Origin of the sequence: Micromonospora sp. NPDC005206 (assembly GCF_040608175.1) — a bacterium.
Classification (GTDB): domain Bacteria; phylum Actinomycetota; class Actinomycetes; order Mycobacteriales; family Micromonosporaceae; genus Micromonospora.
Window position 1 is genome coordinate 224,016 of record NZ_JBEXHU010000006.1, and the last position, 57,671, is coordinate 281,686.

The 57,671-nt window shown below is 73.2% G+C and carries 55 protein-coding genes, 1 pseudogene and 1 riboswitch; of the genes and pseudogenes, 51 read left to right on the plus strand and 5 right to left on the minus strand.

Translation table 11 applies throughout. From position 1 onward, the window contains the following. Positions 1-2,017: 2,017 nt before the first annotated feature. The 10 genes from ABZU69_RS11125 (at position 2,018) to ABZU69_RS11170 (ending at position 11,897) form a co-directional block, all read left to right on the plus strand. Positions 2,018-2,713 (plus strand): hypothetical protein, encoded by a 696-nt coding sequence (locus ABZU69_RS11125; protein ID WP_354964336.1) that lies wholly within the window; start codon positions 2,018-2,020, stop codon positions 2,711-2,713. 154 nt (positions 2,714-2,867) lie between these two features. Further along, positions 2,868-3,332, plus strand: a complete 465-nt coding sequence (locus ABZU69_RS11130; protein WP_354964220.1) for a DUF948 domain-containing protein — start codon at positions 2,868-2,870, stop codon at positions 3,330-3,332. 29 nt (positions 3,333-3,361) lie between these two features. After that, positions 3,362-3,667 carry a hypothetical protein gene (locus ABZU69_RS11135; protein WP_354964221.1) on the plus strand — a complete coding sequence of 102 codons (306 nt, stop codon included), beginning with the start codon at positions 3,362-3,364 and terminating at the stop codon, positions 3,665-3,667. Further along, positions 3,664-6,342 (plus strand): alanine--tRNA ligase, encoded by a 2,679-nt coding sequence (gene alaS / locus ABZU69_RS11140; RefSeq protein WP_354964222.1) that lies wholly within the window; start codon positions 3,664-3,666, stop codon positions 6,340-6,342. Before ABZU69_RS11135 ends, alaS begins: the two co-directional genes overlap by 4 nt. A 73-nt stretch (positions 6,343-6,415) precedes the next feature. Next, entirely contained in the window at positions 6,416-6,874 is a 459-nt protein-coding gene (gene ruvX, locus ABZU69_RS11145) for a Holliday junction resolvase RuvX (RefSeq protein WP_354964223.1), read from the plus strand. Further along, on the plus strand, positions 6,874-8,067 hold the full coding sequence (gene mltG, locus ABZU69_RS11150; RefSeq protein WP_354964224.1) for an endolytic transglycosylase MltG: 1,194 nt from the start codon (positions 6,874-6,876) through the stop codon (positions 8,065-8,067). The genes ruvX and mltG overlap by 1 nt, the downstream gene beginning before the upstream one ends. Continuing rightward, positions 8,067-8,888, plus strand: coding sequence for a shikimate dehydrogenase (locus ABZU69_RS11155; protein WP_354964225.1), 822 nt, complete (start codon positions 8,067-8,069; stop codon positions 8,886-8,888). The genes mltG and ABZU69_RS11155 overlap by 1 nt, the downstream gene beginning before the upstream one ends. A 204-nt stretch (positions 8,889-9,092) precedes the next feature. Continuing rightward, a complete protein-coding gene (locus ABZU69_RS11160; protein WP_354964226.1) occupies positions 9,093-9,662 on the plus strand; it encodes a hypothetical protein in 570 nt (189 codons plus the stop codon). A gap of 553 nt (positions 9,663-10,215) precedes the next feature. Next, complete coding sequence (gene aroC / locus ABZU69_RS11165) at positions 10,216-11,394, plus strand: chorismate synthase (protein WP_354964227.1); 1,179 nt, start codon at positions 10,216-10,218, stop codon at positions 11,392-11,394. Continuing rightward, positions 11,394-11,897, plus strand: a complete 504-nt coding sequence (locus ABZU69_RS11170; RefSeq protein ID WP_354964228.1) for a shikimate kinase — start codon at positions 11,394-11,396, stop codon at positions 11,895-11,897. The genes aroC and ABZU69_RS11170 overlap by 1 nt, the downstream gene beginning before the upstream one ends. A gap of 69 nt (positions 11,898-11,966) precedes the next feature. On the opposite strand, the gene ABZU69_RS11175 is transcribed toward ABZU69_RS11170, so the two are convergent. Further along, on the minus strand, positions 11,967-12,695 hold the full coding sequence (locus ABZU69_RS11175) for an alpha/beta hydrolase (protein WP_354964229.1): 729 nt from the start codon (positions 12,693-12,695) through the stop codon (positions 11,967-11,969). 79 nt (positions 12,696-12,774) lie between these two features. Here ABZU69_RS11175 and ABZU69_RS11180 point away from each other — a divergent pair, with 79 nt between their 5' ends. The 5 genes from ABZU69_RS11180 to nusB all read left to right on the plus strand — a co-directional run bounded on the left by ABZU69_RS11180 (position 12,775) and on the right by nusB (position 16,955). Next, the gene (locus ABZU69_RS11180; protein WP_354964230.1) at positions 12,775-13,773 is read left to right on the plus strand and encodes a YafY family protein; all 999 of its coding nucleotides are present in this window, start codon (positions 12,775-12,777) and stop codon (positions 13,771-13,773) included. A gap of 10 nt (positions 13,774-13,783) precedes the next feature. Then, a complete protein-coding gene (gene aroB, locus ABZU69_RS11185; RefSeq protein ID WP_354964231.1) occupies positions 13,784-14,863 on the plus strand; it encodes a 3-dehydroquinate synthase in 1,080 nt (359 codons plus the stop codon). Then, positions 14,860-15,291: a type II 3-dehydroquinate dehydratase gene (gene aroQ / locus ABZU69_RS11190; RefSeq protein ID WP_354964232.1), complete on the plus strand. Its 432-nt coding sequence runs from the start codon at positions 14,860-14,862 to the stop codon at positions 15,289-15,291. Before aroB ends, aroQ begins: the two co-directional genes overlap by 4 nt. A 672-nt stretch (positions 15,292-15,963) precedes the next feature. Further along, positions 15,964-16,521, plus strand: a complete 558-nt coding sequence (gene efp, locus ABZU69_RS11195; RefSeq protein WP_074318567.1) for an elongation factor P — start codon at positions 15,964-15,966, stop codon at positions 16,519-16,521. Between the two features lie 23 nt (positions 16,522-16,544). Beyond that, positions 16,545-16,955: a transcription antitermination factor NusB gene (gene nusB, locus ABZU69_RS11200; RefSeq protein ID WP_354964337.1), complete on the plus strand. Its 411-nt coding sequence runs from the start codon at positions 16,545-16,547 to the stop codon at positions 16,953-16,955. A gap of 75 nt (positions 16,956-17,030) precedes the next feature. Here the strand turns inward: nusB and ABZU69_RS11205 are convergent, their stop codons facing one another. Continuing rightward, entirely contained in the window at positions 17,031-17,519 is a 489-nt protein-coding gene (locus tag ABZU69_RS11205) for a transcriptional regulator (protein WP_007458348.1), read from the minus strand. 288 nt (positions 17,520-17,807) lie between these two features. Here ABZU69_RS11205 and pyrR point away from each other — a divergent pair, with 288 nt between their 5' ends. The 19 genes from pyrR (at position 17,808) to ABZU69_RS11300 (ending at position 40,122) form a co-directional block, all read left to right on the plus strand. After that, a complete protein-coding gene (gene pyrR, locus ABZU69_RS11210) occupies positions 17,808-18,392 on the plus strand; it encodes a bifunctional pyr operon transcriptional regulator/uracil phosphoribosyltransferase PyrR (RefSeq protein ID WP_354964233.1) in 585 nt (194 codons plus the stop codon). Continuing rightward, a complete protein-coding gene (locus ABZU69_RS11215; protein ID WP_354964234.1) occupies positions 18,389-19,315 on the plus strand; it encodes an aspartate carbamoyltransferase catalytic subunit in 927 nt (308 codons plus the stop codon). Before pyrR ends, ABZU69_RS11215 begins: the two co-directional genes overlap by 4 nt. Then, complete coding sequence (locus tag ABZU69_RS11220) at positions 19,312-20,589, plus strand: dihydroorotase (RefSeq protein WP_354964235.1); 1,278 nt, start codon at positions 19,312-19,314, stop codon at positions 20,587-20,589. Before ABZU69_RS11215 ends, ABZU69_RS11220 begins: the two co-directional genes overlap by 4 nt. Next, entirely contained in the window at positions 20,589-21,752 is a 1,164-nt protein-coding gene (carA, locus tag ABZU69_RS11225; protein WP_354964236.1) for a glutamine-hydrolyzing carbamoyl-phosphate synthase small subunit, read from the plus strand. The genes ABZU69_RS11220 and carA overlap by 1 nt, the downstream gene beginning before the upstream one ends. Then, positions 21,745-25,092: a carbamoyl-phosphate synthase large subunit gene (gene carB, locus ABZU69_RS11230; protein ID WP_354964237.1), complete on the plus strand. Its 3,348-nt coding sequence runs from the start codon at positions 21,745-21,747 to the stop codon at positions 25,090-25,092. The genes carA and carB overlap by 8 nt, the downstream gene beginning before the upstream one ends. Further along, positions 25,089-26,129, plus strand: coding sequence for a quinone-dependent dihydroorotate dehydrogenase (locus ABZU69_RS11235; RefSeq protein ID WP_354964238.1), 1,041 nt, complete (start codon positions 25,089-25,091; stop codon positions 26,127-26,129). Before carB ends, ABZU69_RS11235 begins: the two co-directional genes overlap by 4 nt. 324 nt (positions 26,130-26,453) lie before the next feature. Further along, complete coding sequence (locus ABZU69_RS11240) at positions 26,454-27,728, plus strand: adenosylmethionine--8-amino-7-oxononanoate transaminase (RefSeq protein WP_354964239.1); 1,275 nt, start codon at positions 26,454-26,456, stop codon at positions 27,726-27,728. Between the two features lie 59 nt (positions 27,729-27,787). Next, entirely contained in the window at positions 27,788-28,624 is an 837-nt protein-coding gene (gene pyrF, locus ABZU69_RS11245; protein WP_354964240.1) for an orotidine-5'-phosphate decarboxylase, read from the plus strand. A gap of 178 nt (positions 28,625-28,802) precedes the next feature. Then, positions 28,803-29,120, plus strand: coding sequence for an integration host factor, actinobacterial type (gene mihF, locus ABZU69_RS11250; protein WP_030335662.1), 318 nt, complete (start codon positions 28,803-28,805; stop codon positions 29,118-29,120). 25 nt (positions 29,121-29,145) lie between these two features. Then, positions 29,146-29,679, plus strand: a complete 534-nt coding sequence (locus ABZU69_RS11255) for a guanylate kinase (protein WP_354964241.1) — start codon at positions 29,146-29,148, stop codon at positions 29,677-29,679. 64 nt (positions 29,680-29,743) lie between these two features. Then, positions 29,744-30,007: a DNA-directed RNA polymerase subunit omega gene (gene rpoZ / locus ABZU69_RS11260; protein ID WP_030335666.1), complete on the plus strand. Its 264-nt coding sequence runs from the start codon at positions 29,744-29,746 to the stop codon at positions 30,005-30,007. Between the two features lie 14 nt (positions 30,008-30,021). After that, a complete protein-coding gene (gene coaBC / locus ABZU69_RS11265) occupies positions 30,022-31,230 on the plus strand; it encodes a bifunctional phosphopantothenoylcysteine decarboxylase/phosphopantothenate--cysteine ligase CoaBC (protein ID WP_354964242.1) in 1,209 nt (402 codons plus the stop codon). Positions 31,231-31,317: 87 nt separating this feature from the next. Next, a complete protein-coding gene (gene metK, locus ABZU69_RS11270; RefSeq protein ID WP_121653394.1) occupies positions 31,318-32,511 on the plus strand; it encodes a methionine adenosyltransferase in 1,194 nt (397 codons plus the stop codon). A 59-nt stretch (positions 32,512-32,570) separates the two neighbouring features. Further along, positions 32,571-34,487 carry a primosomal protein N' gene (locus tag ABZU69_RS11275; RefSeq protein WP_354964243.1) on the plus strand — a complete coding sequence of 639 codons (1,917 nt, stop codon included), beginning with the start codon at positions 32,571-32,573 and terminating at the stop codon, positions 34,485-34,487. Between the two features lie 245 nt (positions 34,488-34,732). Next, positions 34,733-35,716, plus strand: coding sequence for an AAA family ATPase (locus tag ABZU69_RS11280; RefSeq protein ID WP_354964244.1), 984 nt, complete (start codon positions 34,733-34,735; stop codon positions 35,714-35,716). Positions 35,717-35,882: 166 nt separating this feature from the next. Beyond that, the gene (locus ABZU69_RS11285; RefSeq protein WP_354964245.1) at positions 35,883-37,151 is read left to right on the plus strand and encodes a cytochrome P450; all 1,269 of its coding nucleotides are present in this window, start codon (positions 35,883-35,885) and stop codon (positions 37,149-37,151) included. A 45-nt stretch (positions 37,152-37,196) separates the two neighbouring features. Beyond that, positions 37,197-37,757: a peptide deformylase gene (def, locus tag ABZU69_RS11290; protein WP_089016580.1), complete on the plus strand. Its 561-nt coding sequence runs from the start codon at positions 37,197-37,199 to the stop codon at positions 37,755-37,757. 5 nt (positions 37,758-37,762) lie between these two features. After that, positions 37,763-38,689, plus strand: a complete 927-nt coding sequence (gene fmt / locus ABZU69_RS11295) for a methionyl-tRNA formyltransferase (protein WP_354964338.1) — start codon at positions 37,763-37,765, stop codon at positions 38,687-38,689. Then, a complete protein-coding gene (locus tag ABZU69_RS11300; protein WP_354964246.1) occupies positions 38,686-40,122 on the plus strand; it encodes a transcription antitermination factor NusB in 1,437 nt (478 codons plus the stop codon). Before fmt ends, ABZU69_RS11300 begins: the two co-directional genes overlap by 4 nt. A gap of 81 nt (positions 40,123-40,203) precedes the next feature. Here the strand turns inward: ABZU69_RS11300 and ABZU69_RS11305 are convergent, their stop codons facing one another. Both ABZU69_RS11305 and ABZU69_RS11310 read right to left on the minus strand, forming a co-directional pair. Then, a complete protein-coding gene (locus ABZU69_RS11305; protein WP_354964247.1) occupies positions 40,204-41,094 on the minus strand; it encodes a septum formation family protein in 891 nt (296 codons plus the stop codon). An 85-nt stretch (positions 41,095-41,179) separates the two neighbouring features. Continuing rightward, a complete protein-coding gene (locus ABZU69_RS11310) occupies positions 41,180-42,070 on the minus strand; it encodes a septum formation family protein (RefSeq protein ID WP_354964248.1) in 891 nt (296 codons plus the stop codon). A 253-nt stretch (positions 42,071-42,323) separates the two neighbouring features. On the opposite strand from ABZU69_RS11310, the gene rpe reads away from it, so the two are divergent. From rpe to ABZU69_RS11395, 17 genes and pseudogenes are all read left to right on the plus strand, one after another. Then, positions 42,324-43,004: a ribulose-phosphate 3-epimerase gene (rpe, locus tag ABZU69_RS11315; protein WP_354964249.1), complete on the plus strand. Its 681-nt coding sequence runs from the start codon at positions 42,324-42,326 to the stop codon at positions 43,002-43,004. A gap of 1 nt (position 43,005) precedes the next feature. After that, positions 43,006-43,962 (plus strand): response regulator, encoded by a 957-nt coding sequence (locus ABZU69_RS11320; RefSeq protein WP_354964250.1) that lies wholly within the window; start codon positions 43,006-43,008, stop codon positions 43,960-43,962. Positions 43,963-44,040: 78 nt separating this feature from the next. After that, positions 44,041-44,211: riboswitch (FMN riboswitch) on the plus strand. A 163-nt stretch (positions 44,212-44,374) separates the two neighbouring features. Next, positions 44,375-45,436, plus strand: coding sequence for a bifunctional diaminohydroxyphosphoribosylaminopyrimidine deaminase/5-amino-6-(5-phosphoribosylamino)uracil reductase RibD (gene ribD / locus ABZU69_RS11325; RefSeq protein ID WP_354964251.1), 1,062 nt, complete (start codon positions 44,375-44,377; stop codon positions 45,434-45,436). 1 nt (position 45,437) lies between these two features. Continuing rightward, positions 45,438-46,082: a riboflavin synthase gene (locus tag ABZU69_RS11330; protein ID WP_354964252.1), complete on the plus strand. Its 645-nt coding sequence runs from the start codon at positions 45,438-45,440 to the stop codon at positions 46,080-46,082. After that, positions 46,082-46,771 (plus strand): nicotinamide riboside transporter PnuC, encoded by a 690-nt coding sequence (gene pnuC, locus ABZU69_RS11335; protein ID WP_354964253.1) that lies wholly within the window; start codon positions 46,082-46,084, stop codon positions 46,769-46,771. Before ABZU69_RS11330 ends, pnuC begins: the two co-directional genes overlap by 1 nt. Continuing rightward, positions 46,768-48,033 (plus strand): bifunctional 3,4-dihydroxy-2-butanone-4-phosphate synthase/GTP cyclohydrolase II, encoded by a 1,266-nt coding sequence (locus ABZU69_RS11340; protein WP_354964254.1) that lies wholly within the window; start codon positions 46,768-46,770, stop codon positions 48,031-48,033. Before pnuC ends, ABZU69_RS11340 begins: the two co-directional genes overlap by 4 nt. A gap of 2 nt (positions 48,034-48,035) precedes the next feature. Beyond that, positions 48,036-48,533 (plus strand): 6,7-dimethyl-8-ribityllumazine synthase, encoded by a 498-nt coding sequence (gene ribH, locus ABZU69_RS11345; protein WP_354964339.1) that lies wholly within the window; start codon positions 48,036-48,038, stop codon positions 48,531-48,533. 8 nt (positions 48,534-48,541) lie between these two features. Next, positions 48,542-48,823, plus strand: coding sequence for a phosphoribosyl-ATP diphosphatase (locus ABZU69_RS11350; RefSeq protein ID WP_197701276.1), 282 nt, complete (start codon positions 48,542-48,544; stop codon positions 48,821-48,823). A 46-nt stretch (positions 48,824-48,869) separates the two neighbouring features. Then, the gene (gene hisG, locus ABZU69_RS11355; protein WP_354964255.1) at positions 48,870-49,715 is read left to right on the plus strand and encodes an ATP phosphoribosyltransferase; all 846 of its coding nucleotides are present in this window, start codon (positions 48,870-48,872) and stop codon (positions 49,713-49,715) included. A 62-nt stretch (positions 49,716-49,777) separates the two neighbouring features. After that, positions 49,778-50,251 carry a PH domain-containing protein gene (locus ABZU69_RS11360; RefSeq protein WP_354964256.1) on the plus strand — a complete coding sequence of 158 codons (474 nt, stop codon included), beginning with the start codon at positions 49,778-49,780 and terminating at the stop codon, positions 50,249-50,251. A gap of 383 nt (positions 50,252-50,634) precedes the next feature. Then, a complete protein-coding gene (gene infC, locus ABZU69_RS11365) occupies positions 50,635-51,285 on the plus strand; it encodes a translation initiation factor IF-3 (protein WP_354964257.1) in 651 nt (216 codons plus the stop codon). A gap of 20 nt (positions 51,286-51,305) precedes the next feature. Then, entirely contained in the window at positions 51,306-51,500 is a 195-nt protein-coding gene (gene rpmI / locus ABZU69_RS11370; protein WP_354964258.1) for a 50S ribosomal protein L35, read from the plus strand. A 32-nt stretch (positions 51,501-51,532) separates the two neighbouring features. Beyond that, entirely contained in the window at positions 51,533-51,925 is a 393-nt protein-coding gene (rplT, locus tag ABZU69_RS11375) for a 50S ribosomal protein L20 (RefSeq protein ID WP_030335718.1), read from the plus strand. Between the two features lie 29 nt (positions 51,926-51,954). Then, the gene (locus ABZU69_RS11380; protein ID WP_354964259.1) at positions 51,955-52,806 is read left to right on the plus strand and encodes an RNA methyltransferase; all 852 of its coding nucleotides are present in this window, start codon (positions 51,955-51,957) and stop codon (positions 52,804-52,806) included. A gap of 215 nt (positions 52,807-53,021) precedes the next feature. Then, entirely contained in the window at positions 53,022-54,089 is a 1,068-nt protein-coding gene (gene pheS / locus ABZU69_RS11385) for a phenylalanine--tRNA ligase subunit alpha (RefSeq protein ID WP_354964260.1), read from the plus strand. A gap of 40 nt (positions 54,090-54,129) precedes the next feature. After that, positions 54,130-56,676, plus strand: coding sequence for a phenylalanine--tRNA ligase subunit beta (gene pheT / locus ABZU69_RS11390; protein ID WP_354964261.1), 2,547 nt, complete (start codon positions 54,130-54,132; stop codon positions 56,674-56,676). A 30-nt stretch (positions 56,677-56,706) separates the two neighbouring features. After that, positions 56,707-56,970: pseudogene (locus ABZU69_RS11395) on the plus strand (S26 family signal peptidase); the annotation flags it as partial. Between the two features lie 245 nt (positions 56,971-57,215). Here the strand turns inward: ABZU69_RS11395 and ABZU69_RS11400 are convergent. Further along, on the minus strand, positions 57,216-57,596 hold the full coding sequence (locus tag ABZU69_RS11400; protein WP_354964262.1) for a winged helix-turn-helix domain-containing protein: 381 nt from the start codon (positions 57,594-57,596) through the stop codon (positions 57,216-57,218). Between the last annotated feature and the right edge of the window lie 75 nt (positions 57,597-57,671).

The window sequence follows — 57,671 nt, forward strand, 5'->3', positions numbered from 1 at the left end:
GGCCAAGCAGCAGCGCGGCGAGCTGGGCCCCGACGGTGCCCCGGCCGAGCCCACCGGCCCGCGCGGGGGCGCGCCGGTGCCGCCGCCGGACGGACCGTGGCCGGGCGAGGCGCCGCCGCAGCCGGGCCGCCGGCCGGACGAGCGGCCCGCCACCGACCGACCCCGGCCCGCTGCCGGCGCCGCCGTCCCCGGTCAGCCGCCGCGCCGCGGTGCGGTGCCGGTGCCCGGCACCGGGCCCCGTGGCGCCGTGCCGCCGCCGGCTCCACCCACCGTCGCCCGACCGGTCGGCGGTGATCCGGCGGGCCCACCCGGGACCCGCCCGACGTCCGGCGCGCCGGCCGGCCCGACCCGGCCCCGTCCGGCGGCCGTCCCGCCCGGCGCACCCGCCGGCCCACCGACCTCAGGCGCTCCTCAGACCGGCCGTAGGCCGGCCGCCGCCGCGCCGGCCGGCCGGGCGGACGCGATGCCGCCACTGCGCCGCCCGGACGCCGCGCCGCAGGGCCGCCGACCGGCCCCGGAGCCGACCGAACCGGGCCGCCCGCTGCCCACCGACGGCGGCCCTGCCGGCCGGCGCGCGGCCGGCCCTGCGCCCGATCCGGCCCGGGCTGCCGCCGCGGCCGGCCCGGCCCGGCCCGGCGCCACACCGGCCGGCGCAACGCCGCCGGTCCCCGATGGCCTGCGACCCGATCCCGCCGTCGACCGTGACCCGCGCACCGCCCGGCGTCGCCCCGGCCCGGTCGACCCAGGCGCACCGGAGCCGTCCGGCCGCGGGCCCGCGGCGCCCGCCCGTCCGGCCGCCGGCGGTCGCCGTCGCGCCGCCGAGCCCGCCGCGCCGGTGGTGCCCCGATCGGGCAACGCGCCGGCACTGCCCGACGCGTCCACCGGTCACACCGGCGGCACGCCCACCGTCGGTCCGGGCGGCACCGGGCGGCGCCGGGCCGTCCCGGACGAGCAGGGCCGACGCGCGCCGGCCGGCGGCGAGCCCCGGGCGGAGCGCCCGGAGCGGCCAGCCGACTGGCTGCGCCAGGCCGGCCGCCTGCCGCACACCGACCCCGCCCTGCCGGTGGTCAACCGGCGAGGCGGCACCCCGCCCGCCGCGGAACGCCGTCCGGCGCCGCCCGCGGGTCCGGATGTCACCGGCGGTTCACCCGGCCCGCTCGCCGTGCCGGACCCGGTCGCGCCGCGCGCCGGCCGCCGGCCCGCCGGTCCGCCGCCCGACCCGGGCGCGAATGCCCCCACCGGTCGCCGTGCCGCCCGGCCGGGCACGCCCGAGTCCACCGGTGAGCAGCCGAGCGGGAGCCCGAACTATCCACCGGCCGCTGGCGAGCGGCCCGCCGGCCGTCGGGGCGCTCCGGCGAACACCCCGGACCCCAACGGTCGACGCCGCCGCCCGTCGGCGGAGCCCGGCAACGACGTGCCCGCCGGCCCGGGGCGACCCGGCGCGGCGGGCAACCGCGGCGACGACCCGTACGCCGGTCCCGCCGGCGGCGGGCGGCCGGCACCTGGTGGCGCTCCAGCCGGTCCCGGCGCACCGCCCCGGGGCGCCGCCCGCTCCACCCCGCCGGGCCGGGCCCGACCCGCCCCCGGCGACGCGCCGGTCTCGGGCGCCGGCCGGCGTGGCCCCGACGGACCGCCCCGGACCGCCCCCGGCGTCGAGCCTGCCGCCCGGGGCGCCGCCCGCCCGGACGGCCCGGCCCGTGCCGCTGTCCGCCCGCCCGGCGCCGCACAGCCGCCCGGTGGCGACGAGCGAGCGGGCGGCGAGCCCGGCAGCGGTCCCGCTGTACCCGGGGTGGCCCGCGCCGGTGCGCCCGTTCGGCCCGCGCCGGCGGACCGCGCCGCCGGCCGTGCGCTGCCGCCGCACCGGGAGCCCGGCCGCCCCGAACCGACCGGCGTCGCTCCGGTGCCGCCACCCGGCCGCGCGGGCGAGCCCGTCGGCGTGGCGCGGGCCGCCGCCGTGGTGCCCCCGCCGGCTGGCGCGGTGGACCGGCCGGCGCCCGAGCCGACCGCCGGGCCCGCGCTGCGCGCGCCCGGCCGGGACGTGTCCGACGACGACGCTGCCCCGGGTGGCCGGTCCGAGGCGCGCCGGCAGTCGCGCGAGCGTCGCCGCCTGCGGGCGGCGGTGCTGGCGCTGGTCAGCATCGTGCTGCTCGGTGCGGTGCCGCTCTTCTTCGGCATCCGTACGCTGAGCCGTGACCCGGTCTTCGACAACCTGGACCAGCTGAACGTGCCGGGCTGGGCCGCCGCGAAGACGGTCGACGACGTCAGTGGCAGCCGCTGGTGCCTGCTCGACTGCCGGCTGCGCGAGCGCACCGTCACCTCGGAGAAGTCGCCGGAGGAGACGGCGCGGGTCTACGAGAGCGCGCTGCGCCAGGACGGCTGGCAACCGTGGAAGGTGGCCCGCTGCCCGGAGCCGGAGACGAAGGGCAGCTACACCTGCTGGCGTCGTGACGAGCTGACCCTCGACCTGTGGGTACGCGAGCCGACCTGCGTGCCGCCGCCGGTCGACAACAAACCGGCGGTCGTGCCGTCTCCCGAGCCGTCGGCCGCTGCGGCGGAGTGCGCCGGCTCGTTGGTGTCGGTGAAGGTACGCAACGCGATCGACGACGAGCGGACCAGGCCACAGCCGAGCACCGATCCGTCACTGACCGGAGAGGATCCGTTCCCGACCGTCAGCGCGGACCCGCTGGGTGAGTTGACGCCCTCACCGTCGTGAGCGGGTCTCCATCACGGACGGTAGGGTCTGGGGCTGGCGGGCCCGAGCCCCGCTGCCGCTGACCGGTGACGGCTCGGCGGGCCCGATACGGGTACCACGGTTGTGTGTTCCGGGGGCGTCGGGTCCTGAGGAACTCTGCTTGAGGAGGACAGGCGTGGGCGACATTGGTGAGGTTGCGGCGCTGGTCGCGGCGTGCGCGTTCGCGGTGCTGGTGCTCATCCTGACGCTGCCCATCCTGCGGCTGCGGCACACGGTGGACGCCACCACCCGGATGATCAACGACCTCAACGATCGGACCGCGCCGCTGCTCGGTGACGTGAACACCACGGTGAAGAACGTCAACACCGCCCTGGAGCAGGTGCAGACCTCGCTCGACGGCGTGAACCTCCAGCTGGCGAAGGTCGACACGATGACCAGCCACGCGCAGAACGTCACCGCGAACGTCGCCAACCTGGCCACCGTGGTCTCCGCCGCGGCCGCGAACCCGCTGGTCAAGGTGGCCGCGTTCGGCTACGGCGTGCGCCGTGCCGCCGCCAGCCGCCGGCACGCCGAGACCGAGCGCGAGGTGCGCGACACCATCAAGCAGCAGCGGCGGGCCGCCCGGCGCGGCAACCACTGACCGGCCGGTCCACCAGGAGGTAGCGAGACATGAGGCGGTTGTTCTGGCTCGGCATCGGTCTGGCCGTCGGCGTGGTGGTGGTCCGCAAGGCGACCCGGACCGCGCAGGCGTACACCCCGGCCGGCATCGCCAGCACGTTGTCGGAATCCGCTGGCGGGCTGGTCGAATCGCTGCGTAGCTTCGTGGAGGACGTTCGGGTTGGGATGGCCGAGCGCGAGCAGGAGATCCACCAGGCGTTCGCCCAGGGTGAGGCGTTCGACGACCAGTTCGCCGAGTTGCGGGAGGACCCGCGGATCGGTGATCGAGAAATCTTTCCGGAGGAACACCAGCGATGAAGACGGCGGAGATCAAGCGGCGGTACCTCGCCCACTTCGAGGCGAACGGCCACGCCGTGGTGCCGTCCGCTCCGCTGCCCGCCATCAGCGATCCGAACCTGCTGTTCGTCAACGCCGGTATGGTGCAGTTCGTCCCCTATTTCCTGGGCCAGCAGACCCCGCCGTACCAGCGGGCGGTCAGCGTGCAGAAGTGCATCCGCACCCCGGACATCGACGAGGTCGGCAAGACCAGCCGTCACGGCACGTTCTTCCAGATGAACGGCAACTTCTCCTTCGGTGACTACTTCAAGGAGGGGGCGATCCCGCTCGCCTGGGAGCTGATCACCAAGCCGCAGGACCAGGGCGGGTACGGCCTCGACCCGGAGCGGGTCTGGCCGTCCATCTATCTCGACGACGACGAGGCGTTCGAGATCTGGCGCTCGATCGGCGTGCCGGCCGCGCGGATCGTCCGCCGGGGCAAGGCGGACAACTTCTGGTCGATGGGCATTCCCGGGCCGTGCGGCCCGTCCTCGGAGCTGTTCTACGACCGGGGCCCGGAGTACGGCCGCGAGGGCGGCCCGGCGGTCGACGAGGACCGCTACATGGAGTTCTGGAACCTCGTCTTCATGCAGTTCGAGCGGGGTCCGGGCACCACCAAGGACGACTACCCGATCCTGGGTGACCTGCCGGCGAAGAACATCGACACCGGCATGGGCCTGGAGCGGATGGCCTCGATCCTGCAGGGCGTCGACAACCTCTACGAGATCGACGAGGTCCGGCCGATCCTGGCCCGGGCGGCTGAGCTGACCGGCAAGCGCTACGGCGCGCACTCCGGCCACGTGGCCAGCGAGTCGCACCCGGACGACGTCCGGCTGCGGGTGATCGCGGATCACGTGCGGACCGCGCTGATGTTGATCGGCGACGGCGTGACCCCGAGCAACGAGGGGCGCGGTTACGTGCTGCGTCGGATCGTGCGCCGGGCGATCCGGTCGATCCGGTTGCTCGGTTGGCAGGAGCGGGCGCTGCCTGAGCTGCTGCCGGTGGCCCGGGACTGCATGGCGCCGTCGTACCCGGAGCTGGCGACCGACTTCGACCGCATCTCACAGTACGCGTACGCCGAGGAGGAAGCCTTCCTGTCGACGCTGCGCGCCGGCACCACGATCCTGGACACGGCGATCGCCGAGACCCGCACCGCGGGCGGCGCGGCGCTGTCCGGGGCGAAGGCGTTCCAGCTGCACGACACGTACGGCTTCCCGATCGACCTGACCCTGGAGATCGCCGCGGAGCAGGGCCTTCGCGTCGACGGCGAGGGCTTCCGCCGGCTGATGGCCGACCAGCGGACCCGGGCGAAGGCGGACGCGCAGGCCCGCAAGACCGGGCACACCGACGTGTCGGCGTACCGGTCGGTGCTCGACGCGGACGGCCCGGTGACGTTCACCGGGTACAGCGAGGTGGCGCGCGAGTCGCGGGTGCGGGCGCTGCTCGGCGAGGACGGCCCGCGCCAGGCGGCGACCGAGGGCGACACCATCGAGCTGGTGCTCGACACGACCCCGTTCTACGCCGAGGGCGGTGGTCAGCAGCCCGACCAGGGCATGATCACCGTGGGCGGTGGTCAGATCGAGGTGTTCGACGTGCAGCAGCCGGTGCCCGGCCTGATCGTGCACCGGGCCCGGGTGATCCGGGGTGAGGTGCGTGCAGGCGAGACCGGCTTCGCGGAGATCGACGCCACCCGGCGGCGGGCGATCTCCCGGTCGCACACCGCGACCCACCTGGTGCACCAGACCATGCGCAACTTCCTCGGCGACTCGGCTACCCAGGCGGGTTCGCTGAACGCGCCGGGCCGCCTGCGGTTCGACTTCAACACCCCGACCGGTGTGTCGCCGAGCGTGCTGCACGACGTGGAGCAGCAGGTCAACGAGGTGCTCCTGGCCGACCTGGAGGTGCACGCCTTCATCACGTCGCTGGACGAGGCGCGGCGGATCGGGGCGATGGCGCTCTTCGGTGAGAAGTACGGCGAGGAGGTGCGGGTCGTCGAGGTGGGCGACTACGCCCGGGAGCTGTGTGGCGGCACGCACGTGGCCCGCTCGGCGCAGCTCGGCCTGGTGAAGATCCTCTCCGAGTCGTCGATCGGCTCCGGCGTCCGTCGGGTCGAGGCGCTGGTCGGCATGGACGCCTTCGGCTTCCTGGCCCGCGAGCATCTGCTGGTCTCCCGCCTGGCCGAGCTGTACCGGGTGCCGAACGACCAGGTCGCCGACCGGGTGGAGCAGACCGTCACCCAGCTCCGGGACGCGGAGAAGGAGCTGGAGAAGCTGCGCGCCCAGCTGGTGCTGGGCGGGGCGGCGGCGCTCGCCGCGCAGGCCAGGGACGTGCGCGGGGTGGCGTACGTGGGCACCGAGGCGCCGGAGGGCGCGGCCGGCAACGATGTGCGGACGCTGGCCCAGGAGATCCGCGGCAAGATCGACCCGTCGCGGCCGGCGGTGGTCGCGGTGGCGGCTCGCGCGAACGGCAAGGCGTCCCTGGTGGTGGCGGTCAACCAGGCCGCTCGCAGTCGGGGCCTGGCCGCCTCGGATCTGGTGAAGGCGGCGTTCTCCGGGCGCGGCGGGGGCAGCCCCGATCTGGCCCAGGGCGGCGGCCTGCCGGCGGCCGAGGCGCCGAACCTGTTGCTCACCGTCGAGAAGGCGGTCACCGAGGCGTGATGGACGACCATTGTTCGACCAGGGCGGGCCGATCGGTCCGCCCTGGTTCGTTCGGGCCCAGGGGTGACGGTCGGTGACTGAGCTGACGCGTGGGGTGCGGATCGGGGTGGATGTCGGTCAGGTCCGGGTGGGGGTGTCCCGCTCGGACCCGGACGGCGTGCTGGCGGTACCGCTGGTCACCCTGGCCCGCGACCTGACCGCGGCGCCGGACGCGGTGCCGAGCGACCTCGCCGAGCTGGCGGCGCTGGTGGCCGAGCACGAGGCCGTCCAGGTTGTCGTCGGCCTTCCGGTCAATCTCGCCGGGAAGCACGGCCCGGCCGCTGTCCACGTGAAGGCGTACGCTGACCGACTGGTCGATGTGATAGCGCCCGTCCCGGTAACGCTCACTGACGAGAGGATGTCGACCGTGGTCGCTTCTCGTAGGCTTGCCGAGCGTGGCGTTCGGGGCAAGCGTCAACGTGCGGTTGTCGATCAGGCGGCCGCAGTGGAGATTCTGCAGAGCTGGCTGGACGCGCAGCGGAGGCGGACGTAATGATCGACGATCTGGATCTTGGGTTCGACGAGCCGGAGCGGGGGCAGAAGGGTCGGCACCGGCACGGCTTCGTCCGCAAGCGCAAGGGCGGGTCCGGGGGTCGGGGCAAGACATTCCTGGCCCTGCTGCTGGCCCTGTTCCTGCTGGGCGGCATCGGCGGCGGAGCCTTCTACGGCTTCGACCGGATCCAGAACTACTTCGTCACCCCGGACTACGACGGCGCCGGCGCCGGTGAGGTCACCGTCGAGATCAAGCATGGCGCACTGCTCGCCGACATGGCCGACGCGCTGGTCGCCGCCGACGTGGTGAAGAGCCAGAAGGCGTTCGTCGAGGCCGCCGAGGCGAACTCGCGCAGCAAGAACATCCAGCCGGGCACGTACAAGCTGCGCAAGCAGATGAGCGGCGCGAGCGCCGTCACCGCGATGCTCGACCTGAAGAACAAGATCGTCAACGGCCTGACCATCCCCGAGGGCCGCACCAGCTTGAACATCTACAAGCTGCTCTCCGAGAAGACCAAGATCCCGGTCAAGGACTTCCAGGCCGCCGCGAAGGACCCGGAGGGGCTCGGCGTCCCGGAATGGTGGTTCAAGCGCGACGACGGCAAGAAGGTCGTCAAGTCCGTCGAGGGCTTCCTCTACCCGGACACGTACGAGATCCCGCCCAAGGCCACCGCGGAGAGCATCCTCAAGCTCATGGTGGACAACTTCCTGTCGGTGACCGGCGAGATGAAGTTCGCCGATCGGGTGCAGAAGGAACGCAAGGTCAGCCCGTACGAGGCGTTGATCGTGTCCTCGCTGGCCCAGGCCGAGGCGGGCAACAAAGACGACCTGGGCAAGGTCGCCCGGGTGGCCTACAACCGGGTGTACGGGGAGTTCCCCTGCAACTGCCTGGAGATGGACGTCACGGTCAACTACTACCTGGAGTCGATCGGCAAACCGACCAAGAGGTCCGCGGACATGACGGAAGCCGAGCTGACCGACCCGAAGAACCCCTACAACCGCAAGCTGCGGGGCCTGATCCCCACCCCGATCAACAACCCAGGCAAGGAAGCCTTGGCAGGTGCGATGGATCCGCCACCGGGCAAGTGGGTCTTCTTCGTGGCGATCGACAAGCAGGGCCACTCCGAGTTCGCCGAGACGTCCGAGCAGCACGAGCGCAATAAGGCCAAGGCTCGGGAGGCCGGCATCATCTGATGACGCTGCGACGACGGGCGGCGGTGGTGGGCAAGCCGATCGCGCACTCCCTCTCCCCGGTGATCCACACCGCTGGCTACACGGCGGCCGGGCTGGTCGGGTGGTCGTACACCCGGATCGAGTGCGCGGCGGCGGAGCTGTCGGACCTCGTCGCCGGTCTCGGTCCGGAGTGGGCCGGGCTGTCGGTGACCATGCCGGGCAAGGAGGCGGCGCTCGCGGTGGCCGCGGAGGCGTCGCCGGTCGCGGTCGCCGTCGGCGCGGCCAACACGCTGGTACGCCGGCCCGACGGCTCCTGGTACGCGGACAACACCGACGTCGCGGGCATGGTCCAGGTGCTCACCGTGGCCGGGGTGACGCCCGGCGCCAGCGTCACCGTGCTCGGCGCCGGCGGCACCGCCCGCGCGGCCCTGGCCGCCGCCGCCCGACTCGGTGCGACCTCCACGACCGTGGTGGCCCGGCGGGCGGTGGCGGTCGACGAGCTGCGACCGGTGGCGGCGGCGGTCGGGGTGGAGCTGACGGGAGTGGCCTGGGAGCACGCGGCCGCGCGGGCCGGTGCCGACGTCGTGGTCTCGACCGTGCCGAAGGGGGTTGCCGACCCGCTTGCTGGGACGGTTCACTGGCGACCGTCCACCGTGCTCTTCGAGGCGCTCTACGATCCGTGGCCGACACCGCTGGCCGCGTCCGCGCTCGCCGCCGGCTGCCCGGTGGTGTCCGGACTCGACCTGCTGCTCGCCCAGGCGGTGGGCCAGTTCGAGCAGTTCACCGGGGTGCCCGCGCCGGTCGAGGCGATGCGTGCGGCGCTCGCCGCGGCCCGGCGCTGAGTTGGGCGACGCCGCCGTCCGGGTCCGCCGACCAGGTGGGCGTAACCGACGCGCCGCCAGGTCGTTTGCCGGCCCTGCTTGCCTGTACGCGACCTCTCTTATGCTTTGGTTAAGTCGTGTCGTAGGTTCGGTTTCCTGCGCGCCACGAGTGTCGCCGGTCGATACGCTGCTGCCGGTAATCGCCGCCTAGACAGGGAGTGTTCCTTGAGCAGGCACGGAGTCGACCACGCCGCACCGGGTGCAGGAAAGCGACGCAAGGCCGTCGTCCTCAGTGTCCTGAGTGCCGGCGTGGTGGCCACGATGATGCCGCTGACGGCGGCGGAGGTGTCACCGATCGTGCTGACCGCGGCGGCGGACACCACCGCCACGCAGGTCGCGCAGGACGGCGACAACGGCGTCAAGACGACGCTGGCCAGCTGCCCGCGACTCTGCGACGGCAACCGCAACGGCCAGCGCGACGCGCTGCTGGAGTTCGCGGTGCGCGGCCTGCCCGCCGACGCAGTGAACGTCCGGGCCACCCTGCGGGTGTACGCCTGGCAGCAGTTCGCCTCGCGGGTGCGGGCGCACCCAGCGCAGGGCAGCGCCGCGGGGGCGGGCGCCTGGGCCCAGCGGCCCCCGATCGGCGATCGTCGCCAGCTGGGGAAGATTCGTCAGGTCTCGGTGGGGTCGGGCAGCGACTGTCGCCCTGGTGGCAAGCCTCGTGACGAGCATCTCCGAGGTGCCCGCTTAGCGAGCCGAAGCGGCACCTCGTCCCAAGCCGGCCGAGGTACTTGAGCATCCGGACGAGATCGCTGCTCTCGTCACCGCCCGGATGACCGGCCAGCTGGTCCGGATCACCGGCATGACACGGAGTTGGCTGAGTACGTCGCCCACCCCAACGGGCAGATCGAGGCGAAGGTTCACGCCGGTCCGGTCCGGATGCGGCAGGACGGGAGGTGGGTCCCGATCGACCTCACCCCGCAACCCGCGACGGACAGCTCCGTCCGAGCCCTCGCACACCCGTTGGAGCCAAATGGAACCGCCGACCGACGATCACCGGGGCCGCCGTCGTTGTCCCGGCTCGACCTTGACCAAGCGCCCACCTCCGTCCCGGTGCCTGCTCGCTCGGACCAACGCGATGCGAACATCTGGCCGGTGGGGGTGAGAAGCGGCCCGAGCAGTAGCGCTTCCAGCTACCCAGCCCAATGAACTCGTTCCATCAGTGCTCATCAGCAGTTTCCAGCGACCACTCCCACACGTCGAGGTTCGCGTCAACGTCCGCGTCCGCAGGGCGGGACGCGCCGGGCGGCACGTCGGGGCGGCCACCGGCCGTGACAGACTGACCGCTGTGTTGCGCTGGTTGACTGCAGGTGAATCGCACGGTCCCGCCCTCGTCGCGCTGCTGGAGGGGGTGCCGGCCGGCATCGAGGTGAGCACCACCGAGATCGCCGACGAGCTGGCCCGCCGGCGGCTGGGCTACGGCCGTGGCGCCCGGATGTCGTTCGAGCGGGACGAGGTCGACGTGCTCGGCGGCCTGCGGCACGGCGTCACCCTGGGCAGCCCGGTGGCGATCCGGGTGGGCAACTCCGAGTGGCCGAAGTGGCGCACGGTGATGGCCGCCGACCCGGTGGACCCCGACGAGCTGGCCCGGCAGGCCCGCAACGCGCCGCTGACCCGCCCCCGGCCGGGCCACGCCGACCTGGCCGGCATGCAGAAGTACGGCCACACCGACGCCCGGCCCATCCTGGAGCGGGCCAGCGCCCGGGAGACCGCGGCCCGGGTGGCCGTGGGCGCGGTCGCCAAGGCGCTGATCTGGCAGGCGCTCGGCATCGAGATCGTCTCGCACGTCGTCGAGCTAGGCCCGGTTGCCGCGAAGTCCGGGCTGCGCCCGAGCCCGCAGGACGCCGCCCGGATCGACGCCGACCCGCTGCGCTGCCTCGACCCGGAGGCCAGCGCCCTGATGGTCGCCGAGGTGGACGCCGCGAAGAAGGCCGCCGACACCCTCGGCGGCGTGGTCGAGGTGCTGGCGTACGGGGTGCCGCCGGGGCTGGGCAGCCACGTGCAGTGGGACCGCAAGCTCGACGCCCGACTGGCCACCGCGCTGATGTCGATCCAGGCGATCAAGGGTGTGGAGATCGGTGACGGCTGGCAGCAGGCCCGGTCCCGCGGCTCCGAGGCGCACGACGAGATCATCCCGTCGGCGACCGGCGTCCGCCGGGTCACCGACCGGGCCGGGGGGCTCGAGGGCGGCATCACCACCGGTGAGCCGCTGCGCGTCCGTGCCGCGATGAAGCCCATCTCGTCGCTGAACCGGGCCCTGGCCACCGTGGACGTCACCACCGGCGAGCCGGCCACGGCGATCAACCAGCGCTCGGACGTCTGCGCGGTTCCCGCCGCCGCGGTGGTCGCCGAGGCGATGGTCGCGCTGGTGCTGGCCGAGGCGGCCACCGAGAAGTTCGGCGGGGACTCGGTCGCCGAGATCCGCCGCAACGTGACCGGCTACCTCGACGCGCTGGTCATCCGCTGATGGCGCCGGTCGTCGTCCTGGTCGGTGCGCCCGGCTGCGGCAAGACCACGGTCGGGGAGGCGCTCGCCACGGCCCTCGGGGTGGAGTTCCGCGACACCGACACCGACATCGAGCGGATGGCCGGCAAGCCCATCCCGGAGATCTTCATCGACGAGGGTGAGGAGCACTTCCGTACCCTCGAACGGGCCGCGGTGGCCGCGGCGCTGGCTGCCAGCCCGGGGGTGCTCGCCCTCGGCGGCGGCGCGGTGCTGGCCGAGGAGACCCGCGCCGCCCTGGTCGGGCACCGGGTGGTGCACCTCTCGGTCGAGCTGCCCGACGCGGTGAAGCGGGTCGGGCTGGGCGCCGGCCGCCCGCTGCTGGCGATCAACCCGCGCGCCACCCTCAAGCACCTGATGGACCAGCGCCGGCCGCTGTACGCGGAGGTGGCCACCGCGACGGTGGCCACCGACGGCCGGACCCCGGCGGAGATCGTCGCCGAGATCGCCGCGCTGCTCACCCGCTGACGCCGGCCCGGCCGGTGCGCGACCGGCCGGGCGGCGGGCGGGGCGGTTCCCCGTTCGCGGGGCCTCTCCTCAGCCTCGGGCGGCGGCGTCGAGCACGTCGGCCAGGGCCTTCGGCTCGCTGAGCATCGGCCAGTGCCCGGTCGGCAGCTCGAACAGCTGGCCACCGGCCAACCCGGTGAAGAACGGGTGCCGCTCGGCGATCATCTGCCGCACCACCGCCAGCGGGAAGGTGCTGGCGACCAGCGCGGTCGGGACCGGGCGACCGCCGGTGCGGCGCACCGGTTCGGTGGCGGCCCGCAGCGGCTGCGGGGTGGCCCGGGCACGCAGCAGGGCCAGCGTCGGTTCGTCCAGCCCGGCCAGGTTGGTCGGGTCGGCGTCCGGGTCGAAGGCCGGTGGCGGCAGCAGGTGGCCGGTGCCGATCGCGGCCCGAAGCTTCTCCTGCTCCTCCGGCGGCACGGTGTCGAACTGCGCGACGCCGTCCGGCAGCGGCCCGCTCTCCACGTAGACCACCCGGGCGATCCGGTCCGGGATGCGGTCTGCCGCCTGGGCGACCGGCATGCCGCCGCCGGAGTGCCCGACCAGCAGCACCTCGCGCAGGTCCTCGACCTCGATCAGCCGGACGATGTCCGCGGTGTGCGTCTCCAGGCCCACCTCCGGCCCGCCCAGGTGGTCCCGCTCGGCCAACCCGGTCAGCGTCATCGGATACACCTCGTGCCCCTGCGCGCGCAGCGCCGCGGTCACGTCCCGCCACGCCCAGGCGCCCAACCAGAAACCCGGCACCAGCACGAACGTCGCCATCTGTCGCTCCTTCTCTCGGTTACCGGATGACCGTACGATCGAAACCGGACAGAATCCGCCCGGTTTCGAGGAGTTGTCGGTGTCGCATCCCGCCGGCCGCGTGCTGGCCCTGCTCGAACTGCTGCAGACCCGGCACCGTTCGACGGCCGCTGATCTCGCGGGCTGGCTAGGCGTGGACGAGCGCACCGTGCGCCGGTACGCGGCCACCCTGGTCGAGCTGGGCATCCCCGTCATCGCCGACCGGGGCCGCTACGGCGGCTACCGGCTGCACCCCGGGTACAAGCTGCCGCCCCTGATGCTCACCGACGACGAGGCGGTGGCCGTGCTGCTCGGTCTGGTCGTCGCCGAACGGGTCGGGCTGGCCACCGAACTGCCGGCCACCGCCACCGCGCTGGCCAAGATCCGCCGGGTGCTGCCGGTGGCGCTCGCCGACCGGCTGACCGCCGTGCAGGAGCACCTCGGCTTCACCCTGCGGCGTACGGAGCCGGAACGGGGACCGGCGTCCGGCACCCTGCTCACCCTGGCCGCGGCCGCCCGACACCGGCAGCGGGTGGCGCTGGACTACCGCTCCTGGCGAGGTGAGTCGTCGCACCGCGAGCTCGACCCGTACGGGCTGGTCTTCCACGCGGGCCGCTGGTACGTCACCGGCCACGACCACCGGCGCGGGGAGGTCCGCACCTTCCGGCTGGACCGGATCGGCGCCGTGACGCCCGGCGTGGCGACGTTCACCGTGCCGGACGGCTTCGACCCGGTGGCCCGGGTGACCCGGTCGCTGGCCGGCGTGCCCTACACGCACGAGGTCGAGGTGCTGCTGGAGACCGACCTGGTCACCGTTCGACGCCGCGTCCCGCCCACCGTGGCCGAGCTGACCGCCACCGGCGACGGGGTGCTGCTGCGGGCGCGGGCGGAGAGCCTGCCCGGCATGGCGGCGCTGCTGGCCGGGCTGGGCTGCCCCTTCACCGTGCGGCACCCGGACGCGTTGCGCACCGCCGTGGCCGAGCACGCCCGTGCGCTGGCGGACTGGGCCGCCCGGCCAGCAGGTGGGCGGCCGCCCTCGCCACGCCGGCCGCTGGACTAGGCTGCCGGCGATGGACGAGGTGACCCGGATCCCGGTCGGCGGCGAACGGCCGTACGACGTGCTGGTCGGACGCGACCTGTTGGACACGCTGCCCGGGCTGCTGCCCGGCGCGACCCGGGCGGCGGTGCTGCACGCGCCCCCGCTCAAGGGGCTGGCCGATGCGCTCGGCGAACGGCTGCGCGCGGCCGGCGTCGAGCCGCTGCCGATCGAGGTGCCGGACGCCGAGGGGGGCAAGCAGATCGACGTGGCCGCCGCCTGCTGGGATCGGCTCGGCGCGGCCGGCTTCACCCGTACCGACGCGGTGGTCGGTGTCGGCGGCGGCGCGGTGACCGACCTGGCCGGCTTCGTCGCGGCCTGCTGGCTGCGCGGGGTGCGCTGGGTGCCGGTGGCCACCTCACTGCTGGGCATGGTGGACGCCGCGGTCGGCGGCAAGACCGGGATCAACACCGCCGCCGGCAAGAACCTAGTGGGCGCGTTCCACCCGCCGGTCGGCGTGCTGGCCGACCTGGCCACGCTGGACAGCCTGCCCGCGGTCGACCTGGCGGCCGGGCTGGCCGAGGTGGTCAAGTGCGGCTTCATCGCCGATCCGGCGATCCTGGATCTGATCGAGCGTGAGCCGGCGGCCGCCACCGACCCGCGCGGGGCGGTCACCCGGGAGCTGATCGAGCGGGCGATCCGGGTCAAGGCCGACGTGGTCTCCGGTGACCTGCGTGAGTCGGGCGTGCGGGAGGTGCTCAACTACGGCCACACGCTGGCCCACGCGATCGAGCAGGTCGAGGGCTACCGCTGGCGGCACGGCCATGCCGTCGCCGTCGGCCTGGTGTACGCCGCCGCGCTGGCCCGGCTCGCCGGCCGGCTGGACGCGCCGACCGCCGACCGGCACCGGGTCACCCTGGCCGCGCTCGGCCTGCCGGTGAGCTACCCGGCCGACGCCTGGTCGCAGCTGCTGGCCGTGATGCGGGTGGACAAGAAGGCCCGCGGCAGCCGGCTGAGGTTCGTGGTGCTGGACGGGCTGGCCCGCCCGGCAATGCTCGAGGGCCCGGACGACGCGCTGCTCGCGGCCGCCTACCGGGAGGTGGGCACGGCGTGAGGGTGTACGTGTTGAACGGGCCGAACCTGGGCCGGCTGGGCACCCGCGAGCCGGCGGTGTACGGCGCGACCAGCTACGCCGACCTGGTGGCGCTCTGCGAGCGGACCGGCCGGGAGCTGGGGCTCGACGTGACGGTCCGGCAGACCGACGCCGAGCACGAGCTGCTCGGCTGGCTGCACGCCGCCGCCGACGAGGGCGCCGCGGTGGTGCTCAACCCGGCCGCCTGGTCGCACTACTCGTACGCGGTGCGGGACGCCTGCGCCATGCTGCGCGGGCCGTTGGTCGAGGTGCACATCTCCAACATCCACGCCCGCGAGGAGTTCCGGCACCACTCGGTGATCTCCGCGGTGGCGACCGGGGTGATCTGCGGGCTCGGCATCGACGGCTACCGACTCGCCCTGCACCACCTGGCCACCCGCTCCAGCTGAGCAGCACTCGGGCTCTGGCCCGCAGCCCCCGCCGCCGTGGTGGCCTGGTGGCCTGATGGCTTGGTCGCCTGATGGCTTGGTCGGCGGTGATGCCGACAGCTCGCGAGCAGTCGCCAGGTCTCACCCATCGTGATGCCCTCTCCTCGTCACCGAGCGTCACGATTGACATCGGCGGCTCCGACCCCCGCCGGTGGAGAGCGTTCCTGGTTCGCGTCCTTTGCTCTGCTTCAACGGACGCAACAGAGGCGGTGAGCTGCGGATATGTGATTTTCGTCGGGGTGTCGGGTGCTCGTCCGCGCCTCACGGACCGTGACTGTTGCGTCGGGTGAAGCAGAGCAAAGGGCGTGGGGGTGGCGGGCGGCTTGAGGTGCCAGCGTGACGATCTGTCACGGTTCTCGGGTCCCTGTCGCCAGCACCGGTCGACGCCCGAACGACGGCGGGTAACGCGCCTCGACGCAGCTAGGGCGTGTTTCAGAAGTGCTGGCCGGCCTGCGCCGGGCCCAGCCGCCGCCCGGCAGCGTTGTCGCGGTGTCCGGATACAACACCGGTATCCGGACACCGCTCCGCCTTGCCGAACGACGCCTGGACTCCGGCTCGGCTCGACCGACACTTCTGAAACACGCCCTAGTAGACTCCTAGGGTCTGTCCGCCAATTGATGATCAAGGCAGGAAATGGCCTCCACCAACGACCTCAAAAACGGCCTGGTACTCAACCTTGACGGCGAGCTCTGGGCCGTCGTCGAGTTCCAGCACGTCAAGCCCGGTAAGGGTGGTGCGTTCGTGCGCACCACGCTGAAGAACGTGCTGTCCGGGAAGGTGGTCGACAAGACCTTCAACGCGGGCACCAAGGTCGAGACCGCGACCGTGGACAAGCGCACGATGCAGTACCTGTACGCCGACGGCGAAGACTACGTCTTCATGGATCTGGAGACCTTCGACCAGATCACCGTCCCCGGCGGCACCGTCGGTGAGGCGGCCAACTACCTCCTCCCCGAGGCCGAGGCGACCGTCGCCACCCACGAGGGCGTCCCGCTCTACATCGAGCTGCCCACCAGCGTTGTGCTGGAGGTCACCTACACCGAGCCGGGTCTGCAGGGCGACCGGTCGACCGGCGGCAACAAGCCGGCCACCGTTGAGACCGGCGCGACCGTGCAGGTGCCGCTGTTCATCACCACCGGCGAGAAGATCAAGGTCGACACGCGCGACGGCCGTTACCTCGGCCGATCCTGATGGCAGAGGGTCCCAAGCAGCAGATGCCGGCGCGTCGCAAGGCGCGCAAGCGGGCGCTGGACGTCCTCTACGAGGCTGACCTTCGGGACCGGCCCCCGGTCGAGGTGCTCGCCGGCTACGTACAGCGGATCGAGCAGCCCCGACCGGAGCACCTGGGCTACGCGGCGAGCCTGGTCGAGGGGGTCGCCGAGCACCTCAACCGGATCGACGAGCTGATCGCCAGCTACGCCGAGGGTTGGACGCTGGAGCGGATGCCGGTGGTGGACCGCAACCTGGCCCGGATCGCGGTCTACGAGCTGCTCTACGTCGACGAGATCGACGACGCGGTGGCGATCAGCGAGGCTGTGGAGCTTGCCCGCCAGATGTCCACCAACGACTCGCCGCGCTTCCTCAACGGCATCCTCGGCCGGATCGCCGAGTACGCCACCCGCTGAGCGCACCCGCTCAGCACCCGTACCACGAAGAGGGCCCGTGCCGGACGGCACGGGCCCTTTCGGTGGATCGGTGGATCAGGAGGCGAAGAACGCCCGGGGGTCGGCGACCAGCACACCGTGCTCGGTGAGCCGCTCGATCAGACCCGACGGCGAGGCGTCGTAGACGATCGCGAGCGCCCGCAGGTCGTCGGCGCGGATGGAGAGCACCCGGCCGTTGTAGTCGCCGCGCTGCTGCTGGATGGCGCGGGCGTAGCGGGCCACGTAGGCCAGGTCCTCGGAGGCCTCGTCGTAGAGCCGCTCCAGGTCCAGGACGATCTTGCTGGTGGGCTCGTGACGGACCCCGCTGCCGTCGGGCAGCAGCTCCGAGACGGGGACGCGGTAGAACTCGGCAAGCTCGGCCAGGCGGGACACCGTCACGGCACGGTCGCCGCGCTCGTACGACCCGACCACCACGGCCTTCCACCGCCCGTTCGACTTCTCCTCCACGCCCTGCAGGGAGAGACCCTGCTGTTGGCGGATGGAGCGCAGGCGGGCGCCCAGAGATTTGGCGTATTCAGAGGGCATTCGGACACTCCCAGTGCTGCTCGGGGTTCTCCCGTCGATCGTTACGGAGCGTGACGGTACGGGGAATGCGACACCTGGTCAAGTGGTCGTGACCCTACCGTTGGGGAGCAGCGGGGGAGTTATCCCCATTTCGCCGGCCTGATCCGATGGTCAGCAGCCGCCGTCCATCCGCCCGGTGACCACTGGTAACGTGGCGTGAAGCCCCGGCCCAGGTCCGCCCGCGGTCCGGCCGGAGGTGCCCGACATCCTTTAACGACCCGTCCCGTGAGGCGGGGAAGGAGGTCCGCCGTGGCATACCCACCGGCTGCCCGCTCGTCACCACCGCGACAACCCTCGGTGAAGGTGATCCTCGCCAGCGCCGACGTGCAACGTGTGGTCGACCGCATCGCACACCAGATCCTGGAGAAGACCCAGGGCGCCGCCGAGACGGTGCTGCTCGGGATTCCCACCCGGGGTGCCCCCCTCGCCCGGCGGCTCGCCGCCCGGATCAGCACCTTCGAGGACGTCGCCGTCCCGGTCGGTGTGCTGGACATCACCCTGTACCGCGACGACCTGCGCCGGCACGCCACCCGCGCGATCGGCCCGACCGAGCTGCCGCCCGGCGGCATCGACGGCAAGCGGGTCATCCTCGTCGACGACGTCCTCTTCTCCGGCCGGACCGTCCGGGCCGCGCTCGACGCGCTCAACGACGTGGGGCGCCCAGCGTCCGTGCAGCTCGCCGTCCTGGTCGACCGCGGTCACCGGGAGCTGCCGATCCGCGCCGACTACGTCGGCAAGAACATCCCGACCTCGCTCGCCGAGAGCGTCAAGGTGACGCTCGCCGAGACCGACGGCACGGACGAGGTCAAGCTGTACGGGGGGACCACCTCATGATCAGGCACCTGCTCTCCGGCGCGGACCTGGACGCCGACACCGCCACCGAGATCCTGGACACCGCCGCCGAGATGGCCACGGTCGCCGGCCGCGAGATCAAGAAGCTGCCCGCGCTGCGCGGCCGGACGGTGGTGAACCTCTTCTACGAGGACTCGACCCGCACCCGGATCTCCTTCGAGGCGGCCGCCAAGCGGCTCAGCGCCGATGTGATCAACTTTTCCGCGAAGGGGTCCAGCGTCACCAAGGGCGAGAGCCTGAAGGACACCGCGCTGACCCTGCAGGCCATGGGCGCCGACGCGGTGGTCGTCCGGCACCCCGCCTCCGGCGCGCCGCACCGGCTGGCGAACTGGGTGGACGGGTCGGTGGTCAACGCCGGTGACGGCACCCACGAGCACCCCACCCAGGCGTTGCTGGACGCGTACACCATGCGGGCCCGGCTGGGCCGGCTGGCCGGCCTGTCGGTCGCGGTGGTCGGGGACGTGCTGCACTCCCGGGTGGCCCGCTCCAACGTGCTGCTGCTCTCCACCCTCGGCGCCAAGGTCACCCTGGTCGGCCCGCCCACCCTCATCCCGGTGGACATCGCCGCGGCGCTCGCACCCGGCACCGACGTCTCCTACGACCTCGACTCCGTGCTGCCCAACGTGGACGTGGTGATGATGCTGCGGGTGCAGCGGGAGCGGATGAACGACTCCTACTTCCCCTCCGCCCGCGAGTACGCCCGCCGCTACGGGCTGGACGGCCCGCGGATGCGCCGGCTGCCCGATCACGCGATCGTCATGCACCCCGGCCCGATGAACCGGGGGATGGAGATCACCCCCGAGGTGGCCGACTCGCCCCGCTCCACCATCGTCGAACAGGTCACCAACGGGGTCTCCGTGCGGATGGCCGTCCTCTACCTGCTGCTCGGAGGGAACAACCGGTGACCGCGTACCTGATCACCAGCGTGAGCGTCGTCGGCGCCGCGCCGACCGACTTGCTGATCCGCGACGGCGTGGTCGCCGAGGTCGGCCCGGGGCTGTCCGCCCCGGACGCCGCCGTGCTCGATGGGACCGGGCTGGTCGCCCTGCCCGGCCTGGTCGACCTGCACACCCACCTGCGCGAGCCGGGCCGGGAGGACGCCGAGACCGTCGAGTCCGGCTCCCGCGCGGCGGCCCTGGGCGGCTACACCGCGGTCTGCGCGATGGCCAACACCTCCCCGGTCGCGGACACCGCCGGCGTCGTCGAGCAGGTCTGGCGGCTCGGCCGGGAGGCCGGGCTGGTCGACGTGCAGCCGATCGGCGCCGTCACCGTCGGGCTGGCCGGCGAGCGCCTCGCCGAACTGGGCGCGATGGCCGACTCCGCGGCCCGGGTGCGGATCTTCTCCGACGACGGGCACTGCGTCGCCGACCCGAAGCTGATGCGCCGGTCCCTGGAGTACGTCAAGGCGTTCGACGGGATCATCGCCCAGCACGCCGAGGAGCCCCGGCTGACCGAGGGCGCCCAGATGCACGAGGGTGAGGTCTCCACCCGGCTCGGCCTGATCGGGTGGCCGGCCGTCGCCGAGGAGGCGATCATCGCCCGGGACGTGCTGCTCGCCGAGCACGTGGGCAGCCGACTGCATGTCTGCCACGTCTCCACGGCCGGCAGCGTCGAGGTGCTGCGCCACGCCAAGGCGCGGGGGGTGCGGGTCACCGCCGAGGTCACCCCGCACCACCTGCTGCTCACCGACGAGCGGGCGGAGACCTACGACCCGGTCTTCAAGGTCAACCCGCCACTGCGTACCGCCGATGACGTCGCCGCCCTGCGTGCCGCCCTCGCCGACGGGGTGCTCGACGTGATCGCCACCGACCACGCCCCGCACGCCGTGGAGGACAAGGAGTGCGAGTGGGCGTACGCCCGGCCGGGGATGCTCGGCCTGGAGACGGCGCTCTCCATCGCGCTGGACGTGCTCGGCCCGCAGTGGGACCTGATCGCCGAGCGGATGTCGCGCGCCCCGGCCCGGATCGCCGGGCTGGCCGGGCACGGCGTCGACCCGGCGCCCGGGGTGCCCGCCAACCTGACCCTGATCGACCCGGCCGCCCGCCGCACCATCGAGCCGGCGGAGCTGGCCAGTCGCAGTCGCAACACCCCGTACGCCCGCATGACGCTGCCGGGTCGCATCGTGGCGACCTTCCTGCGTGGCGAGCCGACGGTTCTGGACGGAAAGGCTGTCAAGTAATGGTCAAGCGCAGACCAGCGATCCTCGTGCTCGAGGACGGGCGCACGTTCCCCGGTGAGGCGTACGGCAGTGTGGGGGAGACCTTCGGCGAGGCGGTCTTCACCACCGGCATGACCGGCTACCAGGAGACCCTGACCGACCCGTCCTACCACCGGCAGGTGGTGGTGCAGACCGCGCCGCACATCGGCAACACGGGCGTCAACGGCGAGGACGACGAGTCCGGCCGCATCTGGGTGGCCGGGTACGTGGTGCGCGACCCGGCCCGGATCGGCTCGAACTGGCGGGCCACCGGCGGCCTCGAGGACCGGCTCGCCACCGAGGGCGTTGTCGGCATCAGCGGGGTGGACACCCGAGCGCTGACCCGGCACCTGCGCGAGCGGGGCGCCATGCGGGTGGGCATCTCCAGCGTGGACAACGACCCGCAGAGCCTGCTGGCCCGGGTCCGGCAGGCGCCGCAGATGGTCGGCGCGGACCTCTCCACCGAGGTGACCACCCCCCAGCCGTACGTCGTCCAGGCGATCGGCGAGCACCGGTTCACCGTTGCCGCGCTGGACCTGGGCATCAAGCGCAACGTTCCCCGCCGGCTCGCCGCCCGCGGGGTGACCACCCACGTGCTGCCGGCCTCCTCGGGCATCGACGACCTGCTCGCCACCGGCGCCGACGCGATCTTCCTGTCGCCCGGCCCCGGCGACCCGGCCACCGCCGACGGCCCGGTGGCGCTGGCCCGGGAGGCGCTGCGGCGGCGGGTGCCGCTGTTCGGCATCTGCTTCGGCAGCCAGATCCTCGGCCGGGGGCTCGGCTTCGGCACCTACAAGCTGGGCTACGGCCACCGGGGGATCAACCAGCCGGTTCTCGACCGGGCCACCGGCAAGGTCGAGGTGACCAGCCACAACCATGGCTTCGCGGTCGAGGTGCCCGGCGCGGGGCACGGCGCGGTGGTACCCGATCAGGTGATCGACACCGACTTCGGTGGCGTCCGGGTGTCGCACGTCTGTCTCAATGACAACGTCGTCGAGGGGCTGCGGGCCGTGGACGTGCCCGCCTTCACCGTTCAGTACCACCCGGAGGCGGCGGCCGGCCCGCACGACGCGGACTACCTCTTCGACCGCTTTGCCGAGCTCATCGAGGGCCGGATCCACAGCGAGGGGCGCAGCAATGCCTAAGCGGACCGATCTCAAGCACATCCTGGTGATCGGCTCCGGGCCGATCGTCATCGGGCAGGCTTGCGAGTTCGACTACTCCGGCACCCAGGCCTGCCGGGTGCTGCGCAGCGAGGGGATCCGGGTCAGCCTGGTCAACTCCAACCCGGCGACCATCATGACCGACCCGGAGTTCGCCGACGCCACGTACGTCGAGCCGATCACCCCGGAGTTCGTGGAGCTGGTCATCGCCAAGGAGCGCCCGGACGCCATCCTGGCCACCCTCGGCGGGCAGACCGCGCTGAACACCGCGGTCGCCCTGCACGAGTCCGGCGTGCTGGACAAGTACGGCGTGGAGCTGATCGGCGCGAACATCGACGCGATCAACCGCGGCGAGGACCGCCAGCTGTTCAAGGAGATCGTGGCGAAGGCCGGGGTCCGCCTCGGCGTCGACGACCCGACCGCCCTGGTGCCCCGCTCGCGGGTCTGCCACTCGATGGACGAGGTCGAGGCGACCGTTGCCGAGCTGGGCCTGCCGGTGGTGATCCGGCCGTCGTTCACGATGGGCGGCCTGGGCTCCGGTATGGCGCACACCCCGGAGGACCTGGCCCGCATCGCCGGTGACGGCCTGTCCGCCAGCCCGGTGCACGAGGTGCTCATCGAGGAGAGCGTGCTCGGCTGGAAGGAGTACGAGCTCGAGCTGATGCGCGACCGGCACGACAACGTGGTGGTGGTCTGCTCGATCGAGAACGTCGACCCGATGGGCGTGCACACCGGCGACAGCGTCACCGTGGCACCGGCCATGACGCTCACCGACCGGGAGTACCAGAGCCTGCGTGACCTGGGCATCGCGGTGCTACGCGAGGTCGGGGTGGACACCGGCGGCTGCAACATCCAGTTCGCGGTCAACCCGGTCGACGGCCGGATCGTCGTGATCGAGATGAACCCGCGGGTGTCGCGCTCCTCGGCGTTGGCGTCCAAGGCGACCGGTTTCCCGATCGCCAAGATCGCGGCCAAACTGGCGATCGGCTACACCCTCGACGAGATTCCCAACGACATCACGTTGAAGACCCCGGCGGCGTTCGAGCCGACCCTGGACTACGTGGTGGTGAAGATCCCCCGCTTCGCGTTCGAGAAGTTCCCCGGCGCGGACCCGGAGCTGACCACCACGATGAAGTCGGTGGGCGAGGCGATGAGCCTCGGGCGCAACTTCAGCGAGGCGTTGAACAAGGCGATGCGCTCGATGGAGACGAAGGAAGCCGGCTTCTGGACGGTGCCGGATCCGGCCGACGCGACGCGGGAGAACACCCTGACCGCGCTGCGGATTCCGCACGACGGCCGGCTGTACACCGTCGAGCGGGCGCTGCGCCTCGGTGCGTCGATCGCCGAGGTCACCGCGGCCTCGGGTGGGATCGACCCGTGGTTCCTGGATCAGATCGCCGCGCTGGTTGAGCTGCGCGCGGAGATCGTGGACGCTCCGGTGCTCGACGCCGAACGGCTGCGCCGGGCCAAGCGGGCCGGCCTGTCCGACCGGCAGCTCGCCGCGCTGCGGCCGGAGCTGGCCGCCGAGGACGGCGTGCGTACGCTGCGGCACCGTCTCGACGTGCGCCCGGTCTACAAGACCGTGGACACCTGCGCGGCCGAGTTCGAGGCGAGCACGCCGTACCACTACTCGACGTACGACTCAGAGACCGAGGTCGTGCCGTCGGACCGGCCGAAGGTGCTGATCCTGGGCTCCGGCCCGAACCGGATCGGGCAGGGCATCGAGTTCGACTACTCGTGCGTGCACGCGGTTCAGGCGCTGCGGGGCATCGGCTACGAGACGGTCATGGTCAACTGCAACCCGGAGACGGTCTCCACCGACTACGACACCGCCGACCGGCTCTACTTCGAACCACTGACCTTCGAGGACGTGCTGGAGGCCTGGCACGCCGAGGACTCCTCCGGCCGGTCGGCCGGCGGGCCGGGCGTGGTCGGTGTGATCGTGCAGCTGGGCGGGCAGACCCCGCTGGGGCTGGCGCAGCGGCTCAAGAACGCCGGGGTGCCGGTGGTCGGCACCTCCCCGGAGTCGATCCACCTGGCCGAGGAGCGGGGCGCGTTCGGTGCGGTGCTGGCCCGGGCCGGGCTGCGCGCGCCGGCACACGGCATGGCCACCTCGTACGACGAGGCCAAGACGATCGCCGACGAGATCGGCTACCCGGTGCTGGTCCGGCCGTCGTACGTGCTGGGCGGGCGGGGCATGGAGATCGTCTACGACGACCCGACCCTGCGCGACTACATCGGCCGCGCCACCGACATCTCCCCGGACCACCCGGTGCTGGTGGACCGCTTCCTCGATGACGCCATCGAGATCGACGTGGACGCGCTCTGCGACGCCGACGGTGAGGTCTACATCGGCGGGGTGATGGAGCACATCGAGGAGGCCGGCATCCACTCCGGCGACTCCTCCTGCGCGCTGCCGCCGATCACCCTCGCCGGTTCGCACCTGGCCGAGGTCCGCCGCTACACCGAGGCGATCGCCCGCGGTGTCGGCGTCCGTGGCCTGCTCAACGTGCAGTACGCGCTCAAGGACGACGTGCTCTACGTCCTGGAGGCCAACCCGCGGGCGTCGCGGACGGTCCCGTTCGTCTCCAAGGCGACCGCGGTGCCGCTGGCCAAGGCGGCGGCCCGGATCGCGCTCGGCGCGCGCATCGCCGAACTGCGCGCCGAGGGGCTGCTCCCGGCGACCGGGGACGGTGGCACGATGCCCGCCGACGCGCCGATCGCGGTGAAGGAGGCGGTGTTGCCGTTCAAGCGCTTCCGTACCCGCTCCGGCAAGGGGATCGACTCGCTGCTCGGGCCGGAGATGAAGTCGACCGGCGAGGTGATGGGCATCGACACCAACTTCGGGCACGCCTTCGCTAAGAGCCAGTCGGCCGCGTACGGCTCACTGCCGACCGCCGGGAAGATCTTCGTCTCGGTGGCCAACCGGGACAAGCGCGGCATGATCTTCCCGATCAAGCGCCTGGCGGATCTCGGCTTCGAGATCGTGGCGACCACCGGCACCGCCGAGGTGCTGCGGCGCCACGGCATCGCCTGCGAGCAGATCCGCAAGCACTACCAGGCCGGCGAGGGAGACGACGCCGTGTCGCTGATCCTCGGCGGCGCCGTGACGTTGGTGATCAACACGCCGCAGGGTTCGGGTGCCAGCGCCCGCTCGGACGGCTACGAGATCCGCAGCGCCGCGGTCACCGCGGACATCCCGTGCATCACCACGGTCCCCGGTGCCGCCGCGGCGGTCATGGGCATCGAGGCCAGGATCCGCGGCGACATGCAGGTCCGTCCCCTCCAGGATCTGCACGCCACCCTCCGGGCCGCCCAGTGACGGTGTTCGAGCGGGCGGTGCGGCCGTGGCTGTTCCGGATCGGGAGTGGGGACGCGGAGGCGGCGCACGAGTTGACGCTGCGCTGGTTGACCGCGCTGTCCCGGCGGCCGGTCGCACTGGCGGCGCTACGTGCCCGGTATGCGGTCCGGGCGCCGCGCACGGTGTTCGGCGTGGAGTTTCCCAACCCGGTCGGGTTGGCCGCCGGGATGGACAAGGACGGGGCGGCGCTGGCGGCCTGGCCGGCGCTCGGCTTCGGTTTCGTCGAGGTCGGCACGGTCACCGCGCACGCCCAGCCGGGCAATCCCCGGCCGCGCCTGTTCCGGCTGCCGGCCAGCGAGGCGGTGGTCAACCGGATGGGCTTCAACAACGCCGGCGCTGCCGCGCTGGCCGCCCGGCTGGCCGCGCTGCCGCGCGCGATCGGCGTACCGCTGGGCATCTCGCTGGGCAAGTCCAAGGTGACGCCGCTCGACGAGGCGGTCGAGGACTACCTCGCCTCGTACCGGGCGCTGCGCGGGCACGGCGACTACTTCGCGGTGAACGTGTCCTCACCGAACACCCCGGGGCTGCGCTCGTTGCAGGACCGCGCGCACCTGGACGCGCTGCTCGCCGCGCTGGTCGGGGAGAAGCCGGTGCTGGTCAAGATCGCACCTGATCTGACCGAGGCGGCGATCGCCGAGTTGCTGGAGGTCTGCCTGGCCCGGGGAGCGGCCGGGGTGATCGCCACCAACACCACCCTGGCCCGGGACGGTCTCGCCTCGGTGGACGCCGAGCGTGGCGCCCAGGCGGGTGGCCTCTCCGGCCGGCCGCTCACCGGCCGCGCGAGGGAGGTGGTCGCCTTCGTGCACCGGGAGACCGGCGGCCGCCTGCCGATCATCGGCGTCGGCGGGGTGCTGGACCCGGACGACGCCGCTCGGATGTTCGACGCCGGCGCCGCCCTGGTGCAGCTCTACACCGGCTTCATCTACCGGGGCCCGGCCCTGGTCCGCGCCGCCGCCCGCGTGCCGGGGCCATCCCCGGCCCCGGTCGGCGGGCGGTGACCGGTCCGGTGCCCGGCCCCGGTCGGTGGGCGGCAGCCAGGGCGGCGCCGGTTCGGCTGTCCGCTCGGGTGCCGATCCCGGTGCCGGTCGGCGCTCCGGCCGGGTGCCCACCTCGTTCCCTTTGCTCTGCTTCACCCCACGCAACGGCCGCCGTCCGATATCCGGACGTCGGGTGGTGCGTCCGTTGAAGCAGAGCAAAGGCAGCCGGTGGGTCCCCGCGCCCGCGCGTGCGCCTGCCGCCGCGCCTGCGCCTGCGCCCGGGCCCGTGCCCGCCATGCCCGCCGTGCCCGTTGCCCCACTCGCGAACGCCATGAAGGAGCGCGCGTGACGCCCGAGGAGATCCTGACCGCCGACCGGGCGCACGTCTGGCACCCGTACACCTCACTGCCGCCGGCGAACCCGCCGTACGTGGTGCAGAGCGCCGAGGGCGTACGGCTGCGGCTTGCGGACGGCCGGGAGCTGGTGGACGGGATGTCGTCCTGGTGGGCGGCGATCCACGGCTACCGGCACCCGACGTTGGACGCGGCGGTGACCGACCAGCTCGGCCGGATGAGCCACGTGATGTTCGGCGGGCTAACCCACGAGCCCGCGGTACAGCTCGCCCGGACCCTGGTGGAGCTGGCCCCGGACGGCCTGGGGCACGTCTTCCTGGCCGACTCCGGCTCGGTCAGCGTCGAGGTGGCGGTGAAGATGTGCCTGCAGTACCAGCGGGCCGTCGGACGGCCGCAGCGGCGCCGGCTGGCCACCTGGCGGGGCGGCTACCACGGCGACACGTTCCACCCGATGAGCGTCTGTGACCCGGAGGGCGGGATGCACCACCTCTGGGGCGACGTGCTGCCCCGGCAGGTCTTCGCACCGGTTCCGCCGGGCGGGTTCGCCGATCTGCCCGACGAGGCGTACGTGGCGGCGCTGGTGGACACGGTCGAGCGGCACGCCCACGAACTGGCCGCGGTGATCGTCGAACCGGTGGTGCAGGGCGCCGGCGGGATGCGTTTCCACCATCCGGGGTACCTGCGGGTGCTGCGGGAGGTGACCCAGGCGCACGGGATCCTGCTGATCTTCGACGAGATCGCCACCGGCTTCGGCCGTACCGGCACGATGTTCGCCGCCGAGCACGCCGGGGTGACCCCGGACGTGATGTGCGTGGGCAAGGCGCTCACCGGCGGTTACGTGACCCTCGCGGCGGCCCTCTGCACCCCGCGGGTGGCCCAGGCGATCTCCGCCAGCGGCGTGCTGGCGCACGGGCCGACCTTCATGGGCAACCCGTTGGCCTGCGCGGTGGCCAACGCGTCCATCGGGCTGCTGCGGGCCGGGGACTGGGCGGCGCAGGTGTCCAGGATCGGTGCCGGCCTGCGCGCCGGGCTGGAGCCGCTGCGCGGCACGCCGGGCGTGGCCGACGTGCGGGTGCTCGGCGCGATCGGGGTGGTCCAACTCGATCACGAGGTCGACCTCGGCGCGGCCACCACGGCGGCGGTCGACCGGGGGGTGTGGCTGCGGCCGTTCCGCGACCTGATCTACACGATGCCGCCGTACGTGACCGGCGACGCCGACCTGGCCCGGATCGCGTCCGGCGTGGCGGCGGCGGTGGCGGCCGGCTGAGCCGGTTCAGAGCTACCCGTGGCGGGCTGCCGCCCGGACGAGGAGAGGGGAAGTACCGGATGGAAAGCTTCGGCACCCGGCTGCACCGGGCCGTCAGCGAGCGGGGACCGCTCTGCGTGGGCATCGACCCGCATCCCGGTCTGCTGGCCCGCTGGGGCCTCACCGACGACGTTCAGGGGCTCGACAGGTTCACCCGGACAGTGGTCGACGCCCTCGGTGACCGGGTTGCGGTGGTCAAGCCTCAGTCGGCCTTTTTCGAGCGTTTCGGGTCCCGCGGCGTGGCGATTCTTGAGTCAACTATCCGACAGTTACGCGATGCCGGCTCGCTCGTTCTGCTGGACGTCAAGCGCGGCGACATCGGCTCGACGGTCAGCGCGTACGCCTCCGCGTACCTTGATCCATCCAGCCCGTTGTATGTCGACGCGGTCACCGCGAGCCCCTACCTGGGGGTGGGTTCCCTGGCGCCGATGTTCAAGCTGGCCGCCGAGCACGGTGGCGGGGTGTTCGTGCTGGCCCTCACCTCGAACCCCGAGGGAGCCGCCGTGCAGCGGGCCCGCACGGCCGACGGGCGCACCGTGGCGCAGACCGTGATCGACGAGATTTCCCAGCTCAACAGGGGTGCGGCCCCTCTCGGCAGCTTCGGGCTGGTGGTCGGCGCGACCATCGGAGACACCGGTCACGACCTCTCCGGGGTGGGTGGTCCGCTGCTCGCGCCGGGGCTCGGCGCGCAGGGTGCCGGTGCTGCCGATCTGCGGACCGTCTTCGGTCCGAGCCTCGCCGCGGTGCTCCCGTCGTACTCCCGGGAGGTGCTGTCCGCCGGCCCCGACGTCGCCGCCCTGCGGGCCGCCGCGGACCGGGTGCTGGCCGACTGCCGGGGCGTTCTGGCTGCCCGGTGACTGACTGACGGCTCGGTCACTTTGCGATGATCATCGCGCGTCCACGTTGCCGAAAGCTCCGTTGGCCGCTAGTTTTCCCCGCGCTGGGAACCATGGACCCCTTGGTTCACAGCGACACCACGTTTCACAGATGCGGCGGTGCGCCCCGCCCGCCGCGATAGGGACCTGAGGAGAACTGGTGCCGCTCCCGTCACTGACCCCCGAACAACGCGCTGCCGCGCTCGAGAAGGCCGCGGAGATCCGCAAGGCCCGTGCTCAGCTGAAGGAGCAGCTCAAGCAGGGCAAGACCACCCTCGGTGCTGTCCTCGAGCGCGCCGAGAGCGACGATGTCGTTGGCAAGCTCAAGGTGTCGGCCGTCCTGCAGGCCATGCCGGGCATCGGCAAGATCCGGGCTACCCAGATCATGGAGAAGCTCAAGATCGCCGACAGCCGTCGCCTGCGTGGCCTCGGCGAGCAGCAGCGCAAGGCACTGCTTGGAGAGTTCGCCGCCAACTGAACCTGGCAGCGTGTAGAAACAAGCAGTGAGCACGGATGACGAGGCGCGCCCGGCGGCTCGGCTCACTGTCCTGGCTGGACCTTCGGGTTCCGGCAGGGAGAGTGTCGTCGAGCTCGTCCGGGCGCGTTCTCCGTCCGTGTGGATCCCGGTGCAGGCGACCACCCGGCCGCGCCGGGAGCGGGAGATCGACGGGGAGGACCGGGTCTTCCTCGCTCCCGCCGAGTTCGACCGCCGGGTGGCCGCCGGCGAGCTGCTGGAGTGGTCCCGGATGGGCCCGCACTGTCGGGGCACCCCGTACCCACCGCTGCGCGCCCGGCTCGACGCGGGGCAGCCGGTGCTCCTCCCGCTCGACCTGACCGGCGCCCAACTGGTCCGGGCGCGCCTGCCCGACGCGCGGCTGGTGCTGCTGAGCCCGCCCGGTCACCGACCCGACGCCGCCGTGGCGGCGACCTTCGAGCACGCCCTGACCCACGACCTCACCGATCGGGTGGTCGTCGAGCTGGTAGGCTTACTCGGTTCTTCTTATCCGGATCCGGCCTGGTCGCCTGTACGCGGCTGATGGCCGGCCGCCGTTGAGACTCAGCACCGCGTCCGCGCGGCTCGAAAGACGCAGAGGTTAATTCGTGGGATCCATCGCCAACCCCGAAGGCATCACCAACCCGCCGATCGACGAGCTCCTCGAGAAGACGACGTCGAAGTACGCGCTGGTCATCTTCGCCGCCAAGCGCGCGCGCCAGGTCAACGCCTACTACAGCCAGCTCGGCGAGGGCCTGCTGGAGTACGTCGGCCCGCTCGTCGAGACCACCCCGCAGGAGAAGCCCCTCTCCATCGCCATGCGCGAGATCAACTCGGGCCTGCTCACCGCTGAGCCGACCGACCAGCCGTAAGCCCCCACGCGTCGATGTCCGCCGGGATCGTCCTCGGGGTCGGCGGCGGCATCGCCGCCTACAAGGCCTGCGAGCTGCTGCGACTCTTCACCGAATCGGGTCACCGGGTTCGCGTCGTGCCGACCGCGTCGGCGCTCCGCTTCGTCGGAGCGCCGACCTGGGCAGCTCTCTCCGGTCAGCCGGTCGCCGACGACGTCTGGTCCGACGTGCACGAGGTGCCGCACGTGCGGCTCGGCCAGCAGGCCGACCTGGTGGTGGTCGCGCCGACCACCGCCGACCTGCTCGCCAAGGCCGCCCACGGGCTCGCCGACGACCTGCTGACCAACACGCTGCTGACCGCGCGCTGCCCGGTGGTGCTGGCTCCGGCCATGCACACCGAGATGTGGGAGCACCCGGCCACCGTGGCCAACGTCGCCACGCTGCGCGCCCGCGGTGTCCGGGTCATCGAGCCGGCCGTCGGCCGGCTCACCGGCGTCGACACCGGCAAGGGCCGGCTGCCCGACCCGGCGGAGATCTTCGCGGTCGCGCGTCGGGTCCTGGCCCGGGGTGGGCCGGCACCCGCCGACCTGGCCGGCCGCCGGGTGGTGGTCACCGCGGGGGGCACCCGCGAGCCGCTGGACCCGGTCCGGTTCCTCGGCAACCGATCGTCCGGCAAGCAGGGCTACGCGTTCGCCCGGGCGGCCGTCGCCCGGGGCGCCCGGGTCACCCTGATCGCGGCCAACGTCTCCCTCGCCGACCCGGCCGGAGTCGACCTGGTCCGGGTGGGCAGCACCGGCGAGCTGCGGGAGGCGACGCTGAAGGCGGCCGTCGACGCCGACGCGGTGGTGATGGCGGCGGCTCCGGCCGATTTCCGGCCGGCGGCGTACGCGCCTGGCAAAATCAAGAAGTCGGACGACGGCGTCGCGCCCACCATCGAGCTCGTCACGAACCCGGACATCGCGGCAGAGCTCGGCCAGCGCAAACGACCGGAGCAGGTGCTGGTGGTGTTCGCCGCCGAGACCGGCGACGCGGAGGCCAACGGCCGGGCGAAACTCGCCCGGAAGCGGGCCGACCTGATCGTGGTCAACGAGGTCGGCGTGGACAAGGTCTTCGGCGCCGACACCAACACGGTGACGGTCATCGGCGCGGACGGCTCGGTCAGCCGGCTGCCCGAGCAGGCCAAGGAGGATGTGGCCGACTCCGTCTGGGATCTCGTCGTGGCGCGGCTGGCCGGCCGCTCCTGACGGGTGGAACAGGGCGCGACCGATCCCGACACCCACCGCAGCGGTGACTAGACTGCCGCGGAACGACCTCACACGCTTAGGAGTGCCGTGACACGCCGCCTCTTCACGTCCGAATCGGTCACGGAAGGCCACCCGGACAAGATCGCCGACCAGATCAGCGATGGCATCCTCGACGCGTTGCTCGCCGAGGATCCGCACAGCCGGGTCGCGGTGGAGACCATGATCACCACCGGGCAGGTGCACATCGCCGGTGAGGTGACCACCAAGGCGTACGCCGACATCCCGACGATCGTCCGCCGGACCATCCTCGACATCGGGTACGACTCGTCGAAGAAGGGTTTCGACGGCGCCTCCTGCGGGGTCAGCGTCTCCATCGGCGCGCAGTCCGAGGACATCGCGCAGGGCGTTGACAACGCCTTCGAGCTGCGCACCGGAGCCTCGGAGAGCGCACTGGACGCGCAGGGCGCCGGGGACCAGGGCATGATGTTCGGCTTCGCGTGCTCGGAGACGCCCGAGCTGATGCCGCTGCCGATCGCGCTGGCACACCGACTGGCCCGCCGGCTGGCCGCGGTGCGCAAGGACGGCACCATCCCGTACCTGCGCCCGGACGGCAAGACCCAGGTGACCATCGAGTACGAGGGGCTGCGTCCGGTCCGGCTCAACACCGTGGTCGTGTCCAGCCAGCACGCCGCGGACATCTCGCTGGAGTCGCTGCTCACCCCGGACGTGCGCGACCACGTCATCGCACCGGAGCTGGAGAGCCTCGGTCTGGACACCGACGGCTACCGGCTGCTGGTCAACCCGACCGGCCGGTTCGAGATCGGCGGCCCGATGGGTGACGCCGGGCTGACCGGTCGCAAGATCATCGTCGACACCTACGGCGGGTACGCCCGGCACGGCGGTGGCGCGTTCTCCGGCAAGGACCCGTCCAAGGTGGACCGCTCGGCCGCGTACGCGATGCGCTGGGTGGCCAAGAACGTGGTCGCCGCCGGCCTGGCCGAGCGGTGCGAGGCCCAGGTCGCGTACGCCATCGGTAAGGCGCACCCGGTGAGCCTGTTCATCGAGACGTTCGGCACCGAGACCGTGCCGGTCGCCTCGATCGAGAAGGCCGTCACCGAGGTGTTCGACCTGCGCCCGGCCGCGATCATTCGGGACCTCAACCTGCTCCGCCCGATCTACCAGCAGACCGCCGCGTACGGCCACTTCGGCCGCGAGCTGCCGGACCTGACCTGGGAGAGCACCGACCGGGCCGCCGACCTCAAGTCGGCCGCGGGAGCCTGACCGCCACCAAGCGCAGCGACCGGCGACCCGCGGAAGGGTCGCCGGTCGCACGCGTCTGTGTGGATGTCCCGCTGGCTCACCTGGACCGGCCGTTCGACTACCTGGTGCCGGCCGAGCTGGACGCCTTGGCGGTGCCCGGCACCCGGGTGAAGGTGCGCTTCGCGGGGCAGCTCGTCGACGGCTGGCTGCTGTCCCGCGCCGACGATTCAGGGCACACCGGCCGGCTCGCCTACCTGGAGAAGGTGGTCTCTCCGGAGCCGGTGCTGGCGCCCGAGGTCGCCCGCCTGGCCCGTGCGGTCGCCGACCGGTACGCGGGCAGCCTCGCCGACGTGCTCCGGCTCGCCGTGCCACCCCGGCACGCCCGGGTCGAGAAGGAGGCCCACGGCGATCAGACCAGCACGCCGGCCTCCTCCGACGAGCCCGCCCTCGACCCGCGCGGGTGGCGGGACTACCCGACCGGTCCGGCTCTCCTGCGCGCGCTCACCGACGGCCGGGCGCCCCGGGCCGTCTGGTCGGCGCTGCCCGGCGAGGACTGGGCCGCCCGCTACGCCGACGCGGTCGCCGCCACGGTCGCCGGGGGCCGCGGAGCGGTGGTCGTGGTGGCCGACGCCCGCGACCTCGATCGGCTGGATGTCGCGCTCACCGGCGTGCTCGGCCCGGGACGACACGTCACCCTCTCCGCCGCGCTCGGTCCGGCCCGGCGCTACCGCGCGTTCCTCGCCGCCCGGCGGGGGGAGGTGCCGGTGGTGATCGGCACCCGGGCGGCGATGTTCGCCCCGGTGGACCGGCTCGGCCTGGTCGCCGTCTGGGACGACGGCGACGACCTGCACGCCGAGCCGCGCGCCCCCTATCCGCACGCCCGGGACGTGTTGCTCACGCGCGCGCAGCTCGCCGAGGCTGGCGCGCTGGTCGGCGGGTACGCCCGCACCGCCGAGGCGCAGCTGCTGGTGGAGACCGGCTGGGCCCGGGAGGTGGTGGCTGACCGGGCGACCGTGCGGGCCCGTATCCCGGCCATCGCGCCGACCGGTGACGACCCGCAGTTGGCCCGCGACCCTGGGGCGGCCACCGCCCGGCTGCCCAGCCTGGCGTGGACGGCCGCCCGCGATGCCCTCCGGGCGGACCTGCCGGTGCTGGTGCAGGTGCCCCGGCGCGGCTACCTGCCCTCGGTCGCCTGCGCGGACTGCCGGACCCCGGCCCGCTGCGCGCACTGCGCCGGGCCGCTCGCGCTGCCCTCGGCCGGCGGCACCCCGGCCTGCCGCTGGTGCGCCCGGGTGGCCGCCGCGTACGCCTGCCCCGAGTGCGGTGGCCGGCGGCTGCGGGCCGCGGTGACCGGGGCCCGGCGTACCGCCGAGGAGCTGGGCCGGGCGTTTCCCGGCGTGCCGGTGCGCACCTCCGGCCGGGAGGAGGTGCTGAGCGACGTGCCCGGCGGCGCGGCCCTGGTGGTCGCCACGCCCGGCGCCGAGCCGGCCGCCGAGGGGGGCTACGGCGCGGTGCTGCTGCTCGACTCGTGGGCCCTGCTGACCCGGGCCGACCTGCGGGCCGGCGAGGAGGCGCTGCGCCGCTGGCTGGCCGCCGCGGCGCTGGCCCGCCCGGCCCCGGCCGGCCGGGTGGTGGTGGTCGCCGACGGCGCGCTCGCCCCGGTGCAGGCGCTGCTGCGCTGGGACGCCGGCTGGTTCGCCGGCCGGGAACTGGCCGAGCGCCGCGAGCTGGGCTTCCCGCCTGCGGTGCGGATGGCCAGTGTCACCGGCCCGGCCGAGGCGGTGGCCGACCTGCTCGCCGCGGCCCGGCTGCCCGACGACGCCGAGGTGCTCGGGCCGGTGCCGGCCGAGGAGGGCCGCGAGCGGATGCTGGTGCGGGTGCCCCGGGCCCGGGCCGCCGCGCTCGCCGAGGCGCTGCACTCGGCGGCGGGGGCGCGGGCGGCCCGCAAGGCCGCTGACCCGGTCCGCCTCCAGGTCGATCCGCTGAGCCTGTTCTGAGCCGGACGGCGGCTGGCGGGCCTGGTCGGAGGCGGTGTCCCCGCACACCGCGTCCGGCAAAGCGCTGGTGCCTGGGTGGTAACATCGCCCGTCATGCCCGGGCGGACGACGGCTCCAGGTCGCGGCGCGGCGTCAGGCGCGCCGAGCTGTAGCCTTCGCAGGGTGGCAGCGACGATGGCGGGAACGCGTCGGTCGGACGCGATGTCGATGATCTCAAACAGCCGGTGATCAGGGGTGGACCAGTCGTGACCGTTCGACACTCGATCGTCTTCAACGGCGACCTCGGCAGCGGCAAGAGCACCGTGTCGGTGGAGATCGCCAAACGGCTCGGCATGCGCCGGGTGAGCGTGGGTGACCTCTACCGGGAGATGGCGCAGCAGCGACAGATGACCGCGCTGCAGCTCAACCTGCACGCCGAGCTCGACCAGGCCGTCGACGGCTACGTCGACCAGCTCCAGCGGGACATCGCCGCCTCCGGCGAGCGCCTCATCATGGACTCCCGGCTGGCGTGGCACTTCTTCACCGACGCGCTCAAGGTGCACATGATCACCGAGCCCGGTGAGGCGGCCCGCCGGGTGCTGGCCCGGCCCTCCGGGCCGGCGGAGAGCTACGCCACGCTGGAGGAGGCCAAGGCCAAGCTGCGCGAGCGCAGCGAGAGCGAGCGCAACCGGTTCATCATCCGGTACGGGGTGGACAAGGCCCGACTGCGCAACTATGACCTGATCTGCGACACCACCCGTGCCTCCGCCGCCGAGGTGGTCGAGCACATCGTCGCCGCGTACGAGGGGACGCTCGGCGACGAGGTGCTGCGCGACGACCCGCCGCTGCTGCTGCTGGACCCGGCCCGGGTCTACCCGACCGAGGACATCGCGACCCTGCGCGGGCTGTGGGACTCCGAGTTCGTCGGCGACGTGGCCGAGGCCGGTGACGCGGCCCTGGAGCCGCTGAAGATCGGGTTCACGGGTGAGTACTTCTTCGTCGTCGACGGTCACCGCCGGCTCAGCGCCGCCCTGCAGAACGGCTTCTCCCTGGTCCCCGCCCAGCTCGTGGCGGAGGTCGACGAGCCGGTGGTCGGCGGGATGAGCGCGATCGACTACTTCGCCGCGCAGGTGCGTCCCGGTCTGGTCTACGACTGGGAGGCCGCCCACAAGATCCAGCTGCCGCTGCCGGAGCCCGCGCTCCTCGGCGGCGACGCGGTCCTCGCGGGCGATCCGGGCGCCAGCGCCTGACCGCGCGGTCGCCCGCGTCCGGGCACGGCGGGGCGGGAGTCTGACGCGGCCGGCGCCGGAGACTGACGCGGGCCGGTTCGGCGTCGTTTTCTCCGCTCCGGAGGATGCCAGGCGTCGGCGGCGTGGGCATGATGGAGCCTCCGACGCATCGACGGGGAGGCCGGCCATGGAGGCTGCCGAGGCGCTCACACTGCTCATGTCGCCGCAGGGGCGGGTCGACCCGTACCCGACGTACGAGCGGCTGCGGGCGCACGGGCCGGTGGTGCAGGCCCTGCCCGGCCTGTACGTGGTGACCGGCTACCCGGAGGTCGACGAGCTGCTGCGTGATCCCCGGCTCGGAGTGCTGGACGACGCCCTGCGGGACCAGGTCTGGCCGAACTGGCGCGAGAGCGCGGCGATCTCGTCGATCGCCCGGTCCATGCTGCGGACCAACCCGCCCGACCACAGCCGGATGCGCCGGCTCGCCGCAGGCGCGTTCAGCCCGCGCCGGATCGCCGGGATGCGCGACGTGGTGCGTGCCCAGGCCGAGGCCCTGCTCGACGACATGCTGGACCGTGCCGCGGACGGCGCGACCGTCGACATGCTGGCCGACTTCGCGTACCCGCTGCCGGTGGGGGTGATCTGCGCGCTACTCGGCGTGCCGGCAACCGACCGGCCGCTGTTCCGCCGCTGGGCCGGTGACCTGACCGGGGTGCTGGAGCCGGAGATCACCGCCGAGGAGTTGGCCGTCGCCGACGCCGGCGCCGCCGAGCTGCGCGCGTACTTCGCCGAGCTGGTCGCCGCCCGCCGCCGCGCGCCGGCCGACGACCTGACCACCGCGCTGGTCCAGGTGCACGACACCGACGGCGACCGGCTCACCGGCGACGAGCTGCTGGCCAACCTGGTGGTGCTGCTGGTCGCCGGCTTCGAGACCACCACCAACCTGCTCGGCAACGGGCTGGTGGTGCTGCTGCGGCACCCCGAGGCCGCCGCCGCGCTGCGCGCCGACCCCGGGCTCGCGCCGGCGTACGTCGAGGAGCTGCTGCGCTACGACTCGCCGGTGCAGCTGACCACCCGGACCAGCACTGCGCCGGTGCGCTGCGGCGGGTTGGACCTGCCGGCCGGCAGCACGGCGCTGCTGCTGCTCGGCGCGGCCAACCGCGACCCGCGCCGGTTCCCCGACCCGCAGCGCTTCGACCCCACCCGCGACCAGGCGCACCCGCTCTCCTTCGGCGCCGGCCCGCACTACTGTCTCGGCGCCGGGCTGGCCCGGCTGGAGGCGCAGTTGGCCTTTCCGATGCTGCTGCGCCGGCTGCCCGAGCTGGCTCTGGCCGGGACGCCCCGCCACCGCACCCGGCTGACCCTGCGCGGATACCAGAGCCTGGCGGTGACGCTGGGCACACCCGCGGTGGCCGATCGAGGTACGCCAGCCGGCGCCCACCCGGGCACTCCGTAGACTGGTACGGCACCGCTCGTCCACCCCATGAAGGAGCCGTCCCGCGTGACCGTCCAGCCCATCCGTCTGTTTGGGGATCCGGTGCTGCGCACGCCGGCCGATCCGGTCGTCGACTTCGACGTCGAACTGCGTCGGCTCATCGCCGATCTGACCGACACGATGCGGGAGCAGAGTGGCGCTGGCCTGGCCGCGCCGCAGCTCGGTGTGGGCCTGCGGGTGTTCGCCTTCGACGTCGACGACGTGCTCGGGCACCTGGTCAACCCGGTGCTCGAATTCCCCGACGAGGAGGAGCAGGACGGCCCGGAGGGCTGCCTGTCCATCCCCGGGCTCTACTTCGACACCAAGCGCCGGCAGAACGTCATCGCCAAGGGCTTCAACGGCTACGGCGACCCGCTCCAGATCGTCGGCACCGGGCTGATGGCCCGCTGCGTGCAGCACGAGACCGACCACCTCGACGGCGTGCTCTTCTTGGACCGGCTCGACGCCGCCGGCCGCAAGGAGGCGATGAAGGCGATCCGCCAGGCCGAGTGGTACGACCCGTCGGCCCCGCCGGTGGTCAAGGTCAACCCGCACGCCGCGGGCAGCCCCTTCGGCCTGGGTCGGTGACCCGGATGCGTGTGATCTTCGCCGGTACGCCGGCCGTCGCCGTCCCCGCCCTGGCCGCCGTCGCCGCCTCCCGGCACGAGCTGGTCGCGGTGGTCACCCGGCCGGACGCGCCCGCCGGACGCGGGCGCGGCCTGTCCCGCTCCCCGGTCGGTGAGTGGGCCGACGAGCACGGCATCGAGGTGCTCACCCCGGCCCGCCCCCGTGACCCGGAGTTCCTCGACCGGCTGCGCGAGCTCGCACCGGACTGCGTGCCGGTGGTCGCCTACGGCGCGCTGGTGCCGCCGGCCGCGCTGGAGATCCCCCGGTACGGCTGGATCAACCTGCACTTCTCGCTGCTGCCCGCCTGGCGCGGCGCCGCGCCCGTGCAGCACGCGGTGCTGCACGGCGACGAGCTGACCGGGGCCAGCGTCTTCCAGCTGGAGCAGGGTCTGGACACCGGTCCCGTCTTCGGCACCCTGACCGACGAGATCCACCCCGGCGACACCTCCGGTGACCTGCTGGAGCGCCTCGCCGGGTCCGGCGCCGGGCTGCTGGTGGCGGTGCTCGACGCGATCGCCGACGGCACCGCCCGCGCCGAGCCGCAGCCGGCCGACGGGGTGTCGCTGGCACCGAAACTGACCGTGGAGGACGCCCGGGTGCGCTGGACCGACCCGGCCTTCGCGGTGGACCGGCGGATCCGGGCCTGCACGCCGGCCCCGGGTGCCTGGACGACCTTCCGGGGCGAGCGGGTGAAGCTCGGCCCGGTGGTGGCGGCAGCCGACGGCCCCGATCTGAAGCCGGGGGAGTTGCTGGTGGAGAAGGCCCGGGTGCTGACCGGCACGGCCACCGTGCCGGTGCGACTGGGCGAGGTCCGGGCCGCCGGCAAGCGGGCCATGCCGGCGACCGACTGGGCGCGCGGCGTCCGGGTCAGCACCGGCGAGGAGTTCGCGTGACCGCCCCGGAGGGGACGCGCCCGACGCGCTCCGGCCCGCCCGCCGGTCGTGGTGGGGACCGCCGGCCGGTCCGACCGCCGCTGGACCGGCCGCGACGCGCGGCGTACGAGGCGGTGGCCGCGGTGCACCGCGACGACGCGTTCGCCAACCTGGTGCTGCCCACCATCCTGCGCGAGGAGGGGCTGTACGGCCGGGACGCGGCCTTCGCCACCGAGCTGACCTACGGCACCCTTCGCCACCTGGGCACCCTGGACGCGATCCTGACCGACGCGGCCGGCCGGGACGTGGCCCGGATCGACCCGCCGGTGCGCGACGCGCTGCGGCTCGGGGCGTACCAGCTGCTGCACACCCGGGTGCCCCCGCACGCCGCGGTCTCGTCGACCGTGGACCTGGTCCGCGCGGTCGCGCCGGGCGCCACCGGGTTCGCCAACGCGGTGCTGCGCGAGGTGTCCACCCTCGACGTGGACGGCTGGGTGGCGAAGCTCGCCCCGCCGATGGAGACCGACCCGGTCGGGCACCTGGCCCTGGCGTACAGCCATCCGCAGTGGATCGTGCGGGCGTTCTCCGAGGCGCTCGGCGGTGATCTGGGCGAGACGGCCCGACTGCTGATCGAGGACAATGAGCGCCCGCCGGTGCACCTGTGCGCCCGGCCCGGCCTGATCGACCCGGTGGAGTTGGCCGACCAGGTCGGTGGGGCGCCCGGCGCGTTCTCGCCGTACGCCGTCTATCTGCCCGGTGGCGCGCCCGGCGACATTCCGGCGGTGGTCGACGGCCGGGCCCACGTCCAGGACGAGGGCTCCCAGTTGGTGGCCAGCGCGCTCGCCGACGCGCCGCTGGACGGCCCGGACGGGCGCTGGCTGGACCTGTGCGCCGGTCCGGGCGGCAAGGCCGGGCTGCTCGGCGCGCTGGCCGCGCAGCGCGGCGCCCGGGTGACCGCGGTGGAGGTGGCCGAGCACCGGGCCCGGCTGGTTTCCCAGGCGACCCGGGGTCTGCCGGTGACCGTTCTGGCCATGGACGGCCGTGAGGTCGGTGCCGACCCGAAGCTGCCGGAGGGGCACTTCGACCGGGTGCTGGTGGACGCCCCGTGCACCGGGCTGGGGTCGCTGCGCCGCAGGCCGGAGTCGCGCTGGCGTCGCCAGCCCTCCGACCTGCCGCCGCTGACCCGGCTGCAACGGGAGTTGCTCGGTGCGGCGCTGCGTGCGGTCCGTCCGGGTGGGCTGGTCGCCTACGTCACCTGCTCGCCGCACACGGTGGAGACCCACGTGACGGTGACCGAGGCGGCTCGCCGCAGCGGGGTGCCGGTGGACTTCGTGGACGCCCGGCCGCTGCTGCCGGCCGGTATGCCGGGCCTGGGCGACGGTCCCACCGTGCAGCTCTGGCCGCACCGGCACGGCACCGACGCGATGTTCCTCGCCGTCCTGCGCCGGGGCTGAGTCGCACCGCTTAGTTGAAAGGAAGGGCCCCTTATTAACGCCAGGCGTTAATAAGGGGCCCTTCCTTTCATTTGCGGTGGGTCAGGTGACCGGGAGGCCCTTGGTGCCGGCGCCCTTCATCGAGCGGGTCAGGGCCCGGTCGCTGATCCACAGGAAGCACTGCACGCCACGGTTGCCGTTCTTCCACTCCTGCTCGTACGGCTGGTAGTAGATCGTCCCGGCGCGGAAGTCGAGCTGGGAGTTGTCCGGCACCTTGGCGTATCTGGCGGTCACCGTCTGGCAGGCCCGGTGGGTCCGCTTGGTGGTGCGGTTGAACTCGGCGTAGCTGACGTCCGGGGCCTGCCAGATGCCGACGAACTCGGCGTGGTGCCGGCTGGTGCAGGAGACCGGCGCCATCTCGTCGATGTCGTCCTTGACCAGCTTGGGGTTGAAGCAGCGGTACGCCAGCGGCGCCGCGCCGGTCAGCGCCCGCCGCAGGCTGCCGGTGCGCAGGCCGACGGAGGTGTCGTCGATGCTGGCGAGCTCGGTGACGTCACAGCGGTACCAGCGGGCCCCACCGGCCCAGGCCGGCGCGGACGGCAGCACGACGGTCAGGCCGAGGCGCCCGGAGCGCCAGTCGGCACCCACCGCCTTGCTGACCGCCTTGTCGCAGCTGACCTGCGCGGTCCGCATGCCGACCGAGCCGGGCGGTGGGGGCGTCCCGCGGTTCGCGCCCGGGCCGCTGAGCGTGCCGACGTGCATGGTCTCCACCCGGTGCGACTCGGTGCACGCCACCGGGTTGTAGCCCGTCAGGTAGCCGACCTGCTGGGCGGGGTGGTGGCAGACCTCGGCGGCGGGAACGAACTGCTGCGCCGCGACGGGCGCCGGCCAGTCGTCGATGAGGTTCCGGTCGACTCCGGCGGGCGCGCCGCACCCGGCCAGCGCCAGGGCGGCCGTCGTGCCCGCGGCGAGCGCCGCCAACCACCGTCGCATCCCCCGACCTCCCGCCGCTGGTGGTCTCCGGCCGGCCCCCAGCCGCCCGGTAGCGCCACGGCGCAGCAGCATACGGCACCGGTGCTCAGATGGCGGGTAGTCCCTGTGGGCCCGCATTGCGCATCGAGCGGGTGAGTTTGCGGTCGTCACTCCACAGGAAACAGCGCACCCCACGGTCACCCTCCTCCCACTCCCGCTGTGACGGTGGGTAGTAGATGGACCCGGCCCGGTACGGCAGGTCGCTGTTGTTCGGCACCGCGGCGTACGTGGCGATCAAGGCCATGCAGCGTTGGTGGGTCTGCTCGGCGGAGCGGGTGAAGTCCGCCCAGCTCATGTCCCGTTCCAGGTAGACGCCGACGAACTCGGCGCGGTGCGGCTCCGTGCAGAGCACCGGCGCCATGTAGTTGAGGTTGTCGCCGATCAGCTTGGGGTCGAAGCACCGGTGCGTCAGTGGTGTGTCACCGATCAACGCGCCGCGCAGGCTGCCGGTGCGGTTCACCGGCCGGGTGTTGTCGATGCTGTCGGTCTCGCTGAGGTCGCAGCGGAACCAGCGCGCGCCGCCGGTCCAGGCGGGTGCGGAGGGCAGCGAGAGGGACAGGGTGAGCCGCGCCGTGTGCCAGTCGCCGCCGAGCACCTCCCGGGCCCGCTGGTCACATTCGGCGCGGGCGGCCCGCAGTGCCTGCGACCCCGGCTGCGGTCGGGTGGCGGCGCGTGCGGCGGGGCCGACGAGGGTGCCGACGTGGATCGCCTCGGCCAGGTGGCTGCGCGCGCAGTCCACCGTCTCGTACGTGCTGGCCTGCACGATGGAGGTGATCCGGGGCAGGCAGGTGTCGGTGGCGGGGGTGAACGGTTTCGGGGTCCGCAGCGCCGGCCAGTCGTCGGTGAGGTCACCGTCGGCGCCTCGCGCCGGCCCGCAGCCGGTCAGCAGGATCGTCGTGGCGCCGGCCAGCGCCAGCGCTCCGAGCCACCGTCGCATCGTCCGCCCTCCCGGGAGCTGGCGACCGGTCACCGCGCCCCGCGGCGAGACCCCGGCGGGCGTGCAGCCTACGGCACCGTCCCGGTTGGAGTGTCGTCGCGTTTCCGTCGATCGGCCAGCCGTTGATGTCTGTTCGTCCGGATTCGGCGGTCCGGACCGGCCAATTCTGCACCACTGGTCACTACTGGATCACAGCGCGTCCCCGATGGTGCCGCGGTGGGGCGGCGGGTTGCCGCGTTCGTACACTGGCCCCGTGACCGTACCGCCGCCCATCGTCGCGCCGAGCATCCTGGCCGCCGATTTCGCCCGCCTCGCCGAAGAGATCCGTGCCGTCGAGGACGCCGCGGACTGGTTGCACGTGGACGTGATGGACAACCACTTCGTGCCGAACCTGACCATCGGTCTGCCCGTGGTGCAGAGCCTGCGCGCCGTCACCGCGCTGCCGTTCGACGTGCACCTGATGATCGAGGACCCGCGTCGGTGGGCCCCCGGCTACGCCGACGCCGGGGCGTACAACGTGACCTTCCACGCGGAGGCGTGCGACGATCCGGTGGCGCTCGCCAAGGACCTGCGCTCCGCCGGGGCGAAGGCCGGTCTCGCCATCGACCGGGACACCCCGATCGAGCCGTACCTGGAGCTGCTGCCCAGCTTCGACACCCTTCTGATCATGACGATCAAGGCCGGTTTCGGTGGGCAGCGGTTCATCCCGCAACTGCTGGACAAGGTCCGCGCCGCCCGGGGGCACGTCGACGCCGGGCACCTGGAGCTGCGGATCGAGGTGGACGGTGGGATCGCCGCCGACACCATCGAGCAGGCCGCCGCCGCGGGCGCCGACGCGTTCGTGGCCGGCACCGCCGTCTACGGCGCCGCCGACCCGGCGGAGGCGGTACGTCACCTGCGGGCGCTGGCGGAACGCGCGGCTCCCGGGGCCTGAGGTGGACCCCGAGGGCGACCGCAAGGACATCATCCTCGTTGTGGATGACGACGAGGACATCGCCCGTTTCGTCGAGTTCAACCTGCGGCTGCACGGCTTCGAGGTGATCCACGCCAGCGACGGCCAGGAGGCCCTCGAGGTCATCGAGCGGCAGCGGCCCGACCTTGCCGTGGTCGACCTGATGATGCCCCGGATCGACGGACTGGAGCTGACCCGGCGGCTGCGCGCCGACCCGATGACCTCCGCCCTGCCGGTGATCATGCTGACGGCCAAGGGGATGACCGTCGACAAGGTGCACGGGCTCAGCGCCGGCGCCGACGACTACCTGGTCAAGCCGTTCGACACCGCCGAGCTGGTGGCCCGGGTCTCGTCGACCCTGCGCCGCAACAAGGAGTTCCGGGAGGTCTCCCCGCTGACCGGGCTGCCCGGCAACAGCCGGATCCGTCGGGAGATCAGCGACCGGGTTCGGCACGGGGTGGACTACGCGGTCGGCTACGTCGACATCGACCGGTTCAAGAGCGTCAACGACCGGTACGGCTTTGTCCGCGGCGACGACTTCATTTCCGCGCTGGCCCGCAGCCTGCACCGCGCGGTGGTGGCGGTGGGCCTGCCCCCGGCCTTCCTCGGCCACGTCGGTGGCGACGACTTCGTCATCGTCTGCGCCCCGGACCAGGTCCGCTCGCTGACCTCCCGGGCGGTGGTCGACTTCGAGAAGGCGGCCGACACGCTCTACGATCCGACCGACCGGGAGCGCGGCTTCGTCGAGCTGAAGGACCGGCGCGGCACGATCCGCCGTGCGGCCCTGGTCACCCTCTCCATCGGCGTCTCCCTCTCCGACGCCGGCAAGCGGTTCACCGACCCGCTCGAGGTGATCGCGGTGGCCTCCGAGATGAAGACGGTGGCCAAGAGCCAGCCCGGGTCGTACGTGGCGGTGGACCGGCGGCGCGGCGTCACGTGAGCGTGATCCGGCTGTGAAGTAGCTCGCCTCGGTAGCGACGGACCCCCGTTTGCGTGTAAGACTGCCGGAGTACCCACCACGCGCTGGCGGGACTCGGTGAAATTCCGAACCGGCGGTGATCCACGGTCCGACCGTGGTAAGCCCGCGACCCGGACGGCTGTGCCGCCCGGTGGACCTGGTGAGAATCCGGGGCCGACGGTTGGGGGCGGTTCGTCCGCGCCCAGACAGTCCGGATGGGAGACAGCGCGCGGGACGGACGGGTCCGAGCCGGCCGCTGGCTTCAGCGTGCCGTGCCGACCCCCCGGGGCGGCTGTGCCGCACCCGGAATCCGCCGCCGCATGCCCTGCGGCCCCATGCCGCCTCCCTGACCGCCCGCGCGCGGACCGGCGAGTGAGAGGGCAGGGACACGGCGATGGCCAGCGTCTCAGTCGATGAGGCGATGCGACGCGCGATCGAGCTGGCGGCGCGCGGGCTGGGAACCACCAGCCCCAACCCAGTGGTCGGCTGCGTGCTGCTCGACGCGGACGGCGCGGTCGTCGGTGAGGGTTTTCACGCCTACGCCGGCGGGCCGCACGCCGAGATCGTCGCGCTCGCCCAGGCCGGGGAGCGCGCCCGCGGCGGCACGGCGGTGGTCACTCTGGAACCCTGCGACCACACGGGCCGCACCGGTCCCTGCAGCACCGCGCTGGTCCAGGCCGGAGTGGGCCGGGTGGTGATCGCCGTACCCGACCCGAATCCGGTGGCCACCGGAGGCGCCGCCACGCTGCGTGCCGCCGGGGTTCGGGTCGACCTGGGAATACGCGGCGACGAGGCCGAGGCCGGCAACGTCGCCTGGTTGACCTCGATGCGCCGGGGCTGGCCGTACGTGATCTGGAAGTACGCCGCCACGGTGGACGGCCGGTCCGCGGCGGCGGACGGCACCAGCATGTGGATCACCTCGGAGGCGGCCCGGATCGACGTGCACGCGCTGCGCGGCACGGTCGACGCGGTCATCGCCGGGATCGGCACGGTGCTCGCCGACGATCCCCGACTGACCGCCCGCAACCTGCGCGACGGCAGCCTGGCCATCCGGCAGCCGCTGCGGGTGGTCGTGGACAGCTCGGGGCGTACCCCGGCCGACGCCCGGGTCCGCGACGGCGCCGCGCGGACCTGGATCGCGACCGCCGCCGAGGTGGGCGCCGGCTCGCACGGCGGGGTGGACCTGCCGGCGCTGCTCGCGGCGCTGCACCAGCGCGGGGTCCGCGCGGTGCTGCTGGAGGGCGGCCCCCGGCTGGCCGGGGCGTTCCTCGCCGCCGGCCTGGTCGACAAGATCGTCGGGTACGTCGCGCCCCGGCTGCTCGGGGCCGGCCCGACCGCCCTGGTCGACGCCGGCGTGAGCACCATCGCTGAGGCAATTGATCTGGAGTTCGTCGACGTTACGCAGATCGGTCCGGATCTCCGGATCACCGCGCTGCCCCGTAAGAGGGAGGGCTGACATGTTCACCGGCATTGTCGAGGAGTTGGGCGAGGTTGTCCGGGTGTCGTCGACGGCGGGCGATTCGGCGCTGGTCGCCGTACGCGGCCCGCTGGTCACCTCCGACGCCCGCCATGGAGACTCCATCGCGGTCAACGGCGTCTGCCTGACCGTGGTGGAGGCGGCGGACGGTGTCTTCACCGCGGACGTGATGGGCGAGACGCTGCGCCGCTCCGCGCTGGGCGCGCTGCGCCCCGGCGACCCGGTCAACCTGGAGCGGGCCGCCGCGCTGGGCAGCCGGCTCGGCGGGCACCTGGTGCAGGGGCACGTGGACGGTGTCGGTGAGCTGATCTCCCGGGAGCCGGCCGAGCAGTGGGAGACGGTCCGGTTCCGGCTGCCCGCCGCCCTGGCCCGGTACGTGGTGGAGAAGGGCTCGATCACCATCGACGGCGTCTCGCTGACCGTTGCCGAGGTGGGCGCCGACGAGTTCTCCGTCGGTCTGATCCCGACCACGCTGAAGCTGACCACGCTCGGCGCGAAGGGCGTCGGCGATCCGGTCAACCTGGAGGTCGACGTGCTGGCCAAGTACGTCGAGCGGCTGCTCGGCGCCCGGCTCACCGACGCCGACGGTCACGGGGTGGCCGCGAGCACGGGCGGGCTGGCCTGATGGGCCCGCTCGGCTGGCTGCTGGACGCCCAGGTGCAGGTGGCCGGCTCGCCGGTGCTGCTCCGGGAGATCGTCGGCAACGTGTTCGGGCTGGTCTCCGCGCTCCTCGGCCTGCGTCGGCTGGTCTGGGCCTGGCCGGTCGGCATGATCGGCAACGCGCTGCTGTTGACCGTCTTCCTCGGCGGGGTCTTCGCCACCCCGCAGGAGCACGACCTCTACGGGCAGGCCGGCCGGCAGGTGTTCTTCTTCGCGGTCAGCGTCTACGGCTGGTGGCGCTGGCGGCGCAACCGCCGGGCCGACGCCGGGCAGGCAGCGGTCGTCCCACGGTGGGCCACCGGGCGGGAGCGGCTGGCGATGCTGCTGGTCGCCGCGGTCGGCACCGCCGCGGCGTACCCGGTGCTCGCCGCACTGGGCTCCTGGGGCCCGCTGCCGGACGCCTGGATCCTCACCGGCAGCCTGCTGGCCACCTACGGCATGGCCCGCGGCTGGGTGGAGTTCTGGCTGGTCTGGATCGCGGTGGACGCGGTCGGCGTGCCGCTGCTGCTGCGCGGCGGGTTCTACCCGTCGGCGGCCATGTACCTGGTCTACGGCGCGTTCTGCGCCTGGGGCTTCGCCGCCTGGTGGCGCACCTCGCGCGCCACCCGGCCCGCCGTCTCACTCCCGCCCACCTACACGGAGGCCGTCGCATGAGCAGCTTCGCGAGCATTGAGCAGGCGGTCGCCGAGATCGCGGCCGGCCGGCCGGTCGTCGTGGTGGACGACGCCGACCGGGAGAACGAGGGCGATCTGATCTTCGCGGCCGAGCTGGCCACGCCGGAGCTGCTGGCGTTCATGGTGCGGTACACCTCGGGCTACATCTGCGTCCCGCTGACCGAGAGCGAGGCCGACCGGCTGGACCTGCCGCCGATGCACCACACCAACCAGGACCGGCGCGGCACCGCGTACACGGTGACCGTGGACGCCCGGGAGGGAATCAGCACCGGCATCTCGGCGGCTGACCGTGCGCACACCATCCGGCTGCTCGCCGACGCGGCCACCGACCCGACGGACCTGGCCCGGCCCGGGCACGTGGTGCCGCTGCGGGCTCGCGAGGGCGGGGTGCTGCGCCGGCCGGGGCACACCGAGGCGGCGGTGGACCTGACCCGGCTCGCCGGGCTGCGCCCCGCGGGCGTGCTCTGCGAGCTGGTGAACGACGACGGCACCATGATGCGGATGCCGGACCTGGAGAAGTTCTGCGCCGAGCACGGCCTCACGCTGATCACCATCGCCGACCTGATCGCGTACCGGCGGCGGAACGAGAAGCAGGTCGAGATGGTCGCCGAGGCCCGGATGCCGACCCGCCACGGGGTGTTCCGGGCGCTCGGCTACCGCGCCGAGCACGACCCTGCCGAGCACATCGCGATGGTCCTCGGTGACCTCGGTGACGGCCAGGACGTGCTGGTCCGGGTCCACTCCGAGTGCCTCACCGGAGACGTGTTCGGCTCGCTGCGCTGCGACTGCGGGCCACAGCTGGACGCCTCGCTGGCCCGCGTCGCGCGGGAGGGCCGGGGCGTCGTGCTCTACGTGCGCGGACACGAGGGGCGCGGCATCGGGTTGCTGCACAAGCTCCAGGCGTACCAGTTGCAGGACCTCGGACGGGACACCGTGGACGCCAACCTCGACCTGGGTCTGCCGGCCGACGCCCGGGACTACGGGACCGGCGCGCAGATCCTCTACGACCTGGGTGTGCGCTCGATGCGGCTGCTGACCAACAACCCGGCCAAGCGGGCCGGGCTGGAGGGCTACGGGCTGACGATCACCGGCCGGGAGGGGCTGCCGGCCGGCGCGCACCCGGAGAACATGCGCTACCTGCGCACCAAGCGGGACCGGATGGGTCACCTGCTGGACGAGTTGGACGAGGTGAGCGAGGCGCCGCTGGGGCGTCCGGTCGCCAACGACGAGATCGGAGCATGACGATGGCGGGTTTCGGTGAGCCGGGGGTCGACGCGGTGGACGCGGCGGGGCTGACCGTCGGGGTGGTGGCGGCCCGGTGGCACGGGGAGCTGACCGACCACATGCTGGAGCGGGCGGTGGCCGCCGCCGAGGCGTGCGGCGCCCGTTCGGTGGTGGCCCGGGTCGCCGGCTCGGTCGAGCTGCCGGTGGTCGCCCAGGCCCTCGCGCGCCGCTGCGACGTGGTGGTCGCGCTCGGCGTGGTGGTCCGTGGCGCCACCGCGCACTTCGACTACGTCTGCCGTTCGGTGACCGACGGGCTGACCCGGGTGGCGCTGGACGAGGGCAAGCCGGTGGCGCACGGCGTGCTCACCGTGGAAAACATCGAGCAGGCCCGGGACCGGGCCGGGCTGCCCGGGTCGGCGGAGGACAAGGGCTGGTCCGCCACCGTCGCCGCGCTCGACGCCGCGCTGGCCGTCCGGACACTCGCCCACAACGGCCAGCGGGTCGGCTTCAGCGGCTGACCGGCCGGCTGGAAGAATCGCGTTCCGTGAAGACGTTCGAGGAGTTGTTCGCCGAGCTGCAGGCCAAGGCCGCCGCCGGCACCCCGGGCTCGGGCACCGTCGCCGCCCTGGACAAGGGGGTGCACTTCATCGGCAAGAAGGTCGTCGAGGAGGCGGCCGAGTCGTGGATGGCCGCCGAGCACGAGGGGCCGCAGCGCACCGCCGAGGAGATCTCCCAACTGCTCTACCAGGTCCAGGTGCTGATGCTGGCCAGCGGTCTCGAACTCAAGGACGTCTACCGACATCTGTGAGTGCCCCACCCGTTGATCGCCATCCGGATCGAAGGAGCACTCCGTCATGCTGCGTGTCGCCATTCCCAACAAGGGCACCCTGGCCGAGCCGGCCGCCCAGATGCTGCGCGAGGCGGGCTACCGCCAGCGCACCGACCCCAAGGATCTCGTCTGCCGGGACGAGCCCAACGACGTCGAATTCTTCTACCTGCGTCCCAAGGACATCGCCACCTACGTCGGCTCCGGTGACCTCGACCTCGGGATCACCGGCCGGGACCTGCTGATCGACTCGGCCGCGCCGGCCGAGGAGGTCGTCGACCTCGTCTTCGGTCAGGCCACCTTCCGCTTCGCCGCCCGCCCCGACGACATCGCCTCGGTACGGGACCTGGGCGGGCACCGGATCGCCACCGCGTACCCGGGGCTGGTCGAGCGGCACCTCGGCGAGCTGGGCGTCAAGGCCGACGTGATCCGCCTCGACGGCGCGGTGGAAAACGCCGTCCGACTCGGCGTCGCCGACGTGGTCGCCGACGTGGTGGAGACCGGCGCCACCCTGCGCCAGGCGGGCCTGGTGGTCTTCGGCGAGCCGCTGCTGCGCTCCTCGGCGGTGCTGGTGCGCAGGGCCGGAGCGCCGGGGCACCCGCAGGCCGAGCAGTTGCTGCGCCGTCTGCACGGCGTGCTGGTGGCCCGCCGTTACGTGATGCTCGCCTACGACGTGCCCGCCGGCCTGCTGGACCGGGCCAGCGGGCTGACCCCCGGCATCGAGTCGCCCACGGTGTCGCCGCTGCACCGCGAGGGATGGGTGGCGGTGCAGGCGATGGTGCTCCGCGACGACGTGCACCGGATCATGGACGAGCTGTACGAACTGGGCGCCCGGGCCATCCTGGTCACCAACATCCACGCCTGCCGCCTCTGACGGCTGCGGTGGCTCGGCGGGTGGTGCGTCGGCCGGGCGGGTGCGAGTGGCAGACTGGCGGGGTGAGTGAAACGGAGCTGGTCCGCCTGAAGCCCCGCCGTATCCGGGTGGTCTGCTGGTCCTCGGCGGTCGCGTTGGTGGTGGTGTTCGCTCTGGTGGCCACCTCGCTGAGCGGCCCGACCGGCAACGGCTACGGCAGTTTCCAGCGCGGCGACCAGGTCGCCATGATCGGTCTGGGCATCTTCGGTGCGCTGGGCTTCCTGCTGTTCACCCGCCCACGGGTGGAGGCCGACGCGCGCGGCGTCCGGGTGCGCAATGTCATCAGCTCGTACACGCTGCCCTGGGAGGTCGTCCGCGGCGTCCGCTTCGATCGCGGCGCGCCCTGGGCGAGCCTGGAGCTGCACGACGACGACCTGCTGCCGATGGTCGCCCTGCAGGCCGCCGACAAGGAACTGGCCGTCGACGGGGTCCGCGCGCTGCGCCGGCTGCACGAGGCGCACCAGAGCCGCCTCGCCGAGCGCGCCTCCGGCCGCTGACCCCACCAGGCCGGCACGATCCGGGCGACAGCACCGAAAGTGTGCGGATTCCCGGTCGGGGATCCGGGTCCGGTTTCGGGTCGGCCGGAGCCCGGGTGTAGAGTTGTCGAGTCGACCAGGCTGTCTCCGCGTGCGAGCAGACAGCCATGAAAGCGGAGCGCCTGCTCCCACCCGAGTCGCCGCTACGGTGGCCGGGTCCGGTCCCCGGTTTCGGGCACGTCCCGGTTCCGGATGCGCGATCCTGTGATCGTGCCGACCGGTCGAGCGGGCCCTGGCATACGCCGGGGCCTTCTGCTTTCCGGGTCGGTTCCCACCCGGGAGCCGCGGGGGTCGGTGACAGAGCAGAAACGACTCGAGGAGGCCCCATCAGCGTCGAACCACGCGTGAACGAGCAGATCCGGGCACGTGAGGTCCGACTGGTCGGCCCCGAGGGTGAGCAGGTGGGCATCGTCCCACTGGAGCGCGCCCTTCAGCTGGCCGCGGACGTCGATCTGGACCTGGTCGAGGTTGCGCCGATGGCGCGCCCGCCGGTGTGCAAGCTCATGGACTTCGGCAAGTTCAAGTACGAGAGCGCACTTAAGGCGCGCGAAGCGCGGCGTAACCAGCAGCAGACCGTCATCAAGGAAATGAAGCTCCGCCCGAAGATCGACCCGCACGACTACGAGACCAAGAAGGGTCACGTGGTGCGGTTCCTCAAGGCGGGCGACAAGGTCAAGGTGACGATCATGTTCCGCGGTCGCGAGCAGAGCCGCCCGGAGCTGGGTTACCGGCTCCTGCGTCGGCTCGAATCCGAGATCACGGAACTGGGATACGTCGAGGCCGCTCCGAAGCAGGACGGCCGAAACATGATCATGGTTCTCGCTCCGCATCGTGCCGTCAAGGCCTCCGCGGTCGCCGCTACGGCGTCCCGCGGTGCACCTCGGGACCGGGCAGGGGACGAGTCCGCCGCTCCGGTAGCCGATGAGACCGCGGCGGTCGGCGAGACCGCAGCAGCCGGTGACACCGGCCTCGCCGCCGATACCAGCGGCGAGTAACAGGGGAGAAGACGTTCCACATGCCGAAGATGAAGAGCCACTCGGGTATGGGTAAGCGGGTCAAGGTCACCGGCAAGGGCAAGATCGTTGCTCAGCAGGCCGGCCTCCGCCACAACCTGGAGAAGAAGCCCTCCACCCAGACCCGCCGGCTGACCGGCACGGTCGTGCTGGCCAAGGCCGACGTCAAGCGCATCAAGAAGCTGCTCGGCCGCTGACGCGCGCCACCTTTACGTAAGAAGGAGTTGAGATGGCACGCGTCAAGCGGGCTGTGAACGCCCAGAAGAAGCGTCGTACCCTGCTGGAGACCGCGAGCGGTTACCGCGGTCAGCGCTCCCGGCTGTACCGCAAGGCCAAGGAGCAGGTGCTGCACTCGATGCAGTACGCCTACCGGGACCGTCGTGACCGCAAGGGCGACTTCCGGCAGCTGTGGATCCAGCGGATCAACGCGGGCGCCCGGGCCAACGGGATGACCTACAACCGTCTGATCCAGGGCCTGCGTCTGGCCGGCATCGAGGTCGACCGCAAGATCCTGGCCGACCTGGCCGTCAACGACGCCGCCGCCTTCGCGGCGATCGTCGAGCTGGCCCGGGCCGCGGTCGCGGCCGAGGGCACCGGCGGCGCGGCGGCCCAGGCCGCCTGATCCCCGCGCACAAGAGCGAGGCGTCTCCCGTGTCGGCACCGCCGTCCGGGGGGCGCCTCGATCGTGCCGGAGGACCGCACACCATGGCCTTCACTCCGCGTACACCCAGGGTGGTCGCCGCCCGCCGGTTGCAGCGCCGTCGGGACCGGGAGGCCACCGGCCGTTTCCTGGCCGAGGGCCCGCAGGCGGTCCGCGAGGCCCTCGCGCGGCCCGAGGTGGTCACCGAGCTGTTCGGTACGCCCACCGCCCTCGACCGGTACGCGGAGCTGGCCGCCGCCGCGGCCCGCGCCGACGTGCCGGTCTCCGAGGTGACCGACGAGGCGCTCGCCGCGCTGGCCGAGACCGTGGCCCCGCAGGGGCTGGTCGCCGTCTGCCGGCACCTGGACGTGCCGCTGGAGCAGGCCCTCGCCGGTACGCCCCGTCTGGTGGCGGTGCTCGCCGAGATCCGTGACCCGGGCAACGCCGGCACCGTGCTGCGCACCGCCGACGCCGCCGGAGCGGGCACGGTGGTCTTCTCCGGCGACGCCGTCGACCCGTACAACGGCAAGTGCGTCCGGGCCTCCGCCGGCAGCCTCTTCCACGTCGACGTGGTCCGGGCCGCCGACCCGGTCGAGGTGGTCGAAGCGCTCCGTACCGCCGGTCTGACCGTGCTCGCCACCACCGGCTACGGCGACAGCGACCTGGACGACCTGGCCGATTCCGGACGGCTCGCCGAGCCCACCGCCTGGCTGTTCGGCTCCGAGGCGCACGGGCTGCCGGAGGAGCTGGCCGCCGCGGCCGACGCCCGGGTCCGGGTGCCGCTGCACGGGCGCGCGGAGAGCCTGAACCTGGCTGCGGCCGCCGCGGTCTGCCTGTACGCTTCAGCGAGAGCACAGCGCTGAGTGTCCACACCGGCGCACCTACCGCAGGGGAGAGCGTCCGTCGATGAACGCGCCACGGCGTTCGTTTAGCCAGCCCGCCGGTGTCGGCGGGCGGCGGGCCTGACCTGCTCCCTGCACGACTCCTACCGGCGGGCTGCGGCACAGCCGCGCGTCCGTAGACTCGCTTAGCCGCCCCGGTGAGGGCTGGCGCCGCCGTGAGGGAGTGCCCGTACGCCATGAGCTACCGCAACGATCCGTACGACCCGAAGCAGGTCGCCCTGCTCGACCCCGCCGCCCTGGCCGCGGCCGTCGCCGACGCCACGAAGGCGTTCACGGCGGCCACCGACCCGGACGCGCTGACCGCGCTGCGCCCCGCGCACCTCGGTGACCGGTCCCCGGTCTCGCTGGCCCGCCGGGAGATCGGCGCGTTGCCACCGGCCGCGAAGTCCGATGCCGGCAAACGGGTCAACGAGGCCCGCCGGGCGATCGAGACCGCCTACGCCGACCGCGCCGAGGTCGTGGAGCGCGAGCAGGCCGAGCGGGTGCTGGTGGAGGAGCGGGTGGACGTCACCCTGCCCTACGACCGACGTCCGCGCGGCGCCCGGCACCCGCTGAGCACCCTGATGGAGTCGATCAGCGACCTGTTCGTCGGGATGGGCTACGAGGTGGCCGAGGGCCCCGAGGTCGACCTGGAGTGGGTCAACTTCGACGCGTTGAACATTCCCGCCGACCACCCGGCGCGCGGGCTGATGGACACCTTCCACATCGCACCGGAGGGCTCCGGCCTGGTGCTACGCACGCACACCTCGACGGTGCAGACCCGCACGATGCTCAGCCGCAAGCCGCCGATCTACGTGATCGTGCCCGGCCGCGTCTACCGCACCGACGAGATCGACGCCACCCACAGCCCGGTGTTCCACCAGGCCGAGGGTCTGGTGGTCGACAAGGGCATCACGATGGCGCACCTGCGGGGCACGCTCGACCACTTCGCCCGCGCGATGTTCGGCCCGGAGGCGAAGACCCGGTGGCGGCCGCACTACTTCCCGTTCACCGAGCCGTCGGCGGAGTTCGACGTCTGGTTCCCGGAGCACCGCGACGGCCCCCAGTGGGTCGAGTGGGGCGGCTGCGGGATGGTCAACCCGCGGGTGCTGCGCGCCTGCGGCGTGGACCCGGAGGTCTACTCCGGATTCGCCTTCGGGATGGGCATCGACCGGACCCTGATGGTCCGGCACGGGGTCAGCGACATCCGCCATCTCTTCGAGGGCGACGTGCGGTTCAGCCGGGCGCTCGGGACCGGGGCGTAGGCGATGCGGGTACGAGACACGGGAACGGTGGTCTGAAGTCATGCGAGTTTCTGTCAGTTGGCTGCGGGAGTACGTCGACCTCCCCGCCGACCTGCCCACCGGTGACCTGGAGCAGGCCCTGATCGACCTCGGCATCGAGGTCGAGTCCGTGGTGGACCTGCGGGCGAGCGTCACCGGCCAGTTGGTCGTCGGCGAGGTACGGGAGATCGAGGAGCTCACCGGCTTCAAGAAGCCGATCCGGTTCTGCCGGGTCGACGTGGGTGACGCCAACGGCACCGGCGAACCGCAGGAGATCGTCTGTGGGGCGCGCAACTTCGCGCCCGGCGACCGGGTGGTGGTGATCCTGCCCGGCGGCGTACTGCCCGGCGGCTTCGCCATCGGCGCCCGCAAGACCTACGGGCACAACTCCAACGGCATGATCTGCTCGGCGAAGGAGTTGGGCCTGGGCGAGGACCACTCCGGCATCATCGTGCTGCCGCCGGACGTGGCGGCCAAGCCGGGCGACGACGCGCGGCCGGTGGTCGGCCTCGACGACGTGGTGCTCGAGCTGGAGATCACCCCCGACCGGGGGTACGGGTTGAGCCTGCGCGGCCTGGCCCGGGAGCTGTCGCACGCCTTCGACGTGCCGCTGCACGATCCGGCCCTGGTGCCCGCGCCGGCCGGCACCGAGGCGCCGGCGTACCCGGTGGAGGTGCGCGACCCGGTCGGCTGCGACCGTTTCGCCGCCCGCCTGGTCCGCGGCGTCGACCCGACGGCGCCCACGCCGTCGTGGATGCAGCAGCGGCTCGTCACCGCGGGCATCCGCAGCATCTCGCTGCCGGTCGACATCACGAACTACGTGATGCTGGAGCTGGGCCAGCCGATGCACGCCTTCGACGCCGACCGGATCGCCGGGCCGCTGGTGGTCCGCCGCGCCGAGCCGGGGGAGAAGCTGACCACCCTGGACGGGGTGCAGCGGGTGCTCGCCGGCGACGACATGGTGATCTGCGACGACACTGGCCCGATCTCGCTGGCCGCGGTGATGGGCGGTGAGACCAGTGAGGTCATCGCCGGCACCACCAGCGTGCTCTTCGAGGCGGCACACTGGGACCCGGCGATGGTCGGGCGCACCGCCCGCCGGCACAAGCTGTTCAGCGAGGCCGCGAAGCGCTGGGAGCGGGGCGTCGACCCGGCCCTGCCGCTGGTCGCGCTGGAGCGGGCCGTTCGGCTGCTCACCGAGCACGGTGGCGGCACCCCGGGTGCGGAGATCCTGGACATCGACCACGTCCGTCCGCGTACCCCGATCACCCTGCCGGCGGACCTGCCGACCCGGCGGGTCGGCGTCGAGTACCCGCCGGCGCGGGTGGTCGCCCTGCTGGAGCGGGTCGGCTGCACGGTGGCGCAGGGCGCCGACCGGTTGGCCGAGGACCCGGGCGCGGTCGGCGTCGCCAGCGGCGCCGGGGTGGCGCTCAGCGTCACGCCACCCAGCTGGCGGCCCGACCTGACCGACCCGGCTGACCTGGTCGAGGAGGTGGTCCGCCTCGACGGGTACGACCGGGTGCCGTCGGTGCTGCCGACCGCGCCGCCGGGCCGTGGGTTGACCCCGCGGCAGCGCCGGCGCCGGGCGGTCGCCGGGTCGTTGGCCGAGCGGGGGTACGTGGAGGTGCTCGCGCACCCGTTCGTGTCGCCGGAGCTGGCCGACCTGCTCGGCCTGCCGGCCGACGACCCGCGCCGGCCGGCGGTGCGGCTGGCCAACCCCCTGTCCGAGGAGGAGCCGCTGCTGCGCACCACGCTGCTCGGCCCGCTGCTCGGCATTCTCAAGCGCAACCTCGGCCGGGGGCACCGTGACGTGGCGCTCTACGAGATCGGGGCGGTGTTCCACCCGCGCGTCGGGGCTGGCAGCCCGCCGGCGATGGGCGTGGACCGGCGCCCCACCGACGAGGAGTTCGCGGCCGCCGACGCGGTGGTGCCGGCGCAGCCCGTGCACGTCGCGGTGGTGGTGACCGGTGACCTCGACCCGGCCGGCTGGTGGGGTCCGGGCCGGGCGGCCGGCTGGGCGGACGCCATCGAGGCGGCCCGCGACGTGCTGGCCGCCGTCGGCATCCCCGACGAGCGGGTCGAGGTGAGTGCCGCCGAGTACGCCCCGTGGCACCCCGGCCGCTGCGCCGAGCTGCGGGTCGACGGCACGGTCGTCGGGCACGCCGGCGAGCTGCACCCCGCGGTGGTGGCGGCGCTGGAACTGCCCCGCCGGACCTGCGCGATGGAGCTGTCCCTGGACGCGCTGCCGTCCGCCCCGGTGACGCCCGCCCCGGCGGTGTCCGGCTTCCCGCCGGCGCTGATCGACGTGGCGCTGGTGGTGGACGGGTCGGTGCCGGCGGAGCAGGTGCGCCGGGCGCTGGAGGCGGGCGCCGGGGAGCTGCTGGAGGACGTGCGGCTGTTCGACGTGTACTCCAGTGAGCAGCTCGGCGCGGGTCGCCGGTCGCTGGCGTACAAGCTCACCTTCCGCGCACCGGACCGGACGCTCACCGTCGAGGAGGCGGTGGCCGCCCGGGACGCGGCGGTGGCCGTGGCCGCCGAGCGCTTCGGCGCCACCCTGCGCGGCGCCTGACCGGTGCTGGGATGGCTCGCGGTGGCCGCCGTGCTCGCGGTGGCCACCGCCGGCCTGCTCTGGGCCCGCCGGCACCTGCTGCTGGTCGCGGTGGTGGGGCGCAGCATGGAGCCGACGCTGCGCTCCGGTGACCGGGTGCTGGCCCGGCGGCTGCCGCTGGCCCGGGTCCGCCCCGGCGACGTGGTCGTGGTGGTGGCCCCGGCCAGGATGACCGCCGGTCACCCCACCCGTCCGGACGCGCCGGGCGGGCCCGGCCTGCTGATCAAGCGGGCGCACGCGGTGCCGGGCGATCCGGTGCCGGTGGACCGGGTGCCGCTGCTGCGCCAGGGCGGTGAGCGGGTGGTGCCGACGGGGCGGCTGGTCGTGCTCGGTGACAACGCCGCAGAGCTACGACTCCCGCGAGTGCGGCTACATCCCCGAGCCGGACGTGCTCGGGGTGGTGGTCCGGCCGCGCCTGCGCGCGGACTGACCGCCGGCGTACGCGGCGGCTCGCTACGCATGACGGCGTGCCGCCCAGCCGAGGGCCGGACGCCACGCCGTCACCGCCTCAGCAGAGAGCGGTCATCGTGCTCGCGCCAGCGCTGCAGTAGTACCCGCAGCTGCCGCAGAACGTCTTGCAGCCCAAATTCTGGCTGCACCGCTTGAAGTAACCCGCCATGGTCGGCGGGCAGCCGGACCGGTTCGTCGGGGGAGTTCAGCAGGTGGCGCAGCTGGCTGGCGTGGCTGCGCAGATTCGCCACCGCCGAAGCGGGTGCCCGCTCACCCCACAGCTCCTCCCGCAGCCGTTCGACGGGGACCGCCGTGCCGGCGTGCAGCAGCAGGGTGACCAGCAGGGCGGTGGGTCGGCCGGCCGGCGTCCGTACGGGCTGACCGTCGCGGCGTATCCGAACCGGACCGAGGATCTCGAACGACAGGCCCACTGCGTCCTCCGTCGGGTGCCCCCGTGGGCCGGACGGGCCGGCCCCACCACCGTCAGGCAGTCATGTTAGTCGATT

Coding starts and splice junctions, on each gene's coding strand:
- ABZU69_RS11175 (WP_354964229.1), bottom strand. CDS start 12,695: ATGGCGACGTTCGTGCTGGTGCCGGGTTTCTGGTTGGGCGCCTGGGCG.
- rpmI (WP_354964258.1), top strand. CDS start 51,306: ATGCCGAAGATGAAGAGCCACTCGGGTATGGGTAAGCGGGTCAAGGTC.
- pheT (WP_354964261.1), top strand. CDS start 54,130: ATGCGAGTTTCTGTCAGTTGGCTGCGGGAGTACGTCGACCTCCCCGCC.
- ABZU69_RS11215 (WP_354964234.1), top strand. CDS start 18,389: ATGATCAGGCACCTGCTCTCCGGCGCGGACCTGGACGCCGACACCGCC.
- ribH (WP_354964339.1), top strand. CDS start 48,036: ATGGCGGGTTTCGGTGAGCCGGGGGTCGACGCGGTGGACGCGGCGGGG.
- ABZU69_RS11205 (WP_007458348.1), bottom strand. CDS start 17,519: ATGCCCTCTGAATACGCCAAATCTCTGGGCGCCCGCCTGCGCTCCATC.
- ribD (WP_354964251.1), top strand. CDS start 44,375: ATGGCCAGCGTCTCAGTCGATGAGGCGATGCGACGCGCGATCGAGCTG.
- rplT (WP_030335718.1), top strand. CDS start 51,533: ATGGCACGCGTCAAGCGGGCTGTGAACGCCCAGAAGAAGCGTCGTACC.
- carB (WP_354964237.1), top strand. CDS start 21,745: ATGCCTAAGCGGACCGATCTCAAGCACATCCTGGTGATCGGCTCCGGG.
- fmt (WP_354964338.1), top strand. CDS start 37,763: ATGCGTGTGATCTTCGCCGGTACGCCGGCCGTCGCCGTCCCCGCCCTG.
- ABZU69_RS11310 (WP_354964248.1), bottom strand. CDS start 42,070: ATGCGACGGTGGCTCGGAGCGCTGGCGCTGGCCGGCGCCACGACGATC.
- ABZU69_RS11340 (WP_354964254.1), top strand. CDS start 46,768: ATGAGCAGCTTCGCGAGCATTGAGCAGGCGGTCGCCGAGATCGCGGCC.
- pnuC (WP_354964253.1), top strand. CDS start 46,082: ATGGGCCCGCTCGGCTGGCTGCTGGACGCCCAGGTGCAGGTGGCCGGC.
- ABZU69_RS11170 (WP_354964228.1), top strand. CDS start 11,394: ATGGCGCCGGTCGTCGTCCTGGTCGGTGCGCCCGGCTGCGGCAAGACC.
- aroB (WP_354964231.1), top strand. CDS start 13,784: ATGGACGAGGTGACCCGGATCCCGGTCGGCGGCGAACGGCCGTACGAC.
- nusB (WP_354964337.1), top strand. CDS start 16,545: ATGCCGGCGCGTCGCAAGGCGCGCAAGCGGGCGCTGGACGTCCTCTAC.
- ABZU69_RS11305 (WP_354964247.1), bottom strand. CDS start 41,094: ATGCGACGGTGGTTGGCGGCGCTCGCCGCGGGCACGACGGCCGCCCTG.
- ABZU69_RS11135 (WP_354964221.1), top strand. CDS start 3,362: ATGAGGCGGTTGTTCTGGCTCGGCATCGGTCTGGCCGTCGGCGTGGTG.
- alaS (WP_354964222.1), top strand. CDS start 3,664: ATGAAGACGGCGGAGATCAAGCGGCGGTACCTCGCCCACTTCGAGGCG.
- pyrF (WP_354964240.1), top strand. CDS start 27,788: ATGGAAAGCTTCGGCACCCGGCTGCACCGGGCCGTCAGCGAGCGGGGA.
- carA (WP_354964236.1), top strand. CDS start 20,589: ATGGTCAAGCGCAGACCAGCGATCCTCGTGCTCGAGGACGGGCGCACG.
- ABZU69_RS11155 (WP_354964225.1), top strand. CDS start 8,067: ATGACGCTGCGACGACGGGCGGCGGTGGTGGGCAAGCCGATCGCGCAC.
- efp (WP_074318567.1), top strand. CDS start 15,964: ATGGCCTCCACCAACGACCTCAAAAACGGCCTGGTACTCAACCTTGAC.
- hisG (WP_354964255.1), top strand. CDS start 48,870: ATGCTGCGTGTCGCCATTCCCAACAAGGGCACCCTGGCCGAGCCGGCC.
- mltG (WP_354964224.1), top strand. CDS start 6,874: ATGATCGACGATCTGGATCTTGGGTTCGACGAGCCGGAGCGGGGGCAG.
- coaBC (WP_354964242.1), top strand. CDS start 30,022: ATGTCCGCCGGGATCGTCCTCGGGGTCGGCGGCGGCATCGCCGCCTAC.
- pheS (WP_354964260.1), top strand. CDS start 53,022: ATGAGCTACCGCAACGATCCGTACGACCCGAAGCAGGTCGCCCTGCTC.
- ABZU69_RS11285 (WP_354964245.1), top strand. CDS start 35,883: ATGGAGGCTGCCGAGGCGCTCACACTGCTCATGTCGCCGCAGGGGCGG.
- ABZU69_RS11330 (WP_354964252.1), top strand. CDS start 45,438: ATGTTCACCGGCATTGTCGAGGAGTTGGGCGAGGTTGTCCGGGTGTCG.